53 protein-coding genes and 2 pseudogenes (2 of these 55 running past the window's edge) are annotated in these 55,868 nt (G+C 72.6%); 18 read left to right on the top strand and 37 right to left on the bottom strand.

The window, feature by feature from the left end:
* Both argJ and argC read right to left on the bottom strand, forming a co-directional pair.
* On the bottom strand, positions 1-321 hold the beginning of the coding sequence (gene argJ / locus AC07F3_RS23920; RefSeq protein WP_479116489.1) for a bifunctional glutamate N-acetyltransferase/amino-acid acetyltransferase ArgJ. Its footprint begins 837 nt before the window's first position; the window shows 321 of its 1,158 coding nt (coding positions 1-321); the start codon lies at positions 319-321; the stop codon falls past the left edge of the window.
* Positions 318-1,349 carry an N-acetyl-gamma-glutamyl-phosphate reductase gene (gene argC, locus AC07F3_RS23915; RefSeq protein ID WP_479116488.1) on the bottom strand — a complete coding sequence of 344 codons (1,032 nt, stop codon included), beginning with the start codon at positions 1,347-1,349 and terminating at the stop codon, positions 318-320. The genes argJ and argC overlap by 4 nt, the downstream gene beginning before the upstream one ends.
* A gap of 126 nt (positions 1,350-1,475) precedes the next feature.
* On the opposite strand from argC, the pseudogene AC07F3_RS23910 reads away from it, so the two are divergent.
* The 3 genes and pseudogenes from AC07F3_RS23910 to AC07F3_RS23900 form a co-directional block, all read left to right on the top strand.
* A pseudogene (locus tag AC07F3_RS23910) lies at positions 1,476-1,808 on the top strand (Rossmann-fold NAD(P)-binding domain-containing protein); the annotation flags it as partial.
* 67 nt (positions 1,809-1,875) lie between these two features.
* Positions 1,876-2,619, top strand: a complete 744-nt coding sequence (locus AC07F3_RS23905; RefSeq protein ID WP_479116487.1) for a VOC family protein — start codon at positions 1,876-1,878, stop codon at positions 2,617-2,619.
* Positions 2,620-2,781: 162 nt separating this feature from the next.
* A complete protein-coding gene (locus tag AC07F3_RS23900) occupies positions 2,782-3,384 on the top strand; it encodes a TetR/AcrR family transcriptional regulator (protein WP_479116486.1) in 603 nt (200 codons plus the stop codon).
* A gap of 12 nt (positions 3,385-3,396) precedes the next feature.
* Here AC07F3_RS23900 and AC07F3_RS23895 read toward each other — a convergent pair whose 3' ends face one another.
* Together AC07F3_RS23895 and AC07F3_RS23890 are read right to left on the bottom strand one after the other, a co-directional pair.
* Positions 3,397-4,686, bottom strand: coding sequence for an RNA polymerase sigma factor (locus AC07F3_RS23895; RefSeq protein ID WP_479116485.1), 1,290 nt, complete (start codon positions 4,684-4,686; stop codon positions 3,397-3,399).
* A complete protein-coding gene (locus tag AC07F3_RS23890; protein WP_479116484.1) occupies positions 4,683-5,048 on the bottom strand; it encodes a YciI family protein in 366 nt (121 codons plus the stop codon). Before AC07F3_RS23890 ends, AC07F3_RS23895 begins: the two co-directional genes overlap by 4 nt.
* A gap of 204 nt (positions 5,049-5,252) precedes the next feature.
* Here AC07F3_RS23890 and AC07F3_RS23885 point away from each other — a divergent pair, with 204 nt between their 5' ends.
* The gene (locus tag AC07F3_RS23885) at positions 5,253-5,810 is read left to right on the top strand and encodes a sugar O-acetyltransferase (protein ID WP_479116483.1); all 558 of its coding nucleotides are present in this window, start codon (positions 5,253-5,255) and stop codon (positions 5,808-5,810) included.
* 34 nt (positions 5,811-5,844) lie between these two features.
* Here the strand turns inward: AC07F3_RS23885 and AC07F3_RS23880 are convergent, their stop codons facing one another.
* Both AC07F3_RS23880 and AC07F3_RS23875 read right to left on the bottom strand, forming a co-directional pair.
* Positions 5,845-6,276: a GNAT family N-acetyltransferase gene (locus AC07F3_RS23880; RefSeq protein WP_479116482.1), complete on the bottom strand. Its 432-nt coding sequence runs from the start codon at positions 6,274-6,276 to the stop codon at positions 5,845-5,847.
* A gap of 85 nt (positions 6,277-6,361) precedes the next feature.
* Positions 6,362-7,807 carry an aminotransferase-like domain-containing protein gene (locus tag AC07F3_RS23875; RefSeq protein ID WP_479116481.1) on the bottom strand — a complete coding sequence of 482 codons (1,446 nt, stop codon included), beginning with the start codon at positions 7,805-7,807 and terminating at the stop codon, positions 6,362-6,364.
* On the opposite strand from AC07F3_RS23875, the gene AC07F3_RS23870 reads away from it, so the two are divergent.
* Both AC07F3_RS23870 and AC07F3_RS23865 read left to right on the top strand, forming a co-directional pair.
* Positions 7,806-8,732 carry a DMT family transporter gene (locus tag AC07F3_RS23870; protein WP_479116480.1) on the top strand — a complete coding sequence of 309 codons (927 nt, stop codon included), beginning with the start codon at positions 7,806-7,808 and terminating at the stop codon, positions 8,730-8,732. The two genes, AC07F3_RS23875 and AC07F3_RS23870, sit on opposite strands and share 2 nt — an antisense overlap.
* A gap of 59 nt (positions 8,733-8,791) precedes the next feature.
* Positions 8,792-8,986, top strand: a complete 195-nt coding sequence (locus AC07F3_RS23865) for a DUF1918 domain-containing protein (RefSeq protein ID WP_479116479.1) — start codon at positions 8,792-8,794, stop codon at positions 8,984-8,986.
* Positions 8,987-8,997: 11 nt separating this feature from the next.
* On the opposite strand, the gene AC07F3_RS23860 is transcribed toward AC07F3_RS23865, so the two are convergent.
* Entirely contained in the window at positions 8,998-10,257 is a 1,260-nt protein-coding gene (locus tag AC07F3_RS23860) for a glycoside hydrolase family 10-like protein (protein WP_479116478.1), read from the bottom strand.
* Positions 10,258-10,420: 163 nt separating this feature from the next.
* On the opposite strand from AC07F3_RS23860, the gene AC07F3_RS23855 reads away from it, so the two are divergent.
* Both AC07F3_RS23855 and AC07F3_RS23850 read left to right on the top strand, forming a co-directional pair.
* Complete coding sequence (locus AC07F3_RS23855) at positions 10,421-11,281, top strand: 3-hydroxybutyryl-CoA dehydrogenase (protein WP_114037961.1); 861 nt, start codon at positions 10,421-10,423, stop codon at positions 11,279-11,281.
* Positions 11,282-11,473: 192 nt separating this feature from the next.
* Positions 11,474-11,731 (top strand): hypothetical protein, encoded by a 258-nt coding sequence (locus AC07F3_RS23850; RefSeq protein ID WP_114037960.1) that lies wholly within the window; start codon positions 11,474-11,476, stop codon positions 11,729-11,731.
* A 12-nt stretch (positions 11,732-11,743) separates the two neighbouring features.
* Here the strand turns inward: AC07F3_RS23850 and AC07F3_RS23845 are convergent, their stop codons facing one another.
* From AC07F3_RS23845 to infC, 10 genes are all read right to left on the bottom strand, one after another.
* Positions 11,744-12,280 (bottom strand): NUDIX domain-containing protein, encoded by a 537-nt coding sequence (locus AC07F3_RS23845; protein ID WP_114037959.1) that lies wholly within the window; start codon positions 12,278-12,280, stop codon positions 11,744-11,746.
* Between the two features lie 51 nt (positions 12,281-12,331).
* Positions 12,332-13,672, bottom strand: coding sequence for a transcriptional regulator (locus AC07F3_RS23840; RefSeq protein ID WP_479116477.1), 1,341 nt, complete (start codon positions 13,670-13,672; stop codon positions 12,332-12,334).
* 249 nt (positions 13,673-13,921) lie between these two features.
* A complete protein-coding gene (locus tag AC07F3_RS23835; protein WP_479116476.1) occupies positions 13,922-14,989 on the bottom strand; it encodes a PP2C family protein-serine/threonine phosphatase in 1,068 nt (355 codons plus the stop codon).
* Positions 14,990-15,219: 230 nt separating this feature from the next.
* Positions 15,220-17,748, bottom strand: coding sequence for a phenylalanine--tRNA ligase subunit beta (pheT, locus tag AC07F3_RS23830; RefSeq protein ID WP_479116475.1), 2,529 nt, complete (start codon positions 17,746-17,748; stop codon positions 15,220-15,222).
* Positions 17,748-18,869, bottom strand: a complete 1,122-nt coding sequence (gene pheS / locus AC07F3_RS23825) for a phenylalanine--tRNA ligase subunit alpha (protein WP_479116474.1) — start codon at positions 18,867-18,869, stop codon at positions 17,748-17,750. Before pheS ends, pheT begins: the two co-directional genes overlap by 1 nt.
* A gap of 147 nt (positions 18,870-19,016) precedes the next feature.
* Positions 19,017-20,141 (bottom strand): sensor histidine kinase, encoded by a 1,125-nt coding sequence (locus AC07F3_RS23820; RefSeq protein ID WP_479116473.1) that lies wholly within the window; start codon positions 20,139-20,141, stop codon positions 19,017-19,019.
* Positions 20,142-20,195: 54 nt separating this feature from the next.
* Positions 20,196-21,050, bottom strand: coding sequence for a TrmH family RNA methyltransferase (locus AC07F3_RS23815; RefSeq protein WP_479116472.1), 855 nt, complete (start codon positions 21,048-21,050; stop codon positions 20,196-20,198).
* Positions 21,051-21,174: 124 nt separating this feature from the next.
* Positions 21,175-21,561, bottom strand: a complete 387-nt coding sequence (rplT, locus tag AC07F3_RS23810) for a 50S ribosomal protein L20 (protein ID WP_114037952.1) — start codon at positions 21,559-21,561, stop codon at positions 21,175-21,177.
* A gap of 104 nt (positions 21,562-21,665) precedes the next feature.
* Positions 21,666-21,860, bottom strand: a complete 195-nt coding sequence (gene rpmI, locus AC07F3_RS23805) for a 50S ribosomal protein L35 (protein ID WP_030754426.1) — start codon at positions 21,858-21,860, stop codon at positions 21,666-21,668.
* A gap of 103 nt (positions 21,861-21,963) precedes the next feature.
* Complete coding sequence (gene infC, locus AC07F3_RS23800; RefSeq protein WP_479116471.1) at positions 21,964-22,656, bottom strand: translation initiation factor IF-3; 693 nt, start codon at positions 22,654-22,656, stop codon at positions 21,964-21,966.
* Positions 22,657-23,004: 348 nt separating this feature from the next.
* On the opposite strand from infC, the gene AC07F3_RS23795 reads away from it, so the two are divergent.
* A complete protein-coding gene (locus AC07F3_RS23795; RefSeq protein WP_479116470.1) occupies positions 23,005-23,364 on the top strand; it encodes a DUF1844 domain-containing protein in 360 nt (119 codons plus the stop codon).
* A 39-nt stretch (positions 23,365-23,403) separates the two neighbouring features.
* Here the strand turns inward: AC07F3_RS23795 and AC07F3_RS23790 are convergent, their stop codons facing one another.
* The 3 genes from AC07F3_RS23790 to AC07F3_RS23780 all read right to left on the bottom strand — a co-directional run bounded on the left by AC07F3_RS23790 (position 23,404) and on the right by AC07F3_RS23780 (position 26,482).
* Entirely contained in the window at positions 23,404-24,132 is a 729-nt protein-coding gene (locus tag AC07F3_RS23790) for an SseB family protein (protein WP_479116469.1), read from the bottom strand.
* A gap of 59 nt (positions 24,133-24,191) precedes the next feature.
* The gene (gene mycP, locus AC07F3_RS23785) at positions 24,192-25,364 is read right to left on the bottom strand and encodes a type VII secretion-associated serine protease mycosin (protein ID WP_479116652.1); all 1,173 of its coding nucleotides are present in this window, start codon (positions 25,362-25,364) and stop codon (positions 24,192-24,194) included.
* A gap of 62 nt (positions 25,365-25,426) precedes the next feature.
* Positions 25,427-26,482, bottom strand: coding sequence for a hypothetical protein (locus AC07F3_RS23780; protein WP_479116468.1), 1,056 nt, complete (start codon positions 26,480-26,482; stop codon positions 25,427-25,429).
* Positions 26,483-26,642: 160 nt separating this feature from the next.
* Between AC07F3_RS23780 and AC07F3_RS23775 the strand changes: the two genes are divergently transcribed.
* The gene (locus AC07F3_RS23775) at positions 26,643-27,845 is read left to right on the top strand and encodes an amino acid deaminase/aldolase (RefSeq protein ID WP_479116467.1); all 1,203 of its coding nucleotides are present in this window, start codon (positions 26,643-26,645) and stop codon (positions 27,843-27,845) included.
* A gap of 1 nt (position 27,846) precedes the next feature.
* On the opposite strand, the gene AC07F3_RS23770 is transcribed toward AC07F3_RS23775, so the two are convergent.
* The 5 genes from AC07F3_RS23770 to AC07F3_RS23750 all read right to left on the bottom strand — a co-directional run bounded on the left by AC07F3_RS23770 (position 27,847) and on the right by AC07F3_RS23750 (position 33,700).
* On the bottom strand, positions 27,847-28,743 hold the full coding sequence (locus tag AC07F3_RS23770; RefSeq protein ID WP_479116466.1) for a DUF2510 domain-containing protein: 897 nt from the start codon (positions 28,741-28,743) through the stop codon (positions 27,847-27,849).
* 22 nt (positions 28,744-28,765) lie between these two features.
* A complete protein-coding gene (locus tag AC07F3_RS23765) occupies positions 28,766-30,049 on the bottom strand; it encodes a haloacid dehalogenase-like hydrolase (protein ID WP_479116465.1) in 1,284 nt (427 codons plus the stop codon).
* 118 nt (positions 30,050-30,167) lie between these two features.
* Positions 30,168-30,950: a 3-oxoacyl-ACP reductase gene (locus AC07F3_RS23760; protein ID WP_344375909.1), complete on the bottom strand. Its 783-nt coding sequence runs from the start codon at positions 30,948-30,950 to the stop codon at positions 30,168-30,170.
* Positions 30,951-30,956: 6 nt separating this feature from the next.
* On the bottom strand, positions 30,957-32,327 hold the full coding sequence (locus AC07F3_RS23755; protein ID WP_479116464.1) for an aldehyde dehydrogenase family protein: 1,371 nt from the start codon (positions 32,325-32,327) through the stop codon (positions 30,957-30,959).
* 8 nt (positions 32,328-32,335) lie between these two features.
* Positions 32,336-33,700: a glutamine synthetase family protein gene (locus AC07F3_RS23750; protein WP_479116463.1), complete on the bottom strand. Its 1,365-nt coding sequence runs from the start codon at positions 33,698-33,700 to the stop codon at positions 32,336-32,338.
* Positions 33,701-33,777: 77 nt separating this feature from the next.
* Here AC07F3_RS23750 and AC07F3_RS23745 point away from each other — a divergent pair, with 77 nt between their 5' ends.
* The 4 genes from AC07F3_RS23745 (at position 33,778) to AC07F3_RS23730 (ending at position 37,866) form a co-directional block, all read left to right on the top strand.
* Entirely contained in the window at positions 33,778-34,530 is a 753-nt protein-coding gene (locus tag AC07F3_RS23745; protein ID WP_479116462.1) for a FadR/GntR family transcriptional regulator, read from the top strand.
* 140 nt (positions 34,531-34,670) lie between these two features.
* Positions 34,671-36,128, top strand: a complete 1,458-nt coding sequence (gene eat, locus AC07F3_RS23740; RefSeq protein WP_479116461.1) for an ethanolamine permease — start codon at positions 34,671-34,673, stop codon at positions 36,126-36,128.
* 54 nt (positions 36,129-36,182) lie between these two features.
* Positions 36,183-36,869, top strand: coding sequence for a gamma-glutamyl-gamma-aminobutyrate hydrolase family protein (locus AC07F3_RS23735; RefSeq protein ID WP_479116460.1), 687 nt, complete (start codon positions 36,183-36,185; stop codon positions 36,867-36,869).
* A 313-nt stretch (positions 36,870-37,182) separates the two neighbouring features.
* Complete coding sequence (locus AC07F3_RS23730) at positions 37,183-37,866, top strand: GNAT family N-acetyltransferase (RefSeq protein ID WP_479116459.1); 684 nt, start codon at positions 37,183-37,185, stop codon at positions 37,864-37,866.
* A gap of 7 nt (positions 37,867-37,873) precedes the next feature.
* Here AC07F3_RS23730 and AC07F3_RS23725 read toward each other — a convergent pair whose 3' ends face one another.
* Entirely contained in the window at positions 37,874-38,803 is a 930-nt protein-coding gene (locus AC07F3_RS23725) for a LysR family transcriptional regulator (RefSeq protein WP_479116458.1), read from the bottom strand.
* A gap of 70 nt (positions 38,804-38,873) precedes the next feature.
* Here AC07F3_RS23725 and AC07F3_RS23720 point away from each other — a divergent pair, with 70 nt between their 5' ends.
* The gene (locus AC07F3_RS23720) at positions 38,874-40,001 is read left to right on the top strand and encodes a TDT family transporter (RefSeq protein ID WP_479116457.1); all 1,128 of its coding nucleotides are present in this window, start codon (positions 38,874-38,876) and stop codon (positions 39,999-40,001) included.
* A 6-nt stretch (positions 40,002-40,007) separates the two neighbouring features.
* Here AC07F3_RS23720 and AC07F3_RS23715 read toward each other — a convergent pair whose 3' ends face one another.
* The 4 genes from AC07F3_RS23715 to AC07F3_RS23700 form a co-directional block, all read right to left on the bottom strand.
* Positions 40,008-40,721 (bottom strand): helical backbone metal receptor, encoded by a 714-nt coding sequence (locus tag AC07F3_RS23715; RefSeq protein WP_479116456.1) that lies wholly within the window; start codon positions 40,719-40,721, stop codon positions 40,008-40,010.
* A complete protein-coding gene (locus AC07F3_RS23710) occupies positions 40,721-41,275 on the bottom strand; it encodes a helix-turn-helix domain-containing protein (protein WP_114037937.1) in 555 nt (184 codons plus the stop codon). The genes AC07F3_RS23715 and AC07F3_RS23710 overlap by 1 nt, the downstream gene beginning before the upstream one ends.
* A 213-nt stretch (positions 41,276-41,488) precedes the next feature.
* Positions 41,489-43,291, bottom strand: coding sequence for an ABC transporter permease/substrate binding protein (locus AC07F3_RS23705; protein ID WP_479116455.1), 1,803 nt, complete (start codon positions 43,289-43,291; stop codon positions 41,489-41,491).
* Complete coding sequence (locus AC07F3_RS23700) at positions 43,284-44,387, bottom strand: quaternary amine ABC transporter ATP-binding protein (RefSeq protein WP_479116651.1); 1,104 nt, start codon at positions 44,385-44,387, stop codon at positions 43,284-43,286. Before AC07F3_RS23700 ends, AC07F3_RS23705 begins: the two co-directional genes overlap by 8 nt.
* A gap of 240 nt (positions 44,388-44,627) precedes the next feature.
* Here AC07F3_RS23700 and AC07F3_RS23695 point away from each other — a divergent pair, with 240 nt between their 5' ends.
* Positions 44,628-45,536, top strand: a complete 909-nt coding sequence (locus tag AC07F3_RS23695) for a 5'-3' exonuclease (protein WP_479116650.1) — start codon at positions 44,628-44,630, stop codon at positions 45,534-45,536.
* 79 nt (positions 45,537-45,615) lie between these two features.
* Positions 45,616-46,461 (top strand): siderophore-interacting protein, encoded by an 846-nt coding sequence (locus AC07F3_RS23690; protein ID WP_479116454.1) that lies wholly within the window; start codon positions 45,616-45,618, stop codon positions 46,459-46,461.
* Between the two features lie 107 nt (positions 46,462-46,568).
* Here the strand turns inward: AC07F3_RS23690 and AC07F3_RS23685 are convergent, their stop codons facing one another.
* From AC07F3_RS23685 to AC07F3_RS23675, 3 genes are all read right to left on the bottom strand, one after another.
* Positions 46,569-47,378, bottom strand: a complete 810-nt coding sequence (locus tag AC07F3_RS23685; RefSeq protein WP_479116453.1) for an ABC transporter permease — start codon at positions 47,376-47,378, stop codon at positions 46,569-46,571.
* Positions 47,375-48,385: an ATP-binding cassette domain-containing protein gene (locus tag AC07F3_RS23680; RefSeq protein WP_479116452.1), complete on the bottom strand. Its 1,011-nt coding sequence runs from the start codon at positions 48,383-48,385 to the stop codon at positions 47,375-47,377. The genes AC07F3_RS23685 and AC07F3_RS23680 overlap by 4 nt, the downstream gene beginning before the upstream one ends.
* A gap of 196 nt (positions 48,386-48,581) precedes the next feature.
* Positions 48,582-49,253 (bottom strand): PadR family transcriptional regulator, encoded by a 672-nt coding sequence (locus AC07F3_RS23675; RefSeq protein ID WP_479116451.1) that lies wholly within the window; start codon positions 49,251-49,253, stop codon positions 48,582-48,584.
* Positions 49,254-49,444: 191 nt separating this feature from the next.
* Here AC07F3_RS23675 and AC07F3_RS23670 point away from each other — a divergent pair.
* Positions 49,445-50,059 (top strand): annotated as a pseudogene (locus AC07F3_RS23670) (ADP-ribosylglycohydrolase family protein); the annotation flags it as partial.
* Positions 50,060-50,093: 34 nt separating this feature from the next.
* On the opposite strand, the gene AC07F3_RS23665 reads toward AC07F3_RS23670, so the two are convergent.
* From AC07F3_RS23665 to AC07F3_RS23650, 4 genes are all read right to left on the bottom strand, one after another.
* A complete protein-coding gene (locus AC07F3_RS23665) occupies positions 50,094-50,723 on the bottom strand; it encodes a TetR/AcrR family transcriptional regulator (RefSeq protein WP_479116450.1) in 630 nt (209 codons plus the stop codon).
* Between the two features lie 71 nt (positions 50,724-50,794).
* On the bottom strand, positions 50,795-52,177 hold the full coding sequence (locus AC07F3_RS23660) for a cytochrome P450 (RefSeq protein ID WP_479116449.1): 1,383 nt from the start codon (positions 52,175-52,177) through the stop codon (positions 50,795-50,797).
* Positions 52,178-52,722: 545 nt separating this feature from the next.
* The gene (locus AC07F3_RS23655; RefSeq protein ID WP_479116448.1) at positions 52,723-55,551 is read right to left on the bottom strand and encodes a DEAD/DEAH box helicase; all 2,829 of its coding nucleotides are present in this window, start codon (positions 55,549-55,551) and stop codon (positions 52,723-52,725) included.
* Between the two features lie 45 nt (positions 55,552-55,596).
* Positions 55,597-55,868, bottom strand: the 3' portion of a protein-coding gene (locus tag AC07F3_RS23650) for a diacylglycerol kinase (protein ID WP_479116447.1). It continues 661 nt past the right edge of the window; the window shows 272 of its 933 coding nt (coding positions 662-933); the start codon falls outside the window, past its right edge; the stop codon is at positions 55,597-55,599.

The following is a 55,868-nucleotide window of genomic DNA, read 5'->3' as shown; positions in this document are numbered from 1 at the left end:
GACGGCGACCTCGCCCGCGCTGTGCCCTTCGAGCACCTCGGCCACCTTCTCGGCCGTGGCGTGGGTGTCCTGGAATCCCTGGGGGCCCGTACAGGCGTTGGCGCCACCGGAGTTGAGGACGACGGCGCTCACCTCGCCGCCCTTGAGCACCTGCTCGGACCACAGGACCGGGGCGGCCTTGACGCGGTTGGAGGTGAAGACGCCCGCGGCGGCTCGGCGCGGCCCGGTGTTGACCACGAGGGCCAGGTCCGGGTTGCCGTTCTGCTTGATCCCGGCGGCGATGCCCGCCGCCGTGAATCCCTTGGCTGCCGTCACGCTCACGGCGCAACTCCCATCGTGGAAAGGCCCGTCGACTCGTCGAGTCCGAGGGCGATGTTCATGCTCTGCACCGCGCCGCCGGCGGTGCCCTTCGTCAGGTTGTCGATGGCGCTGATCGCGACGACGCGCCCGGCGCTCTCGTCGTACGCCACCTGCACGTGTGCGGAGTTGGACCCGTACACGGAGGCGGTGGCGGGCCACTGCCTCGCCGGGAGCAGGTGCACGAACGGCTCGTCCGCGAAGGCCTTCTCGTAGGCGGCCCGTACGGAATCGGCGGTGACACCGTCCTTCGCCTTCGCGGAGCAGGTGGCGAGGATGCCGCGGGACATGGGCGCGAGGGTGGGCGTGAAGGAGACGGTGACGTCCTCGCCCGCCACGGCGCTCAGGTTCTGGATCATCTCGGGGGTGTGCCGGTGCCCGCCACCGACGCCGTACGGAGACATCGAGCCCATCACCTCGCTGCCCAGCAGGTGGGGCTTGAGCGCCTTGCCCGCGCCGGAGGTGCCGGTGGCGGCGACGATCACGGCGTCGCTCTCCACGAGACCGTTCCGGTACGCCGGAAAGAGCGCGAGGGAGACGGCGGTCGGGTAGCAGCCCGGCACGGCGATCCGCCGCGTGGACTCCAACGCGGCCCGCGCGCCCGGCAGTTCGGGCAGCCCGTACGGCCAGGACCCGGCGTGCGCCGAGCCGTAGAACCTCTCCCAGTCGGCCGCGGACCGGAGCCGGAAGTCGGCCCCCATGTCGACGACCAGGACGTCCGGCCCGAGCCGCTCGGCCACCGCGGCCGACTGGCCGTGCGGCAGCGCCAGGAAGACCACGTCGTGCCCGGCGAGCACCTCAGGGGTGGTGGGCTCCAGAGTGCGCCCGGCCAGCGGAACGAGGTGCGGCTGGAGCGAACCGAGCAGCTGCCCGGCGTTGGAGTTCGCGGTCAGCGCCCCGATCTCGACCCCGGGGTGCCCGAGCAGCAGACGGAGCAGTTCCCCGCCCGCATACCCACTGGCCCCTGCCACTGCCGCACGTACCGCCGCCATCGAATCCTCCTCGGTGATGGCATGACTATACGCAGCCATGCAGTTTTATGCAAAGGGTTATCGGGGGCGCCGTGGGCCCTCGCACGCGCGCGGGGCCGCGTCGTCGACCCGCTCGACCGCCGGGGCCTCGACGACCTGGTCACCCCGAGCGGCCTCATCGGCGCGATGTCCTCCGGCCAGGGCAGCATCACCAACAACATCAACGGGCTGCGCGAGGTCTACCGCACCGGCAAAGCCGCGCTCAACATGCTCATGCGCAGCTAAGCCGCCCGGCAGCCCGACACGGACCGCTCCCTGCCGCTCCTCGCCTCGGGCTGGATCCGCACCGCCCTCGGCGGCGACGACGCCCCGTACACGGTGGAAGAGAGCACCCCGCTCCTCGTGGACGTCCTCCTCGCTCACCTCGGTGCCAAGGGCCTGGCCTATCTGGACCGCTTCGGTGAGACCGTCCCCTGGTAGGGCTCCGTCAGCGGGACGCCCCCGAGGCTCCGTCCCGTCGTCGGAGCCGGTGCATAGGATCGCCGACATGGCACTGCGACCCGTGACGGTGAACATCAGGGTTCTCGACCACGCGGCGGTCGGCGGGTTCTGGGCCCAGGCACTGGGCTGGAGCGCGTACGACCTCGGCGCGATCACCCGCGTCGGCCCCGACGGCGGCCCGCTCCGGCCGGAGCCCGGTGTTCTCGGCATCGACGTCGTCCCCGTTCCGGAGCCCAAGACCGCGACGAAGAACCGCGTCCACCTCGATCTCGCCACCGCCTCCGCGGCCCATCAGACCGAACTGGTCGCGCGCCTGAAGGGTCTGGGCGCGACTCCCGCCCAGGTCGGGCAGGGCGACGACGTGCCGTGGACGGTCCTCGCCGATCCGGAGGGCAACGAGTTCTGCGTGCTGGAACCCCGGGAGGTCTACCGGGGCACCGGGCCCATCGCCGCGGTGGTGGTCGACTGTGCGGACCCGCGGGCCATGGCGCGGTTCTGGGGCGGGGCCACCGACTGGACGGTGCACCACGTGACCGACGACCAGGCGGCGTTGCGCTCCGCCCGCGCCGTCGGCCCGTTCCTGGAGTTCCTCCGCGTTCCGGGCGGCGAGGCCGTGCCGGGCCGCGTCCACCTCGACCTCATGCCGTACCCCGGCGGCGACAGGGCGGCGGAGGCGGACCGGCTGCGGACCCTCGGCGCAACCGGTCCCGACCTCGGTCAGGACGACGCCCCGTGGACCTGGCTGGCCGATCCGGAGAGCCACGCCTTCCGCGTGCTCGATCCGTCCTGACCCGGTGCTCCGGCGCGAACCCGTGCGGTTCTCCAACGTGCCCGGAAGCGTGCCGGAAGCACGCGGCGAGCGCCGAACACCGCAGCTCCCGGCCCTCCAAGCATTACACTAGCCGTTACTTTTTCACAACGGCTTCTGGTTCGCAGCTGGTAGCATCACGCCATGACCGAGTCGCCCGGCCGCCGCGAGCGCAAGAAGGCCGCCACCCGCCAGAACATCGCCGACGCCGCCCTGCGGCTCTTCCTGGAACGCGGGTACGACGCGGTCGGCATCCGCGACGTGGCCGCCGAGGCCGACGTCGCCGTCACCACGCTCTTCTCCCACTTCGCCTCGAAAGAGGCCCTCGTGTTCGAGCAGGACGCGAACTTCGAGCAGGGTCTCGTCCAGGCGGTCACCGACCGGGCGCCCCACGAGCCGCTCATGCCCGCCCTCCGCCGCGAGATCCACGCCCAGGTACGCCACTGCGCGGCGGAGGGCGCCGCGCCGATCTGGCGCATGATCGACCAGTCGTCCGCGCTGCGGGAGTACGAGGAGTCCATGCGGCTGCGTCACGCGGAGTCGCTGGCCGCGGCCATCGCCGCCGATCCCGGCCTCCCGCACACCGCGACGGCCTGCCGGGCCGTGGCGCGCTTCGTGATCGACGCCTACGCACTGGCCCGCGAGGCGGCCGACCCGCAGGCCGCGGTGGACGAGGTCTTCCGGATGATCGAGGCGGCCTGGGAGGTCGCCAGTCCCGAGACGGCGGGCTCACCCGACGGGACGTGACGTCGGGCCCGGTCACGTGGCCCGGCCGCGCGGGGGTTCCCCGCGCTGGACGCCCAGCTCCGCCAACCTCCGCTCCAGGAAGGCCCGTTCCGCCGCGTTGGCCGTGCGGTCGAGCGCCTCGGCGTACGCCCGGGCCGCCTCCTCGCCGCGCCCCAGGCGGCGCAGCAGGTCCGCCCGGGTGGCGTGGAAGAGGTGGTACGGCTCCAGGTCGAGGGCGTCGATGAGGGCGAGGGCCTCGGCCGGGCCCTGTGTCTCCGCCACCGCGACGGCCCGGTTGAGCGCCACCACCGGGGTCGGCGCGAGGGCGAGCAGCTGGTCGTACAGCTGCCGGATCTGCTGCCAGTCCGTGGCCCCCGGCGTCGCGGCGTCGCTGTGCACGGCGTTGATCGCGGCCAGGATCTGGTACGGGCCCGGCCGGTCGCGGCGCAGACAGCGACGCACCAACTCCTGTCCCTCGGCGATGAGTTCGGGGTCCCAGCGCGTGCGGTCCTGGTCCGGGAGGAGCACGAGTTCGCCGCCCGGCATCGCGCGGGCGGCCCGGCGGGACTCGGTGAGCAGCATGAGGGCGAGCAGACCGAGGGCCTCCGGCTCGTCCGGCATCAGCTCGACCAGGAGCCGGCCCAGGCGCACGGCCTCCGCGCACAGGTCGTCCCGTACGAGATGCTCGCCCGAGCTCGCCGCGTACCCCTCGTTGAAGATCAGGTAGACCACCGCGAGCACCGCGGCGAGCCGGTCGGGGAGGTCCGCCTCGTGCGGGATCCGGTACGGGATGCGTGCCTCGCGGATCTTGTGCTTGGCCCGCACCAGGCGCTGGGCCATGGTCGGCTCGGGCACGAGGAAGGCGTGGGCGATCTCCGCGGTGCTGAGCCCACCCAACAGCCGTAGCGTCAGGGCGACTTGGGCGGCGGGGGCGAGCGCGGGGTGGCAACAGGTGAAGACGAGACGGAGCCGGTCGTCGCGCACGGGGCCCTCCTCGGCGGGTTCGTCGGCGGCGTACAGCCGGGCCCGCCGGACGGCCTCGGCCCGCCGGACGGCCTCGGCCTGCCGGTCGGCGCGGGTCGCCTCCCGGCGCAGCCGGTCCACGGCCCGGTTGCGGGCGGTGGTGATGATCCAGCCGGCCGGGCTGGGCGGCAGCCGGTCCCGGGGCCAGCGGGCCACCGCCGTCGTGAACGCGTCCTGCACCGCCTCCTCGGCGAGGTCGATGTCGCCGAGGACGCGGACCAGGACGGCCACCGCGCGGCCGTACTCCGCCCGGAAGATCCGCTCGATCGCGGCCTGGTCGCCGGGCCCGGGGTTCCTCACTCCTCGGCCCGGCCGTGGAAGGGCCGCACCTCGATGGGCAGCGTCGTCGCCCGCAGCGCCTTGCGGCCCCAGACGAGCGCGGCGTCGAGGTCGGGCGCCTTCACGATGCACAGCCCGCCCAGGTACTCCTTGCTCTCGATGTAGGGGCCGTCGGTGGTGAGCACGTCGCCGCCCTTCGCGCGGAGCACGGTGGCCGTGCCGGGTGCGGCGAGGCCCCCGGCGAAGACCCAGGCCCCGGCGTCCTTCAGCTCCTGGTGGAAGGCCTCCAGGTCCGCCGTGATCCGTGCCATCTCCTCGGGCGCGGGCGGGGTTCCCTCGGTCGGCTGGACCACGCTGAGCAGGTAGTACTTCGCGTCCGTCATGACGTTCTCCTCGGCCGGTGGCCGCCCCGGCGGGGCCGCCCTCACCATCTATACGAACGGGGCCCGGCCGGATCGACACGGAACGCGGGTCCGCGGCGAACTTTTTTTCGCGTGCCCGGCACGCAGGGGCACTCTCCTCTGCGCGCCCCCGGTCGCCCGGCGGATGTCGTACCGTTCCGGGCAACCGGTCCGGGAGGGGCACTCGTGGGTGAGAACAAGCGGCTGATGCTGGCGGGCGAGTGGTACCTGCCGGACGACCCCGAACTGCGCGCCGACACGGAGCGCCGCGTCGAGCTGTGCGCCGCCTACAACGCGGCCACCACGGCCCCGCCCGCCGACCGGCAGCGGATCCTCGAAGACCTCCTGGGCTCGGTCGGTGACTCCGTACGCGTGCGGGCGCCGTTCCAGTGCGACTTCGGCTACAACATCAGCATCGGCGCCGGTACGTTCGTGAACTTCGGCGGTGTCTTCCTCGACACCGGCCCTATCACCGTGGGCCGTGACGTACAGATCGGCCCGAACGTCCAACTCCTCACCCCCACGCACGAGTTGGACGCCGAGCGGCGGCGGGCCGGCTGGGAGAGGGCGCTGCCGGTGACCATCGGCGACAACGTGTGGCTCGGCGGCGGGGTGATCGTCTGCCCCGGCGTGACGATCGGCGCGAACACCGTGGTGGGCGCGGGCGCCGTCGTCACCAGGGACCTGCCGCCGAACGTGCTCGCGGTCGGCAACCCGGCCCGGGTCGTGCGCGAGCTGAGCTGATCCCGAGCCGGGCGGGGTGCGGAGCGCCGTACTCCTACTGCACGCCGAGCGCCATCCACTTGTCCGTGGTCTCCAGCGTGCGGAAACCGATCTTCTCGTAGACCCCGTGGGCGTCCGCCGTGGCCAGCAGGATCCGGCGCAGCCCGGCCGGCTCCAGGTGGTCCCGCACGGCGGTCACCAGCGCCGTGCCGAGGCCGTTGCCGCGCGCCGCGGGATCGACGTACACATCGCAGAGCCAGGCGAAGGTGGCGTGGTCGGTGACGATCCGCGCATAGGCGACCTGCTCCCCCGAACCCGACTCGTACGCGCCGAAGTTGAGGGAGCCCGCGATGGCGGCGTCCTGCTTGTCGCGGCTGCGGCCGAGCGCCCAGTAGGCGTCCGTCGAGAGCCAGTGGTGGACGCGGGCCGCGTCGAGGCGGTCCGGGTCGGTGGAGATCACGTACTCGCGGAAGGTCACGTCGTTCATGCCGGGAGCCTCCCAGGGCGCGGGCCGGTTGTCAGTGGCGGGTGCCACGCTTGTGCCAGGAGAGCGATATCGGCTCGGCGCCCCATCAGGCGGGTCGGCCCAGCACCCCGTCCAGGGCCGTGCGCAGCCTGCGTACCGCCTCGGAGATCTCCGCGCGGCCCGCCACGCCCGCGAAGCCGAGGCGGAGGTGGCCCGCCGGGGGTTCGGCGCTGAAGTAGGGGCGTCCGGGGGCCACGGCGACGCCGGCGCGCAGCGCGGCGGACACGACGGCGCTCTCGGGCGCGCCATCGGGCAGCCGGAGCCAGAGGTGGTAGCCGCCGGAGGGGATGTGGGGCAGGGCGAGTTCGGGGAGGTGGTGCAGGACGGCGGCGGCCAGGGATTCCCTGCGGGCGGTCAACTCGGCGGACACGGCGCGCAGATGGCGCCCCCAGGCCGGGGAGCCGACGAGTTCGAGGGCGGTCTCCTGGAGGGGGCGGGGCACGAAGAAGGAGTCGACGACCTGGATGGCGCGCAGGCGTTCCAGGACGGGGCCGCGGGCGGCGAGCGCACCGACCCGCAGGCTCGGTGAGGTCGCCTTGGTGAGGGAGGAGACGTGGACGACGACGCCGTCCGGGTCGTCGGCGGCGAGCGGGGCGGGCAGCGGGCCCGCGTCCTGGTGGGCGAGACGCCGGGCGAAGTCGTCCTCGACGACGAACGCGCCGAAGGAGTGGGCGATGCGGACCACTTCGCGGCCCCCGTCCGGGGGCAGGAGGGCGCCGGTCGGGTTCTGGAAGAGGGGCTGGCAGATGAGGACGCGGGCGCCGGTGGCGTCGAAGGCGCGGGTCAGGAGTTCGGGGCGGATGCCGTCGGGACCGACGGGGACCGGGACGGGGCGCAGCCCGGCGGCCCGGGCGATGGCCAGGAGGCCGGGGTAGGTGGGCGACTCGACGAGGACGGGGGCGCCGGGGGTGGCGAGCGCGCGCAGCGTGGTGGTCAGGGCGGTCTGGCCGCCCGCGGTGACCAGGACGTCCGCGGCGGTGACGGTGCCGCCGATCTCGCGGGCGAACCACTCCCGCAGCTCGGTGAGGCCGTCCACGGGCGGGCGGCTCCAGACGCCGGGTCGCCGGCCAGCCCGGCCGAGGGCGGCGGCCATCGCCCGCTCGGGACGGAGCCCGGGATCGAGATAGCCGCCGCTGAGGTCGATGACGCCGGTCTGCGGGACGGTGAGGGTGGCCAGGACGCCGGAGGCGTCGACCGTGCGCGGGGCGGCCTCGGTGGCGCCGTCCGCACTGAGCGCCACCTCCTGCCAGGAGGTGTCGCCGGTGCGTGCGGCGAGGGTGCGCGGCTCGGCGCGGTAGGCGCCCGCGCCGGGGCGGGTGACGACCAGGCCCTCGGCGACGAGCTGGGCGAGCGCGCGAGAGACCGTCACCGGGGAGACCCGATAGCGCTCGACCAGCGCCCGACTCGACGGCAGCTTTCCACCGATGGAGTAGCGGTTGAGTTCGCTCCGCAGGGATTCCGCCAGTTCCGCCACACTGCTACGCTCATGCATGACAGCACAGAATAGCGCTACTACTCCAGTGACGATAGCGGTCGGCGTGGACGGCGGCTCCGGTTCCGTCCTGCCGGGCGGGGCGCTGCTCGCCGGGCTCGGCGTGGTCTCCTTCTCCCTCACCTTCCCCGCCACCGTCTGGGGTCTGGACAGCTTCGGGCCCTGGTCCCTGGTGACGCTGCGGATCGCCCTGTCGGCGCTGATCGCGGGGGCGCTGCTGCTCGGGGAGCGGGTGCCGTTCCCCGACCGGGCGCACTGGCCGGGCCTCGCGGTCGTCGCGGGCGGCTCGCTGATCGGCTTCCCGCTGCTCACCACGATCGCCCTGCGGACCTCGACGACCTCGCACGCGGCCGTGGTGATCGGACTGCTGCCGCTGGCCACGGCCGCGTTCGGCGCGCTGCGCACCCGGCGTCGGCCGTCCCGCGCGTTCTGGGCGGCAGCGCTGGCCGGGGCGGCCGTGGTGGCCGCGTTCACCGTGCAGCAGAGCGGCGGCGCCCTGTCCGGCGGGGACGTCTACCTGTTCGCCGCGCTGCTCGTCTGCGCGGCCGCGTATGTCGAGGGCGGCCGGCTCGCCTCGGTCATGCCGGGCTGGCACGTGGTCGGCTGGGCGCTGGTGCTGTGCCTGCCGTTCGCCCTGGCCGGGGCCGCGGTGGCGCTCGCGTACGAGCCCTGGCGGCTCACCGCGCACGGCGTCGCGGGGCTGGTGTGGCTGGCCGCCGGGTCCAACTTCTTCGGCCTCTACGTCTGGTACCGCGGCCTCGCCGCGATCGGCGTGCCCCGGGCCAGCCAGCTCCAGCTGGCGCAGCCGCTGCTCACGCTGTTCTGGTCGGTGCTGCTGCTCGGCGAGCACCTGTCCCCGGCCGCGCCGCTCGCCGCGGTGGGCGTCCTGGTGTGCATCGCCGTGACGCAGCGGGCCCGGACCTGAGGCCGCCGGGTCCGGTCGTGGGCAGGGCCGACTCGCGCCCGCCGTCCTAGACTGGCGGCATGCGAGCAAGCGTGGGCGACACACTCCTTGTGCACGGCAGGACCGTCGGCCAGCAGGACCGCCGGGCCGAGGTCATCGAGGTTCTGGGACCCGAGGGCACGCCTCCCTTCCGGGTCCGGTTCGACGACGGCCACGAAACCCTGATGTCACCGGGCCCCGACACCGTGGTGCGGCACATCTCCGAGGACGCGTAGGGCGTGGGGTCTCAGCGGCCCCGCCCCCGGTAGTGGTCGGCGACGACCCGGGCCATGGCCCCGATGCGGTCCTCGGTGACCTCCTTCGCGGCGAAGAAGCAGTGGCCGCGGACGGAGCCGTGGCGCTGGGCCAGGGTCAGATGGCGGGACAGTTCCGCCGGGTCCTGCCAGGCGGCGGGCTGCGCCGGATCGCCCGCCTTGTACAACGCCTCGCCGATGTACAGGTCGACCCCGGTGCCCCGGGCCACCTCGTCCCACCAGGGCACCAGGACCGCGTAGTCGGCGGCGCGGAAGCCGATGTTCCAGTAGACCTGCGGGCAGATGTAGTCGATCCAGCCCTCGCGCACCCATCTGCGGGTGTCGGCGTGCAGGTCGTCGTAGGTCTGGACGCCGGCCGTGGTCGCCGAGCCGCGCCCGTCGCTCGACGCGTTGCGCCACACCCCGAACGGGCTGATGCCGAACCGGATCCGGCGGTCGATCCGCTTGATCCGGGCAGCCGTCTCGCGCACCAGCAGGTCGATGTTGTGGCGCCGCCAGGCGTCGCGGTCCGGGAAGCCCGAGCCGTACCGCGCGTACGCCGCGTCGTCGTCGAAGCCCTGGCCCGCCACCGGATACGGATAGAAGTAGTCGTCCCAGTGGACGCCGTCGATGCCGTAGCGGCGCACCGCGTCCAGCATGGCGTCCTCGACGAAACGGCGGACCTCGGGCAGGCCCGGGTTGTAGTAGAGCTTGCCGCCGTACGGCACGGCCCAGTCGGGGTGGACGCGCGCGGGATGGGTCGGGACCAGGCGCGTGAGGTCGGTGTGGTTGGCGATCCGGTACGGGTTGAACCAGGCGTGCAGTTCGAGGCCGCGCTCATGCGCCTCGCGGACGGCGGTGCCCAGCGGATCCCAGCCGGGGTCCTCGCCCTGCCTCCCCGTGAGCCACTCGGACCAGGGCTCGTACGGGGACGGCCAGAGCGCGTCGGCGGTCGGGCGGACCTGGAGGACCACCGTGTTCAGCCGCCGCTCGACCGCCTTGTCCAGGTGGGCCAGGATCTCGGCGCGCTGGGCACCGGCGGACAGACCCGGCCGGGAGGGCCAGTCCCGGTTGGCCACCGTGGCCACCCACACCCCGCGGAAGTCCCGCCCGCGGTGTCCGGCTGCCACCTCCCGCACGGCCCGCTCCAGCGTCCCGCCCCGGCCCGCGGCGACCGCGCCGCCCGTCGTGACCAGCCCGCTCAGCGCTCCGGCCGTGCCCGCCACGAAGCCCCGCCGCGTGATTCGCCCCACGTCACACCCCTCGCTCAGGTCCCATCGCCCAGGTGTACCGGACAGCATGCCCGCCCCGGCCCCGCATGCACGCGCGCGTCCGGAGTAACGTCAGGGGCCGAAGGCGGGCGCCGGAATCACACGGGGGACCTGCCGGGGACTGCAGTAGAGCGAAAGGCACGATGTGACCGACATCGAACGCGTCGGAATTGTGGGCTGTGGCCAGATGGGCGCGGGCATCGCGGAGGTGTGTGCCCGCAGCGGTCTGGACGTCAAGGTCGCCGAGACCACCGGCGAGGCCCTGGAGATCGGCCGCACCCGGCTGCACAACTCCCTCTCGAAGGCCGCCGAGCGCGGCAAGATCACCGAAGAGGAGCGCGACGCGACGCTCGGCCGCCTCAGCTTCACCACCGACCTGGGCGAGTTCGCCGACCGCGATCTCGTGATCGAGGCCGTGGTGGAGAACGAGCAGGTCAAGACCGAGATCTTCCAGGTCCTCGACCAGGTGGTGACCCGCCCGGACGCGATCTTGGCCTCCAACACCTCCTCCATCCCGCTGGTGAAGCTCGCGGTCGCCACCTCGCGCCCCGACCAGGTCATCGGCATCCACTTCTTCAACCCGGCGCCGGTGCAGAAGCTCGTCGAGCTCATTCCCGCGCTCACCACCTCCGAGGGCACCATCAGCCGGGCCCAGGTGCTGGTCGAGAAGGTGCTGGGCAAGCACGCGATCCGCGCCCAGGACCGCTCCGGGTTCGTGGTCAACGCGCTCCTCATCCCGTACCTGCTCTCCGCGATCCGGATGTTCGAGTCGGGCATCGCCAGCCGCGAGGACATCGACAACGGCATGGAGCTGGGCTGCGCCCATCCGATGGGCCCGCTGAAGCTCTCCGACCTCATCGGCCTGGACACGGTCGCCTCGGTCGCGGACTCGATGTACGACGAGTTCAAGGAGCCCCTGTACGCCGCTCCCCCGCTGCTCCAGCGGATGGTCGACGCGGGACGGCTCGGCCGGAAGACCGGGTCCGGTTTCTACTCGTACGCCTGAGTAAAGCGGCGTACTTCTGTATACGCGGGTATACGTCTGAAAGGCATGAGCCGGGCTCGTCCCGCGCACACCGGGTGTGCGGAACGAGCCCGCATATGCCCATCGCACACGCTCCCGTCCCTGGGCCACGGCGAGTTGACTCTGAGCCAGCACCTCCCTGGCACGTCCGGAACAGGACTAAGGAGCCACACCGTGTCCACCCACTCGGGACATTCGACCACCGTCGACGAACTGGCGGAGTTACGCCGCCGCCTGGAAGTCGGCATGGCCCATCTGGACGGGCAGCTCGCGCTGCTCGCCCAGCGGGGCGAGCAGACCGAGCGCGAACTGACCGACGCGGTGGGGCGGGTGGCGGCCCTGGAACACCTCAGGTGGCCGCTCCCCGCCCTCACCGTGCTGACCGCCGTCGGCGCCCTCTCATTCGCCGTGTGGCAGGCCCTCGGCCACTAGCCCGTCCTGCGGCTAGCCGTCGCCCAGCCGCAGATGGTGCAGGAGTAGGAGTCCGGCCGCCATGTTGGCGGCCGGGACCTCCCCTCGGGCGACCATGTCGGGCACCAGCTTGAGGGGTATCCACTCGCGCCGGGACGACTCGAAGTCGTCCTCGGGGTGGCCGATGTACTCGGCCGACTCGGACCAGAACAGATGGTGCCGGGCGTCGATGAGCCCGTTGGCGGGCTCGACGGTCAGCAGGGGTTTGAGCGGTCCCGGCCGCCAGCCGGTCTCCTCCTCCATTTCCCGGGCGGCGGCGGCCTCGATGTCCTCGCCGTCCTCGACGACTCCGGCGGCCAGTTCCCAGCCCCAGCTGTCGGTGATGAAGCGGTGCCGCCACAGCAGCAGCACCTCGTTGGCGGCGTTGACCGCGGTCGCGACGGCGACCGGCCGCAGCCGGATCAGGAAGTGGTCCAGGTGCCGACCGTCCGGAAGCTCTACGTCCGCGAGGTTGACCCGAAACCAGCGATTCTCATACACAGTTTGTTCGCTCAGGTTCGTCCACTGCACGTTTCTGCCACCTTCCGACAAGTAGATGGCAATATCGCAGCAGGCTGACGGTTACAGGGGAACGCGAAGTGCCCCGTCGATCAGCTCGGCGGCTTCGTCGGCGCCGGCGCAACCGCTCTCGACCAGGTGCTCGCGCACCAGGCGCAGCCGATCACGCAATCGCTGCGACTCCATCCCCCGGGCCCGCTCCGCCATTTCGACCGCGGTGGCCACGGCCCGGTCCGCGTCGCCCTGTCGCAGCTCGATCTGCGCGAGCATCGCAAGGCGGTGCACCCTGCCCCTGTCGTGGGAGGGCTCGTCGGCCGCCAGCGCCGCCTGTTCGCGCGCGGCCGTCAGATCGCCGAGGCTGAGCAGGGCCTCGGCCACCTGGACGTTGACCAGGCCCGGCTGGACGTAGCCGGTCTCGGCCGGTTCCTGGCCCGGCCTGATCCGCCCGGCCGCCGACTCGGCGCTCCTGATCGAGGACAACGCGCCCTGCCCGTCGCCCAGATGCGCGTACGCCTTGGCCTGCATGGCGTGCAGATCGGCCGCGAGCGCGGGGCTCAGCCGGCCGCCCGCCGCCCGCAGCGCCGCCTCGGCGAAGGCGACCGACTGGCGGTAGTCCCGCATGAACAGCGACTGGTTGACCAGGAGCGCGATGACATAGGCCCCGAGTCCCCTGTCTCCGCTGGCCTTCGCGAGCCGCAGCGCCTGGTGGAAGTAGCGCTGGGCGAGCCCCTGGGCGTTGGAGTCGTACGCGCAGATCCCCGCGATGGCCACCAACCCACCGGTGGCGCGGTGCAGTTGACGCCCGGTGGCGTCCGTGTAGCCGCCGCGCAGCAGGGGCGCGGTCTCGGCGTTGAGGAAGCCGACGATGCGCGAGCGGGTCGCGATGCCGCCCGCCTTGCGGTACATCAGCTCGTAGTGCTCGCGCGCCGAGCGCAGCATCTCGATGTCGGACTCGCCCACCGCGGTCTGCCCGTTGCGCGAGACGTCGGTGTCCTCCGGCGGGTTCTCCCACTCCCATACGGGCATGACGGCCGGGGTGCCGGTGACGGCGGGGGCGTCGAGTATGTGCGTGCGCTGCTGCTCGTCGGAGCGCCACAGGGCGGTGGCCCGCTCGACGAATCCGGCGAGCGGCGAGCCGTGCGCGGCGACCGGTTCGCCGGGCACCCCGAGGCCGATGTCGTCGAGGGTGACCCGGCGCCGCAGCCGGCCCGCGAGCACCTCGCAGATCAGGTCGGGCACCTGGCCGCGCGGCCGCTGGCCCTTCAACCACCGGGCGACCGCGGTGTGTTCGTATCTGAGTGCGAGGCCTCTGGCCCGACCCGCCTGGTTCACCCGGGCGGCCAGCCCGGCGTGCGAGATCCCCGCCTCGTCCACCAGGGCGTCGAGCAGGGTATTGGGCTGCATGGGGCCCTCCGTTGGCTCGGTGCAGTCAGCGTAGACGAGCCGGGTTCACACGGGGTGTGAAGCGAGTACCCGCATTTATGCGCCGCGCTCTCTGCCCACGGCGGCCCGCAGTCGGTTCACTTTGATGTGCCTCTCCTCGAGGCGACCGGGCCGCCGGCTCCCCCTCGTACAGTGCGGCGGCCCGCTCCTGGCGCCGTCCGCCCTGTCCGCGCTGCCCGGCACTCCCGGCAGGGCGGCGGCGCCCCACCGTCAGCGGTGGACACCGGCCGCCTCGCCGCTGGTCTGCTGGGCGGGCACCCGGACCCGGTCGTTGCGCAGCACCAGGAGGGCCACATCGTCCGACAGCCGCCCCCGCGTGTGGTGCAGGACCGCGCGCCGCACCCGGTCGACGACGTCGGCCGGCGACACGGGCGAGCCGCGGGACGCGTCCGCGAGCGCCTCGCGCAGCGCGAAGAACCGCCCGGCGCCGTCCCGGGCGTCCTCGGCGCCGTCGGTGTGCAGGCAGAGCGCCTCGCCGGGCAGCAGCCGGGTGCAGCGCAGCGGGGTGAGTTCGGCGGGGAGCGCGAAGGGGCCGAGCGGCGGCAGCGGGTCGCCGGGCGCGAGCTGCTCGGCGCCGCGGCAGAGCCGATAGGGCCACGGGTGGCCGCAGTTGAGGGCGTAGACCTCGCCGTTGGGCCTGATCTCCAGGAGCAGCACGGTGACGAACTCCTCGGCGAGCGGGCTCTCCGGCTCGCCCCCGCCGGCGGCCGGGTGCTCGGCGCGGCAGCGCTCCCGCAGATGCCGCGCCAGCGCCCGGTCCAGCCTCCTGAGCAGACCGGCCAGTTGGGGCTCGTCGTGGGCGGCCTCGCGGAAACTGCCGAGGACCGCGGCCACCGCGCCGATCGCGGCCAGCCCGTGGCCGCGCACGTCCCCCATGACGACCCGGACCCCGTGCGGGGTCGACATCGCCTCGTACAGATCGCCGCCGATCGAGGCGCCGCGGCTCACCGAGAGCTGTCCCGCGGCGAGCGCGATCCCGTCGAGCCGCGGGGGCAGGGGCCTCAGCAGCACCCGCTGGGCGACCTCGGCGATGTGCCGGATGCGCCGCAACTCCCGTTCGGCCGTGACCCGTACGCCGTTGGCCAGCCACACCACGGCGACCAGGAAGGCGAGGCAGGTGGTGATCCGCAGGCCCATGCCGTCCTCGCCGGCCAGCGGGCAGCCCAGCTGCCAGGCGACCACCAGGACGAGCCAGCAGGACGGCAGGACGAGGGCGAAGGCCCGGCGGGAGCGGAGTGCGGCCGCGCAGGCCGAGGTCCATCCCGGTGTACGGATCATGCCGTCGGCCCCCCTAGGCCACTGCGCGCTGTAGTGCACCGGACCGCAGGGTTCCGGAAGCCGCACCGGCCTGCACGGCCGGACCGATTCTTTCGATCGTCCGCGCCCTTTTGCGCAGATCGACCGGACTTCTCACCCGAACGAGTGAGACGTCAACGGCTTGTTCCCGGACGGCGAGAGGGGCGCACCGGGAGTCCCGGTGCGCCCCTCTCGTTCCGTTCTCGCGCGGGCTAGGCCCCGCGCAGCACCGCGCCCGTCTGCTCGGCGGCACGGGCCACCGCGGCGTCGCGGGCGGCCGAGGCCTCCTCGACCGTCAGGGTGCGGTCGGCGGCGCGGAACCGCAGCGCGTACGCCAGCGACTTCTTGCCCTCGCCGACCTGCTCGCCGCTGTAGACGTCGAACAGCCGGATGGACTCCAGGAGTTCACCGGCGCCGACGCGCAGCGCGGCCTCCACCGAGGCGGCCGGGACGCCGGCGTCGACGACGAGCGCCACGTCCTGCGTGGCCACCGGGAAGGTGGAGATGCTCGGCGCCTGGACCACGCCCTGGCCGGCCCGTTCCAGGGCGTCGAGGTCGAGCTCCATCGCGCAGCTGCGGGCGGGCAGCCCGAACGCCTTGACGACACGCGGGTGCAGCTCGCCCGCGTGCCCGACGAGGGTCTTCCCGCCCTGGCCGGACACGTACAGCTCGGCGCAGCGGCCCGGGTGCCAGGGGCCGTACTGGCCCTGCTCCACGGCGAGTTCGAGCCCCGCCTCGCGGGCCACGGTGCGCGCGGCCTCGATCGCGTCCGCCCAGTCGGCCGGGCGGCCCTTGCCCCACCAGCCGGCCTGCTCGCGCGCACCGGCCATGACGGCGCCCACGTGGCGCGGCTGCACGGGCAGCACGGCGTCGAGGGCGGCGATCTCCTCGTCGGTGGGGCGGCGGTCGACGGGCAGCCGGGCGGCGACGCCCGGGGTGCTCGACGGGTGGAAGACCAGGCCCGTCTCGAAGAGCGCCAGGTCGTGGCTGCCGCGGCCGTCGTTGCGGCGCAGCGTGGCGAGGAGGCCCGGAAGCAGCGTGGTGCGCAGCGCCGGCTCCTCGTCGCTGAGCGGGTTGACCAGCTTCACGACCGCGCGGTTGGCGTCGTCGGCGTCCAGACCCAGCTGGTCGAAGACGGACTCGGCGACGAACGGGTAGCTCGGCGCCTCGGTGAACCCGGCCCCGGCCAGCGCCCGGCCGACCCTGCGGTGCAGGCGCTGACGCTCCGTCAGACCCCGTCCGGCGGGCGGCTTGGGCAGCGTGGAGGGCAGGTTGGCGTAGCCCTCCAGGCGGATGACCTCTTCGGCCAGGTCGTTCGGCTCGGTGAGGTCGGGGCGCCAGGACGGCACGGTCACGACCAGCTCGTCCTGCCCGTACGCGTCGCAGCCGACCTCCTGGAGGCGGCGCACGACGGTCTCGCGGCCGTACTCGATGCCCGCGACGCGGTCCGGGTGGTCCGCGCGCATGGAGATGGTGCGCGGCGCGGACGGCGAGACGATCTCGGTGACGCCGGCCTCGGCGGTGCCGCCCGCGAGCAGCACCAGAAGGTCGACGGTGCGCTGAGCGGCGGCCGCCGCGGCCTGCGGGTCGACGCCGCGTTCGAAGCGCTTGGACGCCTCGGACGACAGCTTGTGGCGGCGCGCGGTGCGGGCGATGGCGACCGCGTCGAAGTGCGCGGCCTCGATGACGACCTCGGTGGTGCCCTTGACCTCACCGGTCTCGGGGTCCGTGACGGAGTCGGCGATCTCGGTGTTGGCTCCGCCCATCACCCCGGCCAGGCCGATGGGGCCCCGGTTGTCGGTGATGACGAGGTCGGCGGCGTCCAGCTTGCGCCGGGTGCCGTCGAGCGTGGTGAGGAGCTCGCCCGGCTCGGCGCGGCGCACGCCGATGGGGCCGTCGACCAGGGCGCGGTCGTAGGCGTGCAGCGGCTGGCCGAGCTCGATCATCACGTAGTTGGTGATGTCGACGGCGAGCGAGATCGGGCGCATCCCGGCCTTCTGCAGCCGGCGCTGGAGCCAGATCGGGGAGCGGGCCTCGGGGTCCAGGCCGGTGACGGTGCGCGCCGTGAAGCGGTCGCAGCCGATCGGGTCGGAGATCTTGACCTGGTAGCCGTACGAGTTGGGCCCGGGCACGTCCAGGAGCGCCGGGTCGCGCAGCGGCAGGCCGTAGGCGATGGCGGTCTCGCGGGCGACGCCGCGCATCGACAGGCAGTCGCCGCGGTTGGCGGTGACCGCGATGTCGAGGACCTCGTCGACGAGTTCGAGCAGCGCGATGGCGTCGGTGCCGACCTCGTGCTCCGGCGGGAGCACGATGATGCCGCCCGTGGTGTCCGGGCCCATGCCGAGCTCGTCGCTGGAGCAGATCATGCCGTGCGAGGTCCTGCCGTACGTCTTGCGCGCGGCGATCGCGAAGTCGCCGGGCAGCACGGCGCCGGGCAGCACCACGACGACCTTGTCGCCGACCGCGAAGTTGCGGGCGCCGCAGACGATCTCCTGGGGCTCACCGGTGCCGTTGGCCTGGCCGACGTCGACGGTGCAGAAGCGGATGGGCTTCTTGAACCCCTCCAGCTCCTCGATGGTGAGGACCTTGCCGACGACGAGCGGGCCCTTGAGCCCGGCGCCGAGCTGCTCGACGGTCTCGACCTCGAGGCCGGCGTCGACGAGCCTGGCCTGCACGTCGCGGCCGGTCTCGGTGGCGGGGAGGTCGACGTACTCCCGCAGCCAGGAAAGCGGGACCCGCATCAGATCTCCATCCCGAACGGCCGGGTGAACCGGACGTCACCCTCGACCATGTCTCGCATGTCTTCTACGTTGTGGCGGAACATCAGCATCCGTTCGATGCCGAAGCCGAAGGCGAATCCGCTGTACTTCTCGGGGTCCACGCCGCAGGCGGTGAGCACCTTCGGGTTGACCATGCCGCAGCCGCCGAGCTCGATCCAGCCCTCGCTGGAGCAGGTGCGGCAGGGCCGGTCCGGGTTGCCGACGGACTCGCCGCGGCAGACGTAGCAGACCATGTCCATCTCGGCGGACGGCTCGGTGAACGGGAAGAAGTTCGGCCGCAGCCGGGTCTCGATGCCCTCGCCGAACAGCGCCTTGACCATGTGGTCGAGGGTGCCCTTCAGGTCGGCCATGGTCAGGCCCTCGTCCACGGCGAGCAGCTCGACCTGGCGGAACACCGGGCTGTGCGTGGCGTCCAGCTCGTCGGTGCGGTACACCCGGCCAGGGCAGATCACATACACCGGGGGCTCGCGGTCGAGCATCGAGCGGATCTGCACGGGCGAGGTGTGGGTGCGCAGCACGACACCGGAGTTCGCCGACCCGTCCTGGCCCTGCACAAAGAACGTGTCGTGCTCGGAGCGGGCCGGGTGGTCCGGGCCGATGTTGAGCGCGTCGAAGGTGAACCACTCGGCCTCGGCCTCGGGGCCCTCGGCGACCTCGTAGCCCATGGCCACGAAGACGTCCTCGATGCGCTCCGAGAGCGTGGTCAGCGGGTGGCGGGCGCCGGCCGGCACGCGGTCGTGGGGCAGCGTGACGTCCACCGCCTCCTCGACCAGGACCCGGGCGTCCCGCTCGTCCTCCAGCTCGGCCTGGCGGGCCGCGAGGGCCTTGTTCACGGCGCCGCGGGCCATGCCCACGAGCTTTCCGGCCGCGGCCTTGGCCTGCGGCGGCAGCGCGCCGATCTCGCGGTTGGCGAGCGAGAGGGGCGAGGTGCTTCCGGTGTGCGCGGTCTTCGCCTGGGCGAGCGCGTCGAGGTCGCCCGCGGCGGCGAAGGCGGCGAGCGCCTCGTCCCGCATGCGCTCGATCTCTTCCGGTTTCAGCGCCTCGACCTCGACAGGGTCGTACGACTTATTGGGTGCCGACATCTCTTCCCGTGCTTCCGATTGTCTTGGCTGGGGGTCCCCGCGACCGCGAAGCGATACCGCGATAGCGCGCGGACACAAACGCGCCAAAGGTCGAGTCTAACGGGGTGGGGGAATGCGATTGCGCCCGTGGGCGGCTCGGGGGGCGGTCTACTGGAGATACGCCGGAGCGCCGACGGGCAGGATAAATCGGAACTGGGCGCCGCCGCCGGGGCCGCGTCCGACCGTGATGGTGCCGCCGTGCGCCTCGACGATGCCCTTGACGATGTACAGGCCGAGCCCGGTGCCGCCGCGCTTGCTCCCCCGCCAGAAGCGGGTGAAGACACGGCCCATCGACTCCTCGGGGATGCCGGGGCCTTCGTCGCTCACGGTGACCGCCGTTCCCTTCTCGTCGTGCTCGTCGATGCGGACGGGCGCTGGTGCCACCTCGATGGTGACGGTTCCCTCGCCGTGGCGCACCGCGTTTTCCAGCAGGTTGCCCAGCACCTGGTCGATCTTGTCCGGATCCGCCCACAGATCGGGCAGCGGACGCTGGATGCGGACCAGGAAGCGGTCCGGGGACTGCCCGGAGGCGACGTGGGCCTGGAGGTGGCGGCCGACGGCGGCCGGGATGTCGACGGGCTGGCGGCGCACTTCGAGGCGGCCCGAGTCGATGCGCGAGATGTCGAGGAGTTCGGCGATGAGCCGGGTGACGCGGTTGGCGTCGGCGTCGACGGTCTCCAGCATGAGCCGCTTCTGGTCGTCGGTGAACCGCTCCCACTTGGCGAGCAGCGTCGCGGTGAAGCCCTTCACGGAGGTCAGCGGCGAGCGCAGCTCGTGGGCGACGGTGGCGATGAGCTCGGCGTGCGAGCGCTCGGTGCGCCGCCGGGCCTCGGTGGAGCGCAGGCTGACCACGACCCGGCGCACCGGCCCGGTCGGGCGCTCGCGCACGTACCGCGCGGAGACCAGCACCTCGCGCCCGCCGGGCAGCAGCAGGTTGCGTTCGGGCTGGCCGACCCGGATGGCGAGACCGCCGTACGGGTCGGTGAGCTGCCACCAGCGGCGGCCCTTGAGGTCCTCCAGGGGCAGCGCCCGCTCCAGCGGAAGGCCGAGTGCCTCGTGCTTGGCGACCGCCGTGATCCTGACGGCGGCGGCGTTGAAGCAGATCACCTGTCCCTTGTCGTCGGCGACCACGATGCCGTCGGGCAGGTCGTCGGGGTCGAAGCCGAGGACGTCAGGACGGCCGGACGGACACAGCGCGGTGCTGTTGCCGATGCTGCTCATGCCGACAGCCATCCCCGTATCCCACCTCTCCGAAGCGCTGAGTGGGCCCCCGAGCCCGCAACACTACTAGTTCGAGGTGACGGAACGGCACCCTCCGGCAGCACGCTGCGCACGAGCGGAGGCGTAGAGGCACACGGCCGCGGCGGTGGCGAGGTTGAGGCTCTCGGCCTTGCCGTGGATGGGCACGCGCACCACGGCGTCCGCGAGTGCGCGGGTCTCCTCGGGCAGCCCCCAGGCCTCGTTGCCGAAGATCCACGCGGTGGGGCCGCCCATGGTGCCCGCGTCGAGCTCCGCGTCGAGGTCGTCCTCGCCCGCGCCGTCGGCCGCCAGGATGCGTACGCCCGCGTCCCGCAGGCCCTGGACGGCTTGCTCGACGGGGACGCCCACGGCGACCGGCAGGTGGAAGAGCGAACCGACCGACGCCCGCACCGACTTGGGGTTGTAGAGGTCGACGGAGGCGTCGGTCAGGACGACCGCGTCGGCGCCCGCGGCGTCCGCGCAGCGCAGGACGGTGCCGGCGTTCCCGGGGTCGCGGACGTGCGCGAGCACGGCGACCAGCTGGGGCTTCGCCCGCAGGATCTCCTCGAACGGGGAGTCCAGGAAGCGGCAGACCCCGACCAGGCCCTGCGGCGTGACGGTCTGCGAGACCTCGGCGAGCACCTCTTCGTCGGCGTAGTGGACGCGGGCTCCGGCGTCGAGCGCCGCGGCCACGATGTCGGCGTAGCGCTCGGCGGCCTCGACGGTGGTGAACAGCTCGATCAGGGTGGGCTCGCCGTCGCTGCGGTGCTCGACGGCCTCGCGCACGGCCTGGGGCCCCTCGGCGATGAACCGGCGTTCCTTGCCCCGGAAGTTGCGCCGGGCGAGCCGGCGGGCGGCGGCGACGCGCGGGGAACGCGGGGAGATCAGCTCGGGGGTGCCCATGGGTCGGCGGCTCTCATTTCGTACGGGGTGCGGATGTCGCGGCCGGGAAGCGGCGAGGGGGAACGCAGCGGACCCGCAGGCGGGAGGCCTGCGGGTCCGGGCAATGCCAGGGAAGGGCGCCTGATCAGGCGGCGGCCTTCGGGGCGTTGACGTCGCTCGGGAGGGCCTTCTGGGCCACCTCGACGAGCGCGGCGAACGCGTTGGCGTCGTTGACCGCGAGCTCGGCCAGGATCTTGCGGTCCACCTCGATGTTGGCGGCCTTCAGACCCTGGATGAGGCGGTTGTACGTCATGCCGTTCTGGCGGGCAGCGGCGTTGATGCGCTGGATCCACAGCTGACGGAAGTCGCCCTTGCGCTTCTTGCGGTCGTTGTAGTTGTAGACCAGCGAGTGGGTGACCTGCTCCTTGGCCTTGCGGTACAGGCGCGAACGCTGACCGCGGTAGCCGGAGGCCGCCTCGAGAATTGCCCGGCGCTTCTTGTGGGCGTTGACTGCCCGCTTGACGCGTGCCACTTGTTAACTCCTTGTAGCGGGGCCGTGGTTGGACTCACACGACCCGAAATCGAATAGGTCCCGGTCTCGACGTCCCGCCTCCGGTCACCGGAGGCGGAGGAACGTCACTTGCCGAGAAGCTTCTTGATCTTCTTGGCGTCGCCCGGGGCCATCTCGGCGTTGCCGGTGAGGCGACGCGTCAGCTTGGACGACTTGTGCTCGAGCAGGTGGCGCTTGCCGGCGCGCTCACGGAGCACCTTGCCGGAGCCGGTGATCTTGAAGCGCTTGCTGGCACCGCTGTGCGACTTGTTCTTCGGCATAGCGCCGTTATCTCCTCGTCAGTGGCGCTCCCAGCCGGTCCGGGGACCGGCGCTCGGGAGCGTCATATGTGTCGGTTGATGTCCGGAACGGGCTGTCCCGGAATCAGGCCTCGGCGGGTTCCTCGGCCGGCGCGGCCTCGGCGGCGGGCGCCTCGGCGACGGTCTCGTCCTGAGCGGACTCCTCCGTCTGAGCCGACTGACCCTGGCGCTCCGCCTTGCGGGCCGCCTGGGCCTCGCGGGCTTCGGCCATCGCCTCGGTCTTCTTCTTGTGCGGACCGAGAACCATGATCATGTTTCGGCCGTCCTGCTTCGGGCTGGACTCGACGAAGCCGAGCTCCTCCACGTCCGAAGCGAGGCGCTGGAGCAGTCGGTAGCCGAGTTCCGGCCGGGACTGCTCGCGACCACGGAACATGATCGTGATCTTGACCTTGTCGCCCTGCTTGAGGAACCGGACGACGTGACCCTTCTTGGTGTCATAGTCGTGCGGGTCGATCTTCGGCCGGAGCTTCATCTCCTTGATGACCGTGTGCGCCTGGTTCTTGCGCGCCTCACGGGCCTTCATGGCCGACTCGTACTTGAACTTCCCGTAGTCCATGAGCTTGCACACGGGCGGACGGGCGGTCGCCGCGACCTCGACCAGGTCGAGGTCATACTCCTGGGCGAGCTCCAGGGCCTTGGCAAGCGGAACGATTCCGACCTGCTCGCCGCTGGGGCCGACAAGTCGCACCTCGGGAACGCGAATCCGGTCGTTGATGCGGGGCTCGGCGCTGATGGATCCTCCTCGGTAGCACCACACGACTGTCTGGCAGACAGCCGCGTACGTCACTGTTGACGTGACCAACCGCCACGAGGCACAAAAAATGCCCCGGACGGACACAGGCGGGGCTCCAAGAAAACCGGAACACCGCCGCGGTCTACCGCGGGGCGCACATCGGGCGGCTCCATCGTCCGTACGGAACGATGGTGGCCACCTGACCGGATGACCCGCCGCCCCTGAGGGTGGCCGGGTGGGAGATCGGAGCCTCCACTTGTGGGCCGGGCACACGTGCCTGGCCGGTCGTTACACAAGGTTAGCAGCATCCGGACAGAGGGGCTAATCGAAGGCGCGGGAAGAGGAGCGGCGGACACCGCATATCGTGTGGGCATGAGTGAGACGCCCCCCCTTGAGCCCGCAGACTTCGACACCATGGCCCGCGACATCGCGGAGGTCCCGGCCGTCGAGGTGATCGTGACGGTCGCCGTGAACCTGATGAGCGCCGCCGCCGTGAAGCTCGGGCTGACCGAGGAGGGCGAGCAGCACAAGGACCTCGACGAGGCCCGCAAGCTGGTGCACGCCCTGGCCGGACTGCTCGACGCCGGGGCCACCGAGATCTCGTCCTTCCACGCCGCGCCGCTGCGCGACGGCCTCAAGTCGCTCCAGCTGGCCTTCCGCGAGGCGTCGATCGTGCCGGACGAGCCGGGCCAGGGCCCGGGCGAGAAGTACACGGGCGCCGTCTACGGCTGACCCCCGCGCACCGACCGAACGGCCGAGCCGCTCTTCGCCTCAGCGGGTGAAGAGCGGCTCGTTCGGCTGTGGGGCCCCGGACGGCAGCACGGCGAGGTCGAGGCCGCGTACGAGGCGGGCCCGCAGGGTCTCGTCCGCGGCGATCAGCTCGGCCACCTCGCGGGCCGCGTCGGCGGGCACCACCCCGTCGGCGAGGACCAGGGCGAGCGTCCCGTCGGCCCGGCCGGGGCCGAGATGGGCCCGCAGCACCGAGGGAACGGCGGCCACCGCCGAGCGCACCGCCTCGGCCACCGAGGGGTCCGCGAGCGGGTCGGCGCTCGCGCGTCCCTCCGCGAGGGCCAGCAGCGCCGCGCCCTTCAGCTCGTAGGCGACCGGGCCCGCGAGGTCGATGACGACCGTGTCCGCCTTCTCGTGCACCGCGGCCGCGAGGGCCTGGTGCAGCGGCACGGCGACCGGCCGGGCCGCCGGGTCCCACCGGGCGAGCGCCTCGATGGAGGTGAACGCGGGCAGCGCCGTGCGGTCGCCCGCCTTGAGGGTGGGGACGGCCATGTCGCTGGTCTTCTCGCGCTTGAGGCCGTTCTCGTCGATCTCGCTCTCGCCGAGCATCGCGACCACGGGGACGAGCAGCCGGGCCGTGCTCAGTGCGGCGAGCACGCGCGGTTCGGCCGATCTGTCCTCGGCCCAGGCGGCCAGCGCCTCGGTCAGTTCGGGGGCGGCCGTGCCGTCGTCGTCGGAGAAGCCGGAATCCGGAATGTTCTTGAGCGCCACGTCACGAGCCTATCCGGGCCCTTTCGCGGTCCCGCCGCGGGCTCCGCGAGGCGGCGGGCTCAGCGCCAGTCGGGCGGGGTCCTGACGCGGGTGGAGCGCCAGAGCGCCACGCCGGTGGCGAGCAGCAGGACACCGCCGCCCGCCGCGAGGGGGGCCAGCCAGTTCGCCGGGTCGTCGGAGGCGACGGGGGCGTCGGGGCCGCCGCCGAAGTACGTACTGCCGTACGCGGCGGACTCCGAGCGCAGGCCGGCGGGCTTGAGCGCGGCGGCGGCGGTGAGGGCGGCGGCCGGGTCGATCATGCCGTAGCCCCGGGCGTCGTCGCGGCCGCCCTCGGGGACGTCGCGCGCGGTGCTTTCGAGGACCTTCTTGATCTGTGCCGGGGTGAGGCCGGGGTTCGCGGACCGGATGAGGGCGACGGCGCCGGAGACGAACGCGGAGGCGGCGCTGGTGCCCCAGCCCTCGTAGTACTTGCGGTCCGGGTCCGCTATGACGACGTCCACTCCGGGGGCGCTGACGGTCGCGTACCAGCGGCGGGTCGAGAAGGAGGCGTGGGTGCCGTTCTTGTCGACCGCGGCCACCGCGATGACGCCGGGGTAGGCGGCCGGGTAGGAGATGTGGTCGCCCTGGTCGCCGCCGTTGCCCGCGGAGGCCACGACGGCGGCGCCCTTGCCGAGCGCGTACTGGATGGCCGCGTCCTCGGCGGGCTCGGGGTGGGCGGAGGCGCTGTCGTCGCCGAGCGAGAGATTGATGACGTCGGCGCCGTTGTCGGCGGCCCAGCGGATGCCGGCGGCCAGTGCGCCACCCTTGGTCTCGCGGGCCTGTTTGCGGGCCGGGTCGGTGGATTCCAGGATGACCCGGACCGGCAGGATCTTGGCTTCGGGGGCGATGCCGAGCACCCCGGACTGGTTTGCGGGCCCGTGGCCGTGGCCCGCGATGATGCCGGCCATGGCGGTGCCGTGCCGGGCCCAGTCGCGGCTGCCCTGACCGGCCCCGAAACCGATGAGGTCGTCGCCGGGCAGCACCTGCCCGGCCAGGTCGGGGTGGCTGCCGTCGACGCCGGTGTCCAGGACGGCGACCGTGATGCCCTTGCCCTTGGTCGTACGCCACGCCTGCTGGGTGTGCATGGCGCCCAGCTCCCACTGGCGGTCGCGGATGCCGTCGGCGTGGGCCGGGGCGGCGGACAGGAGCAGGGTGAGGACCGCGGCCGTCGCGAGGGCCCCGGCGCTGCGCAGCCGGCGCCGCGGCGCGGTCGCGGACGGCGTGGTCACGGGCGGCTCGGTCACGGGAGGCTGGTTCACGGGGCGGGCTCCGGGCTCGCGGCGGCCTTCTTGCGCAGGCCGCGTTCGACGTTGTCGGCGATGCCCTTGGCGTCGTGGCCCAGGCCCGCCTCGGCGACCGGACCGCTCGCCCCGTCGGCCGTGGCCCGTTCGGCGGGCTGGGGGGCGGTGACCGGGCGGCCGTCGGCGAAGCCGGAGACCGCGGTGACGACCACGGGCGCGTCGGTGAGGACCCGCACCGTCCAGCTCGCGCGCTGCGGGTCGCCGAACCCGGCGGCCTCGGTGCCCTTGACCGGGTAGGTGCGCGGCAGCAGGTCGGGACGGTCGGCGAGCTTCTCGCTGGAGAACCGGTTCGCCAGGGCGGTCATCGCGGCGGGTTCGGCCTGCGTGAAGACCAGACCGACGGTGGTCACGCTGCTGGCGGTCGCGTCCGTGTAGGTGGCGCGCACCATGCGGGCGCAGCCGACGGGTTCGAGGACCTTGAGGAGGAGCGGGTCGAGGGCGCCCGCGCAGTCGCCGTCCGGGGCGACCCCGATGCGGGTCCATTCACGGTCGGCGCCGCCGGGGCCCGCGCCGGTGCCCCGGATGGTGCGCGGGAAGAGGGTGTCGACCGGCACGCTGTGCCACAGACCGCGGGCGGCGGTGTAGTTGCTCCCGGTGACGGGCCCGCCGGGGCCGTCGTCCAGCCAGGTGCCCGCGGCGGCCCCGCCGATGAGCCCGGCGCCCAGGACCACACACGCGGCGGCCGCGCCCACGACGCCGGGTCGCCGCGCGGGCACCGGACGCAGCGGGCCGGGCTCGTCGGACAGCGGTTCCGGGGGGAGCAGCGGCTTCGGCGGGGCGGCCGGCAGCGGGGGTATCGCGGGCGGCGGCGGCTGGGGCGAAGCTCTGGGCGGTATGGGGGTGTTCGGGAGGACCGGGCCCGGGTCGATGAGGTCGAGCGCCGAGCGCAGCCGGCTCGCGGGCCCCTCGGCGGCGGTCGGCGGCGCGGGCGCGGGGCTCTCGCCGGACTCGGGTTCCTGGGCGGGCGGCGGCAGTTGGGGAGTGCCCGGGGGTCGTGCGTCGGTGGTCATCCGCCCCCCTCGTGCCCCTCGTGCCGTTCCGTTCAGCCCGCTACCGCGTGGGCGTCACTCTACGGGTTGATCCTGTGCGGGCGCAGACCGGGCGGCGGCCCTCCACATCCGCACCGGCTCTCCCCTACCGTGTGGTAACCGCTTCTGGCAGGCTTCCGCCATGACACCCCGCGCCGCTGACCGCGCCCGGTACGACCGGGCGACCGCTCATCTCGACGCGCCCATCGCGATCGTCGATCTGGAGGCGTTCGACGCCAACGCGGACGACCTCGTGCGCCGGGCGGCCGGGAAGCCGATCCGGGTCGCCAGCAAGTCGGTGCGGTGCCGGGCCCTGCTGGAGCGGGTGCTCGCCCGGCCCGGGTTCGCGGGGCTCATGTCGTTCACGCTCGCCGAGTCGGTGTGGCTGGCGCGCGCCGGTTTCGAGGACGTCCTGCTGGCCTACCCGTCGGCGGACCGGGCCTCCTTCGCCGAGCTGACCTCGGATCCCAAGCTCGCCCGCGCGGTGACCGTGATGGTGGACGACCCGGCGCAGCTCGACCTCGTGGACGGGGCGCGCGCGGACGACGGCCTGGAGGTACGGGTCTGCCTGGAGCTCGACACCTCGCTCCAGCTGTTCGGCGGCCGGGTGCGCGTGGGCGCCCGCCGCTCGCCACTGCGCACCCCGGCCCAACTCGCCGAGCTGGCCCGCTCGGTGGCCCGGCGCCCCGGCTTCCGGCTGGTCGGGCTGATGGCGTACGAAGGACATGTGGCGGGGGTCGGCGACGCGGTGGCGGGCCGCCCCGTGCGCTCGCGCGCGATCCGCCTGATGCAGGCCACGGCCCGCAAGGAGCTGGCGGCGCGGCGGGCCGAGGTGGTGCGGGCCGTGCGGGCGGTCGTGCCGGAGCTGGAGTTCGTCAACGGCGGCGGCACGGGCAGTGTGCAGCACACGGCGGCCGAGGCGGCGGTGACCGAGATCGCCGCGGGGTCGGGGCTGTACGTGCCGCGGCTCTTCGACAACTACACGTCGTTCAGCGGGCGTCCGGCGGCGCTGTTCGCCCAGCCGGTGGTGCGCCGGCCGGGTGTGGGGGTCGTGACGGTGCTGGGCGGCGGCTACCCGGCCTCGGGCGCGCCCGGCGCGGACCGGCTGCCGGTGCCGTATCTGCCGGAGGGGCTGCGCTACGACCCGCAGGAGGGCGCGGGCGAGGTGCAGACGCCACTGCTCGGCTCCCCCGCGGACGATCTGCTGATCGGCGACAAGGTGTGGTTCCGCCACGCGAAGGCGGGTGAACTGTGCGAGCGCTTCGACGAGTTGCACCTCGTCGAGGGCGACCGGGTGACGGCGACCGTGCCGACGTACCGGGGCGAGGGCCGCACCTTCCTGTAGCTCACCGGGACGGCGGGGCCAGGCTGCTGCCGACTCCGCCGTTCAGGGCGCCGCCGATGGGTGCGATGCCGCGCGTGATGGTGTCCATGAGGGCGAGCGGCGGCCCGGCCGGGCCCGCGTCGAAGGCGAACCGCGCGATGACCATCGCCTCGCTGCCGACAGTCGAGGGGAAGGCGAGGGACTCGACGCAACCGCCGGGCCCCGCACCCGTCTTCACCTCCCAGCGCACCAGGTAGCCGGTGCGGCCGTTGACCACCACGGGGCCGGACTTCACCTCCCGGTGCGAGGTGATGCCGTTGTAGAGGCGGGCGCCGACCGGGTCGTGGTCGTAGGCGGCGTTGGCCGCGTCGGCGATGTCGTTCTTGGCGATGGCCTCGGCGGTCTTGAGGTCGGTCATGGTGGCCGTCGACGTGGTGACCTTGCCGTGGTGGCAGAAACCGGAGTCGCCGGGGCAGTCGTAGGTGTCCTTGGTGGCCATCGTGACGAGGCCGGTCACCGAGTCGTCGGTCTTCTCCCAGCCGTCCGGGATCGGCAGCGTGATGCCGTTGAGCTGGTCGACGAGGGTGTGCGGGTCGGGCGGCGGCGCTGAACTCGCCTTCAGGGAGGGAGAGTTCACGGGAGCGGCAGATTCCGTGCTCGTCGCAGGCGGGCCGTCTGCGCCGCGGCCCAGGTAGGCGACCGCGCCGACGATCGCGGCCACCACGAGCACGGCGACCGCCACCAGCGGGCCGCGCCGCCGCGCGGGCGGCGCGACGACCACGGCGACCGGTTGCGGGTGTCCGATGACCTGGCCGCCCGGCGCCCTGGTGTGGGCGGTCCAGGCGACGCCGTCCCACCAGCGTTCGGTGCCGGGCGCGCCCGGGTCCGGGTACCAGCCGGGCGGCGTCGTCATGGTCATGCACACACCCTAGGGCGGGGGTTCAGCCCCCGTACACCGTGTCCCGCTGATCCGGGACGACGGTGCCGTCGGCCCGCCGTACGGGGGCCGGGGTGCCGTCGTGGTCGGTGTAGCCGGTGCTCGCACAGGGGTAGGGGGCCGCCTTCTGGCCCTTCGGCTCGATGAACATCGGGTTCACGATCCAGCGGCCGTCGCTGTCGTCGTAGGCCCGGCACATCAGCTCGTTCTTGTTGCGGTTCAGGACCAGCCGCAGGCCCGTCGCGTCCCGCAGGAAGGACACGTCGGTGTCGGAGTCACCGGCGGCGAACACCTGCCGCTTGGCGGCCGGTTGCACCTTCTCGGCCGCGGCGCCGCGCACCCCGAAGATCTCCTGGTTGATCCAGCAGCGCTTGCCGTCGATGTAGGTGATCACCGAGTCGTCGCCGTCCTTGGCCGAGCCGCAGCCTGCCAGGTGCGAGGTGATGCGGCCGTGCTCGGTGGTGGAGCGGATGCCGATGGCGTGATCGGGGTCGACGCCCGCGCCGCGCGCCCACACGTCGACGACCGGCTCGGGCGAGGCCGAGGTGATCCAGACGTCGAAGCCCGCCTTCTTCAGCGTACGGATCAGGTCGCGCTGCTGGTCGTAGTAGCGCACCCAGGCCGTCGCCTTGGTGTTGCTGCCGACGGTCTGCACGGCGTCGGCGGGCGCGTTCAGGTTCTCGGTGCGGGCCGCGGCCGCGAAGGACTTGACCTGGGCCGGGGTCCAGCCGTGCAGGAGCTGGGCGAGCCAGGCGTATGAGGGCTCGATGGTGCGGCGGTCGTACCCGGCGAACGCGGCGCCGCCCTTGCCGGTCTTCCCCTCGCCGTAGACCGCGAGGATCTCGTCGGCGCACGCGGTGTCGGTGGCGGTGGGCAGCGTCCTGGACGGTCCCGCCGGGCAGGCCGCGGCCAGCGAGCGGGCGGCGTCGTCGGTCAGATAGCGGCTGGTGGTGTGCCAGTCGCCGCGCACCGGGCGCTGGATCCTGGAGTTGCGCAGCATCCAGTACATCGTGGCGTCGCCGACGTCGTTCTTGACGACGGTGTTGTCCCAGTCGAAGACGGCGACCGGCTTCTTGCCGTGGCCCGCGCCCGATCCACACGTTCCGTGGCTGTCGATCAGGTCCTGGAGCCGGGCCTTGTTGTCCCCGTACCAGCCCTTGGAGATGGTCAGTTGGGGGCAGTGGGGCGTCCGTGCCTCGGCGGGCTGGGCGGCGACGAGACCGGCCGCGGCTATGGAGAGGGCCGCGGCGAGGACCGGCAGCCGACGGGCGGCGGGGGGCGTGGACACGCTGGGGGACTCCTGTCGTCGGGAAGATCATCGCGGACGTTAGACAGCACAGCCGGGCGTCGTGCGACGCCCGGCTGCCGGGTGGGTGGCCCCGAGGTGAACAACGGGGGTGGCGGGTTTAGAGAGGGGTGACGTACGCGCCGGAGATGCCGCCGTCGACCAGGAAGTCGGTGGCGTTGATGAAGGAGGAGTCGTCGCTGGCGAGGAAGGCGACCGCGGCGGCGATCTCGTCGGCCTCCGCGAACCGGCCCGCCGGGATGTGCACCAGGCGGCGCGCGGCGCGCTCCGGGTCCTTGGCGAACAGCTCCTGGAGCAGCGGGGTGTTGACCGGCCCCGGGCACAGCGCGTTGACCCGGATGCCCTCGCGGGCGAACTGCACGCCGAGTTCGCGCGACATGGCGAGCACGCCGCCCTTGGAGGCGGTGTACGAGATCTGCGAGGTGGCGGCGCCCATGATGGCCACGAACGAGGCGGTGTTGATGATGGAGCCCCGGCCCTGGCGCTGCATGTAGGGCAGCGCCGCCTTGCAGCACAGGTAGACGGAGGTGAGGTTGACCTCCTGGACCCGGCGCCAGGCGTCGAGCCCGGTGGTGAGGATGGAGTCGTCGTCGGGCGGCGAGATGCCCGCGTTGTTGAACGCGATGTCGACGCTTCCGTAGGTGTCGAAGGCCGTCTTGAAGAGCGCCTCGACCTGCTCCTGGTCGGTGACGTCGACCTTGACGAAGGTGCCGCCGACCGCTTCGGCGGCGGCCTTTCCGGCGCTCTCGTCGATGTCGCCGCACACCACGTTCGCGCCCTCGGCGGCGAGCCGCCTGGCGGTGGCGAGGCCGATGCCGCTCCCGGCCCCGGTGATGACGGCGGTGCGGCCGACCAGGCGGCGGCAGATGGTGTCGTCGGTCATGTGTGCTCAGGCCTCCGTGCTGATGAAGACGTTCTTGGTTTCGGTGAAAGCGGTGAGGGCATCGGGGCCGAGTTCACGGCCGAGGCCGGACTGCCGGTAGCCGCCGAACGGGGTCGAATAGCGCACGCTGGAATGGGAGTTGACCGACAGGTTGCCCGCCGCCACCGCGCGCGACGCGCGCAGCGCGCGTCCCACGTCACGGGTCCAGATCGAGCCGGACAGGCCGTACTCGGTGGCGTTGGCGAGCCGTACCGCGTCCGCCTCGTCCTCGAAGGGCAGCACCACGGCGACCGGCCCGAAGATCTCCTCGACGGCGGCGGGCGCGTCCGCGTCCAGGCCGGTCAGGACGGTCGGCGGGAACCAGAAGCCGGGGCCCTCGGGGGCGCTGCCCCGGATGCCCGGCGCGTCGTCGGCGACGTACGACCGGACGCGCTCCAGCTGGACGCGCGAGATCAGCGGGCCCATCTGGGTCTTGTCGTCGGCCGGGTCGCCGACGACGACCTCCTGGAGCGCGGGGCCGAGCAGTTCCATGAAGCGGTCGTAGGCGGTGCGCTGGACCAGAATGCGGGTGCGGGCGCAGCAGTCCTGGCCGGAGTTGTCGAGGAAGGACATCGGGGTGCTCAGCGCGGCGGCCTCGATGTCGGCGTCGGCGAAGACGATGTTGGGGCTCTTGCCGCCGAGTTCCAGGGTGACCCGCTTCACGCGGTCGGCGCACTTGGCCATGATCTGCTTGCCGACGCGGGTCGATCCGGTGAAGACGATCTTCGCGACGCCGGGGTGCTCGACCAGCGCGTCGCCCGCGACGCCGCCCGCGCCCGGGAGCACCTGGAAGAGGCCCTCGGGAAGCCCTGCCTCCAGGGCGAGTTCGGCCAGCCGCAGCGCGGTGAGCGGGGTGGTCTCCGCGGGCTTGAGGATCACCGCGTTGCCCGCCGCGAGCGCGGGGGCGGTGCCCCAGGCGGCGATCGGCATCGGGAAGTTCCAGGGGGCGATGACGCCGATGACGCCGAGCGGTTCGAGCAGCGTGATGTCGAGGCCGCCCGCGACCGGGATCTGACGCCCATTCAGGCGCTCCACTCCCCCGGCCGCGTAGTCGAGCAGGTCGCGCACGTTGCCCGCCTCCCAGCGGGCGTTGCCGATGGTGTGCCCGGCCTCGCGGACCTCGGTGCGGGCCAGTTCCTCGACGTGCTCGTCGACGACGGCCGCGAACCGGCGAAGCAGGCGGGCCCGGTCGGCGGGGGCGGCCGCGGCCCAGCCGCGCTGGGCCGCGCGGGCCCGGACGACGGCCGCGTCGACGTCGGCGGCGGTGGCGCCCCGGACGGTCGCGATCACTTCCTCGGTGGCCGGGTTGAGCACCTGAAGCTCGTACGCAGTGGACAAGTCGTTCCTCACAGGCGTTCGAAGGAGCGGCGGAGCTCCCAGTCGGTCACCGCGGCGTCGAACGCGTCGAGTTCGACCCGCGCCATGTTGCGGTAGTGCGCCACGACCTCGTCCCCGAAGGCGGCCTTGGCGATGGGGCTGTTCTCCCACAGTTCGGCGGCCTCGCGCAGGGTGGTGGGCACGTGCGCGTAGTCGCCGACGTAGGCGTTGGAGGTGCAGGGCTCGGGGAGTTCGAGCTCGTTCTCGATGCCGTACAGGCCGGCCGCGACGAGCCCGGCGACGGCCAGGTGCGGGTTGACGTCGCCGCCCGGCAGGCGGTTCTCGAAGCGGGTCGCGGCGCCGTGGCCGACCACGCGGAGCGCGCAGGTGCGGTTGTCGTGGCCCCAGGCGACGGCGGTGGGCGCGAAGGAGCCCGGCTGGAAGCGCTTGTAGGAGTTGATGTTCGGCGCGTAGAGGAGGGAGAAGTCGCGCAGCGCGGCGAGCTGTCCGGCCAGGAAGTGGCGCATCACGGGCGACATGGGGTCGGGCCCGTCGCCCGCCATCACGTTGCGGCCGTCCTCGTCGGTGAGCGAGAGGTGGATGTGACAGGAATTGCCTTCGCGCTGGTCGTACTTGGCCATGAAGGTGAGCGAGACGCCCTCCTGGGCCGCGATCTCCTTGGCGCCCGTCTTGTAGATGGCGTGCTGGTCGCAGGTGACCAGGGCCTCGTCGTAGCGGAAGACGATCTCGTGCTGGCCGGGGTTGCACTCGCCCTTGGCCGACTCGACCGTCAGACCGGCCGCCTGCATCTCGTTGCGGATGCGGCGCAGGAGCGGCTCGATGCGGCCGGTGCCGAGCACCGAGTAGTCGATGTTGTACTGGTTGGCCGGGGTCAGGCCCTGGTATCCGGCGTCCCAGGCCTGCTCGTAGCTGTCCCGGAACACGATGAACTCGAGTTCGGTGCCGACCTGCGCGGTGTAGCCGAGCTCGGCCAGGCGCTCCAGCTGGCGGCGCAGGATCTGGCGGGGGGCCGCGACCACGGGCGAGCCGTCACTCCAGCCGAGGTCGGCGATGAGCATCGCGGTGCCCTCGTTCCACGGGACGCGGCGCAGCGTCGCGGGGTCGGCGTGCATGGCGAAGTCGCCGTAGCCGCGCTCCCAGGACGACATCGCGTAGCCGTCGACGGTGTTCATCTCGGTGTCGACGGCGAGCAGGTAGTTGCAGCCTTCGGTGCCGTGCGCCAGGACCTCGTCGAGGAAGAACCCGGCCGCGAAGCGCTTGCCCTGCAACCGCCCTTGCATATCGGGGAAGGCGAGGACGACAGTGTCGATCTCACCGCCCGCGACGAGGGCGCGCAGCTCCTCGATCGAGAGCGGGGGTGTGCGGTCTGCCACGGGAAGCTCCTCCTTGGGTCAGCCGAGAGCCATAAGGTATGGGGTAAGACCATTGATTGGGAAGGGGAATCCGCGACGTGGCGAAGAAGATCGACTCGGCGGACCGCGCGGAGGGCCGGACGCCGGACACGCTCGTCCCGGTACTGCGGACCGTACGGGCCGGGAACGGCTTCGAGGAAGCACTGGAGCAGATTCTCCAGCTGCTGCGCCTGGGCCTGGTTCCGCCCGGCGAACGGCTGCCCTCCGAGCGGGAGTTGGCCGAACGGATGGGGATCAGCCGGGTCACCCTGCGCGAGGTCCTCAAGGTGCTCCAGGACCAGGGCCTGGTGGAGAGCCGGCGCGGCCGCTACGGCGGCACCTTCGTGCTGCCCCGGGCCGCCGAGGGCGGCGAGGACGAGCTGCGCCGGCGCGTCGCCTCGGTCGACGTGGAGGACATCCTGCGCTTCCGCGAGGTCCTGGAGGTCGGCGCGGCGGGGCTGTGCGCGGCGCACGGGCTGACCGAGGAGGGTGCCGGCCGGCTGCGGGCCGCGCTCACCGCGACGCACGACGCCGAGCTCACCGACTACCGCCGCCAGGACACCCTGCTCCACCTCACGCTGGCCGAACTGTCCGGCTCGCCGACGCTCACCGCCCAGTACGCGGCGGTGCGGGCCACCGTCAACGACCTGCTGGACTGCATCCCGCTCCTGGTCCGCAACCTGGAGCACTCCCAGCACCAGCACACCGCGCTCGTTGAGGCGGTGCTCGACGGCGACGCGGACGGGGCGCGCGAGGTGATGCGCGAGCACTGCGGGGGCACCGCGGCGCTGCTGCGCGGCTTCCTGACCTGAGCCCCGCCCGGCCCGCGTTCACCGCCGATTTCCGTAACCGCGGTTTTACGTACACCCCTTGCGCTCCCCCCTGCCCTCCAGCAAAGGTATGCAGCCGAACCATTGACCTGATCTCCCTTGACGATCACCTGGAGCGGCTCATGGCCGAGGGCACCGACACCGACCTGCGCACCGCACCACCCGCGTCCGCCCAGGACGACTACCTGCACCGGCGCACCCTGCGGCGCGGCAGCGCCGGCTGGCTGCTGCTCACCGGGCTCGGCGTCGCCTACGTGGTGTCGGGCGACTTCTCCGGCTGGAACATCGGCCTGTCCAAGGGCGGGTTCGGCGGCCTGGCCGTCGCCACCGTCCTGATGGGCGTCATGTACGCCTGTCTCGTGTTCTCGCTGGCCGAGCTCTCTGCCATCCTGCCCACGGCGGGCGGCGGTTACGGCTTCGCGCGCCGGGCGCTCGGCACCTGGGGCGGGTTCCTGACCGGCACCGCGATCCTCATCGAGTACATCCTGGCGCCCGCCGCGATCTCGCTGTTCATCGGCGACTACGTCGAATCGCTCGGCCTGTTCGGGCTCACCTCCGGCTGGCCCGTCTACCTCGCCTGCTTCGCGATCTTCATCGGGATCCATCTGTGGGGCGTCGGCGAGGCCCTGCGCTTCAGCCTCGTGGTCACGGCCATCGCGGTCGCCGCCCTGCTGGTCTTCGCCGTCGGCGCCTTCACCGGCTTCGACGCGTCCCGCCTCAACGACATCCCGGTGGACACCTCGGCGCTCGGCGCCAATTCCTGGCTGCCGTTCGGGGTGCTCGGCATCTGGGCCGCGTTCCCGTTCGGCATGTGGTTCTTCCTCGGTGTCGAAGGGGTGCCGCTGGCGGCCGAGGAGGCCAAGGACCCGGTGCGGTCCATGCCGCGCGCGCTCGCGATCTCCCTGTCGATCCTCGTGCTGCTCGCCGTGGTCACCTTCGCCGCCGCGACCGGGGCACACGGCTCCGCCGCGATCAAGGACGCGGGCAACCCGCTGGTCGTGGCGCTCCAGGGCGACGGCGGCCCGACCGCGCTGAGCCGCTTCGTCAACTACGCGGGGCTCGCGGGCCTGGTGGCGTCCTTCTTCTCGCTGATCTTCGCGGGTTCGCGCCAGCTCTTCGCGCTGTCCAGGGCCGGTTACCTGCCCCGCTTCCTGTCCCTGACCAGCCGCCGCAAGTCGCCCTACCTCGGCCTGCTGATCCCCGGCGCGCTCGGCTTCACGCTGGCCGCCTGGAGCGGCAACGGCGGCCGGATGCTGAACGTCGCGGTGTTCGGCGCCACCATCTCCTACGCCCTCATGGCGCTCTCGCACCTGGTCCTGCGCCGCCGCGAACCGGGCCTGGAGCGGCCCTACCGCACCCCCGGCGGGGTCCTGACCTCGTCGGTCGCCTTCGTGCTCGCCCTGTTCGCGCTGGTCGCGACGTTCCTGGTGGACAAGGACGCGGCGTTCATCGCGCTCGGCGTCTACGCGATCGCGCTCGCCTACTTCGCCTTCTACAGTCGCCACCGTCTGGTCGCCCACGCGCCCGAGGAGGAGTTCGCCGCCCTGGCCGCGGCCGAGGCCGAACTCTCCCGGGACTGATCCGGCCGACGACGCACCCGGGACCGACCCGCTCAACGAACGGAGACCGCCGCCGTGTCCAAGCCGCTCATCGGCATCAGTACATATCTGGAACCCGCCAGGTGGGGCGTGTGGGACCTGCCCGCGGCCCTGCTGCCCGCCGGGTACCCCCGGCTGGTGCGGGCGTCCGGCGGGCTCGCCGCGATGCTGCCGCCGGACGACGACCCGGCGGCCGCGGCCGCGGTGGTGGCGCGCCTGGACGGCCTGGTCATCGCGGGCGGGGCCGATGTGGAGCCGGTCCGGTACGGGGCCGAGCCGTCGCCCCGTACCGGGCCCCCCGCCCGCGAGCGGGACGCCTGGGAACTCGCCCTGATCGACGCGGCGCTCGCCTCCGGCACCCCGCTGCTCGGCATCTGCCGCGGGCTCCAGCTCCTGAACGTCGCGCTCGGCGGCACCCTGGTCCAGCACCTGGAGGGGCACACGGGCGGGCGGGGCGTGTTCGGCAGCCACACCGTCAAGCCGGTGCCGGGCACGCTCTACGCCTCCCTGGCCCCCGAGGCCGCGGACGTGCCCACCTACCACCACCAGTGCGTGGACCGGCTCGGCACGGGTCTCGTGGCCTCGGCCCATGCCGAGGACGGCACCGTCGAGGCGGCCGAACTGCCCGGATCCGGCTGGGTCCTGGGCGTCCAGTGGCATCCGGAGACGGGCCGTGACACCCGGGTGACCGAGGGGCTGGTGCGAGCCGCGGCCGTGCGCTGAAGGCCCAGCTCAACGCCGTCGTGACGGCCTCGCACCCGGTGCGGGCCGGGGCCGTACGACACGCCCGGGAGCCCTCACCCTTCCGAGGGGGTGACGATTCGCCGATCATCCGGGTATCTTCCTCTCGCCGCCCCTCACAAGGCGGATTCCCCGAGACTCCTCGCCTTCACCTGGCCGCTCGTTCCTCTTCGCGCACTCGTTCCTTCCCTGGCCATTTCACGGACACATCCTGACCATGTGTTCCTCCGTGTCCCCGCTCTCCCCGCCCACCGGTGGGGAGGCTCCATCGCGCCCCGAAGGACCTGAAGGCCCCGTGCCCGCACCCGTCATCCTGTCGGGCCGTTCCGTACGGCTCGAACCGCTCGCCGCGTCCCACGCCCCGGCCCTGGCCGCCGCGGCGGCCGCCGACCGGACCTCGTACGCCTTCACGCCCGTGCCGCACGGACTCGAAGCGGCGCATCTCTACGTCCAGAGCGCACTGGCCGACCAGGAGGCCGGGCGCAGCCTGGCGTTCGCGACCGTACGGGCCGCGGACGGCCTGGTGGTCGGCTCGACCCGGTTCTGCGAACTCGACTACTGGGACGGTCCCGTGGTGTGGCCGCCCGCGCCCCGCGGCCCGCTCTCCGGCGGCGCCGACGCGATCCCGGACGCGGCCGAGATCGGGGGCACCTGGCTCTCCGCGCACGCCCAGGGCACCGGCATCAACACCGAGGCCAAGCTCCTGATGTTCCAGCACGCCTTCGACGTCTGGCGGGTGCGCCGCATCTCGCTGCGCGCCGACGCCCGCAACGCCCGCTCGCGGGCCGCGATCGAGCGGCTCGGGGCGGTCTGCGAGGGGGTGCGCCGGGTCCACACCCGGGGCCTGGACGGGCTCGTGCGGGGCACGGCGTTCTACTCGGTGCTCGACGAGGAGTGGCCCGTGGTGCGGCACACCATCGAGCAGCGCCTGGAGCGTGCCCGCGAGGCCGCCAACGGCCGCCGTCTGGTGCCCGCCTGACGGCTTGTCAGGTGGGCCGGGTCAGCGACAGCAGATCGCGGGCGGGCCCGGCGGGCAGCGGGCCCCGGCGCCACACCGCGCGCAGATCGCGCCGCAGCCGCACGCCCTCGACCGGGATCTGCACCAGGCGCCGGGCCGCCAGTTCCTCGCCGAGCGCGAGTTCGCTGAGCACCGAGGGCCCGGCCCCGCTGAGGACGGCCGCCTTCACCGCGGTGGTGGAGGCGAGCTCGATCAGGGGCCGGGCGAGCCCGCCGTGGGCGGCGAGGGCCGCGTCCAGGACCTGGCGGGTGCCCGAGCCCTGTTCGCGCAGGATCAGCGGGGTCGCGGCCAGTTCGGCGGGCGGCAGCGGCCGGTGCCTGCGGGCCCAGGGGTGCGCGGGGGCCGTCACCACGACGAGCCGGTCGTGGCCGATGACCGCCGAGTCCAGGCCCGTGGGCACCCCGAGCCCCTCGACGAACCCGAGGTCGGCCTCGTCCGAGAGCAGCCGCTCGGCGACCGCGGCCGAGTTCCCGGCGCTGAGCGACACGGCGGTGCCGGGGCGTTCGGCGCGCAGCGCGATCAGCCAGCCGGGCAGCAGGTACTCGGCGATGGTCATGCTCGCGGCGACCCGCAGGCGTGAGTCCCGGCGGCCCCGCAGCGCCTGCGCGCCCGCGTCGAACGCCTCGGCGGCCTCCACGACCCGGCGCGCCCAGTCCGTCACCAGGACGCCCTCGGCGGTGAGGCTGGAGCCGCGCGGCGAGCGGTCCACGAGGGTGACGCCGAGCAGGCGCTCCATCGAGCGGACGCGGCTGCTCGCGGCGGGCTGGGTGATGCCGAGGTCACGGGCCGCCCGCCCGAGGCTGCCGTGCCGGGCGACGGCGAGCAGCAGCTCCATCGCCCCGAGGTCCGGGACCCGGTGGGCGAGTGGGGGCGTGTCCTCGGGACCGTGCGAGCTCATAAACCCAGCTTATGGCCCCATAGCCCCGGCGGGCCTGGTGGGGGCCCGGCACCGGGACGAACCTGGACTCATGGCCACCGCCGCGCAACCGCGCTCCCGCACCCAACCCAGTCAACCCCCTGCCGTCGCGCTGCGCCGCCGCCCCGCGCTGCGCCACCTCGGGCCGAACTGGTACGCCGCGGTCATGGGCACCGCGATCATCGCCAACGCGGGCGCGGGCCTGCCGTTCCACGTCCCCGGCCTCCCCGTCGTCTGGGCACTGTCGCTCGCCCTGCTCGCCGTCCTGCTCGTGGCCCGCGCCGGACACTGGCTGCACCACCGCGACCAGGCCCGGGCGCATCTGCTCGACCCGGCCGTGGCGCCGTTCTACGGCTGCCTGTCGATGGCGTTCCTGGCCGTCGGCATCGGCTCCCTCTCCGTCGGCGCCGACCTGATCGGCGAGTCCGCGGCGGTGCCGCTGGCCTGGGTGCTCTACGGCGTGGGCACCCTGATCGGGCTCGTCGCCGCGGTGTCCGTCCCGTACCTGATGGTGGTGCGGCACGAGGTGGCCCCCGGCAGCGCGTCGCCGGTCTGGCTGCTGCCCGTGGTCGCCCCCATGGTCTCGGCGACCCTGGGCCCGCTGCTCGTCCCCCACCTGCCCGCCGGGCAGGCCCGCGAGGCGCTGCTCCTCGGTTCGTACGCGATGTTCGGCATGAGCCTGCTCGCCACCCTGGTCATCCTGCCCGTGGTGTTCTCGCGCCTGATCCACCAGGGCGCGCTGCCCCTCCTTCTGACCCCCACCCTGTTCCTGGTGCTCGGCCCGCTCGGCCAGTCCACCACCGCCGTGAACAAGCTGGCCGATGTCGCCCCCGGCGCGATCGGCGCCCCCTACGCGCACGGCATGAGCGCCTTCGCCGTGCTGTACGGGGTGCCGGTGATGGGCTTCGCCCTGATGTGGCTGGCGCTCGCGGTCGCCATGGCCGTGCGCGCGGCCCGGCGCGGCATGGGCTTCGCGATGACCTGGTGGGCCTTCACCTTCCCCGTCGGCACCTGCGTCACCGGCGCCGAGGGCCTCGCCCGCCACACCGCTCTGCACGCCTTCGACTGGCTGTCGGTCGCCCTGTACGCCCTGCTGGTGGCGGCCTGGCTGGCGGCCGGGTTCCACACCGTACGGGGCCTCGTCACCGGCAGGCTGCTCGCGGCCCCGGGGAAGAAGTAGCCCGCGTCAGAGGCTGGTCCCGAGCGCCGCGCCGAGTACGGCCGGCGCTCGGACCAGTGACGGGCCGTACCAGGTGAGGTGGCGGCCGTCGACGAGGGCGGCGGGCAGCGCGGGGAAGGCCTCGGGGCCGTCGTCGGGCGTGAAGCGGTAGGGCTCGTCGGGCAGCACCACCAGGTCGGCGCCCGCCGCGTTCAGCTCGTCGATCCCGACGCGGGGGTAGCGCTCGGCGTGGTCGGCGTAGAGGTGGTGCACGCCGAGCCGGGCCAGCAGGTCGCCGGCGAAGGTGTCCCGGCCGAGCACCATCCAGGGGCGCCGCCAGACCGGCACGACGGCCGTCCGCCCGCGCCCCGGGCGCACCCCGGCCCAGGCCCGCTCGGCCGCGTCCAGCCAGTCGGGCCGGGCCAGACCGCAGCCGTCGACCAGGACCCGCTCCAGCTCGGTGAAGGCCTGCGGCAGCGAGCGGACCTCGGTGACCAGGACGTCGAGTCCGGCGGCGCGCAGGGCCGCCAGGTCCGCGGCCCGGTTCTCCTCCTCGTTGGCGACCACCAGGTCCGGGGCGAGCGCGACGATCCGCTCGACGTCCGGGTTCTTGGTGCCGCCCACACGGGCGGCGTCGAGCCCGGCCGGATGGGTGCACCAGTCGGTCGCGCCCACCAGGAGCCCGGGGGCACTGACCGCGACCGCCTCCGTCAGCGACGGGACGAGGGAGACCACCCTCATCAGTGGCGGGTCTCCTCGATGGCCTCGATGTGGTCGGCGACCGCGACGACCAGGATGCGGGTGCCGGGCAGCGCCGCCCGCCAGCGGTGACGCACCCCGCCGGACAGGCACAGCGTGTCGCCCCGCTCCAGGCGGTAGGCGCGGCCCTCGGCCTCGACCTCGGCCGCCCCGTCGGCCACGTACATCAACTCGTCGTTGCGGTGCTGGAATTCGCGCCCGGTGTCCTGCTCGCCGGTGAACTCCATGGCGTGCAGCTGGTGGTGGCCGCGCAGCAGCGGGCGCACCCCGGGGACCTCTCCCTCGGGCGCGGAGCGGACGACGTCGACGGTGCGGCCGCAGTCGGCCGCGTCGTACAGCTCGCCGACCGTGGTGTTCAGGGCGTCCGCCACCCGCTGGAGCGAGCGGGCGCTGGGGCGGGCGCGCTCGTTCTCGACCTGGCTGAGGAACGGCACCGACAGGCCGCTGCGCTCGGCGACCACGGCGAGGGTGAGGCCGAGACTGCGGCGCAGGCGCCGTACCGCCACCCCGACCCGAAGAGTTTCCTTGTCGTCCATCTCCCGGGCTCCCTCCCAGTCACTCGGTCCGCGGTCGCACCGGTTGCGTTCACGTCACCCTACGCAGCTTCGGGCCCGGAGGGGACCGTCCCGCCAAGATCGCCAACGGTCGGGCGCGGGATCAGGCCGGATCACGACGTTCCGCAGCCGCGGCCGGAGAACCGGCCGCGGCTGCGGAACGGGGAGGCGGGAGGGGGTGTCCCGCGGGAGTGGCTACGACGCGACCGGAGTCCACTTGTCGGCCAGGCCCGGGTTCTCCTTCAGCCAGGCGCGCACGGCGTCCTGCTCCTTGCCCTTGCCGGTGGACTGGATCTTGGCCTCAAGACTGGTGAGCTGCTTCTCGTCCATATGGAAGTTCTTCAGCCACGCGCCGACCTGGGCGTTGTCGGAGGCGAAGCCCTTGCGCGCCAGGGTGTGCACACCGTCGCCCTTGCCCCAGACGCCCTTGGGGTCCTTGAGCTTCTTCAGGTCGTAGGTGTTGTACGCCCAGTGCGGCGACCAGAGCGGAACCACGATGGGCTCCTTCTTGGCGTACGCCCGCTTCAGCTCGGCCAGCATGCCGGGCGTGGAGCCGTCGACGACCTTGTACTCGCCGTCCAGGCCGTACTCCTTGAGGATCTTCTCCTTCAGGATTCCGGTCTCACCGGCGCTGGGCTCGATGCCGACGATGCGGTTCTGGAACTCGGCGCCCTTGCCCTTGAGGTCGTCCAGGGTGTTGACGTCCTTGACGTAGGACGGCACCGAGAGCTCCAGGGAGGTGGGCCCGTACCAGGAGCCCATGTCCTCCAGCTTGTCCTTGTACTTGGCCCAGTACTGGGCGTGGGTGGTGGGCAGCCAGGAGTCGGTCTCGAAGTCGATCTGGCCGCCGGCCATGCCGGTGTAGAGCGCGCCGGCCTCGTACTGGCGGGCGTCGACGGTGAAGCCGCGGCGCTCCAGGAGTTCCTTCCACAGGAAGGTGGAGGCGACGCCCTCGTCCCACGGGATGTAGCCGAGCGAGATCTTCTTGCCCTTGCCCACGTCCTCGGCGCCGGTGGCGGAGGCCTCGCCGGAGGTGCCGAACATGCTGGTGCCGCCCGCGACGAGGGCGAGGACGACCACGCCGACGAGGGCGACGGCGGGCTGCGGCCGGTAGTTCCAGATCCGCAGACCGCCGGTGGCGGCCTTCGCCTTGGCGAGCGCGCGCCGGCCGAGCGGGGAGACCTGGCGGCTGAGCGCGCCGGTCATGCGGTCCAGGTACATGGCGAGGACCACGATGGAGATGCCCGCCTCGAAGCCGAGGCCGATGTCCACGTTGCCGATCGCGCGGTACACGGCGCCGCCGAGGCCGCCGCCTCCGGCCATGCCCGCGATGACGACCATGGAGAGGCTGAGCATGATGACCTGGTTGATGCCCGCCATGATGGTGGGCAGCGCGAGCGGCAGCTGCACCCGCAGCAGGGTGTTGCGGGGCGTGGTGCCGAACGCCTCGGCCGCCTCGACGAGTTCGCCGTCGACCTGGCGGATGCCGAGTTCCGTCATGCGGACGCCCGGCGGCAGCGAGAAGACGATGGTCGCGATGATGCCGGGGACCACGCCGACGCCGAAGAAGATGATGCCGGGGATGAGGTAGACCATCGCCGGCATGGTCTGCATGAAGTCGAGGACGGGCCGCAGGACCGCGCTGACCGTCTTGGAGCGGGCGGCCCAGATGCCGAGCGGGATCGCGACGACCAGCGTCACGATCGCCGCGACGAGCACGAGCGAGAGCGTCGACATCGTGTCGTCCCAGAGCTGGATCGACTCGATGAGGGCGAACCCGGCGAAGGCGAGGACGCCCGCGAAGAGCCCGCGCAGCCACCAGGCGACCACGGCGAGGATGCCCGCGAAGAGCAGCGGCTGCGGTGCGTCGAGCACCGTGTTGATGCCGTCGTACATGCCGTTGACGACATGGGTGACGGCGTCGAAGAGCCAGGAGAGGTGGCTCTGGAGGAAGTTGACGGCGCTGTCGACCCAGTCGCCGAGGTGGAGCCTAGGCATGCGCGGCCACCTCCTCCATCGAGCAGACGACCGGGCCCTGCTTGTCGTCCCCCAGGAAGGCTATGAGCCGCTCCTGCGGCACGACGCCGAGCACCGCGCCGTCGGTGTCCTTGACGGCGACCGGGTGCGGGACCCGGGCGGCCACCGTGCACACGTCGGCGACGGGGGTCTCGGGCAGCACGGTCTCGCAGTCGCACGCGCCCGCGTCGGGGCGGTGCGGGGTGGTCATGACGGACAGCGCGGTGAGCACCCGGGAGCGGTCGACGTCCTGGATGAAGGACGCCACGTAGTCGTTGGCCGGGGTGAGCAGGATGTCCTCGGCGGTGCCGAGCTGGACGATCCGGCCGTCGCGCATCACGGCGATGTTGTCGCCGAGCCGCATGGCCTCGTTGAGGTCGTGCGTGATGAAGACGATGGTCTTCTTGAGGCGCTTCTGGAGCTCCAGGAGCTGGTCCTGCATGTCGCGCCGGATCAGCGGGTCGAGCGCGCTGAACGACTCGTCCATCAGGAGCAGGTCGGCGTCCGTGGCCAGGGCGCGGGCGAGGCCCACGCGCTGCTGCATGCCGCCGGAGAGCTCGTCGGGCCAGGAGTCGCCCCAGCCGCCCAGGCCGGTCAGCTCCAGGGCCTCGGCGGCCCGCTCGTGGCGCTCGGCCCGCGGGACGCCCTGGACCTCGAGGCCGTACGCCGCGTTCTCCAGGACGCTGCGGTGCGGGAACAGCGCGAAGTGCTGGAACACCATGCTGATCTTGGTGGAGCGGACCGTACGCAGCTCGCGGGCGGGCAGGCTGGTCAGGTCCTGGCCGTCGAAGAGGACGCGGCCCGCGGTGGGCTCCAGGAGTCCGTTGAGCATGCGCAGCAGGGTCGACTTGCCGGACCCGGAGAGGCCCATCACGACGAAGATCTGGCCGGGGTCCACCGTGAACGAGGCGTCGATCACCGCCGCGGTCGTCCCGTCCGCCCGCAGCTCGTCGCGGTCGGCGCCGCCTTCGAGCCTGCGAACGGCTTCCTCGGGTCGTCTGCCGAACACCTTGTAGAGCTGCTCGGCTTGCAGCCTGGACACATACACCTCACGGGTCGAACTGAGAACGGCCCGCATCCCCCGCGGGCGGGCCGTGGAGCGGCGCGGATTCGGCCCGCAGCCCGAGAAATGGTTGAAATCCATACTTGGGTCCGCTCCGGCGTCGCGCCTGCCCCCCTTGCGCGGGAGCAAACACAACCGTGATCCAGTTCACTTGTTCACGAGCGCCGCCCGCTCCGACGCCGGGCTCCGGCGGGCTTCTGGCGCGAGGTGGGTGTCAGTGGGGTGCGGCATCATCGGGGTGTGACGCGACGCCTGATGCTCCTCGACACCTCGTCCCTCTACTACCGCGCCTACTTCGGGGTGCCCGACACGGTCAGGGCTCCGGACGGCACGCCGGTCAACGCCGTGCGCGGCCTGCTCGACTTCATCTCCCGCCTGGTCCACGACCACCGCCCCGACGACCTCGTGGCCTGCATGGACGCGGACTGGCGGCCGCAGTGGCGGGTCGACCTGATCCCCTCCTACAAGGCGCACCGGGTGGCCGAGGAGACCCCGGCCGGGCAGCCCGACGAGGAGGAGACCCCGGACACGCTGGCCCCGCAGGTGCCGGTGATCGACGACGTCCTGGACGCGCTGGGCATCGCGCGCGTCGGCGTCGCGGGCTACGAGGCGGACGACGTCATCGGCACGCTGTCCGGCCGCGCGTCCGGCCCGGTCGACATCGTCACGGGCGACCGCGACCTGTTCCAGCTGGTCGACGACGCGCGCGGGGTGCGGGTGCTCTACCCGCGCAAGGGCGTGGGCGACTGCGACCTGGTCGACGACGCGATGATCCGCGCGAAGTACGGGGTGCGGCCCGACCAGTACGCCGACTTCGCGGCCCTGCGCGGCGACACCAGCGACGGGCTGCCGGGCGTGAAGGGCATCGGCGAGAAGACGGCGGCCCAGCTGATCAACGAATACGGGGACCTGGCGGGGGTGCGCGCGGCCGCCGCCGACCGCTTCTCGAAGCTGACCCCGGCCAAGCGCCGGGGAATCCTGGAGGCGGCCGACTACCTGGACGTCGCGCCGAAGGTGGTGCGGGTCGCGATGGACGTGGACCTGCCGAAGTTCGACCCGACGCTTCCGGTCGAGCCGCTCGATCCGGCCACCCTCGAAGAGCTCGTGGCCCAGTGGGGCCTCGCCGGGGCGACGGGGCGGCTGCTCTCCACCCTCCGCAATTGAGGTGCCCCTCACCGGCCCCAGGTGCTAACTTAGGTAATCCTAACTAATAATGGCTCAGGTTGTACCAGGGGAGCACACCGTGGCAGAACGCCCGTCTCGCAAGGCACCGAAGGTCAACGAGGCGCGGGTGGTGCGCACCGAGCGCCTCACCCCACACATGGTGCGCCTCGTGCTCGGCGGCGGGTCGCTGGCCGGATTCGGGGCCGGTGAGCACACCGACCACTACATCAAGGTGCTGTTCCCGGCCGAGGGCGTGACCTACCCGGAGCCCTTCGACATGGAGCGGATCCGTGCCGAGTTCCCGCGCGAGCAGTGGCCGAGCACGCGTGCCTACACGGTGCGCGACTGGGACGAGGCGCTCGGCGAGCTGACCGTCGACTTCGTGGTCCACGGCGACGAGGGCCTCGCGGGCCCGTGGGCCGCGCGGGTCCAGGTGGGCGAGACGGTGCGCTTCCTCGGCCCCGGCGGCGGGTATGCCCCGGACCCGGCGGCCGACTGGCACCTGCTCGCCGGCGACGAGAGCGCGCTGCCCGCGATCGCGGCGGCCCTGGAGCGCATGCCGGAGGGCGCCGTGGTGCACGCCTTCGTCGAGGTGGCCGGCCCCGAGGACGAGCAGAAGATCGACGCCCCGGACGGCGTCACGGTGACGTGGCTGCACCGGGGCGGGGCCGCGGTGGGCTCCCAACTGGTGGACGCCGTCAAGGACTTGGAGTTCCCCGCGGGTGACGTGCACGCCTTCGTGCACGGCGAGGCGGGCTTCGTGAAGGAACTGCGCCGACTGCTGCGGGTCGAGCGGAACGTGCCGCGCGAGCGGCTCTCCATTTCGGGCTACTGGCGCCTCGGCCAGGACGACGACGGCTGGCGCGCGATGAAGCGGGACTGGAACGAGCAGGTGGAGCGCGAGCAGGAGGCCCCGACCGCCTGAGCCACGCCCTCCCCCGCCCCAACTCCCCCAAAACCCCCGACGGTTGCCCCGCCGGGGGTTTTCCCTGACCCTCGACCCGACGATCCGGCCACGAGCGGGACGTACGCCTAGACCGACTTCTGGTACGAGCGGAAGGTGCGGGTCGACAGCCAGACGGCGACGATCGCGAGGGCGAGGAGCGCGCCGCCCCGGCCGAGGACGAGGCCCCAGTCCGGGTCGGCCGACATGGCTGAACGCCCAGCCACCATGGCCCAGTTGAGCGGGTTGAAGTCCGCGATGTGCCGCATCCATGCGGGCATCTGGGAGGGGGCCATGAAGGCCGAGGACAGGAAGGTCAGCGGCAGCAGCAGGAAGGTGTTGATGCCGATGATCGACTCACGCTGGCGCACCAGCATGCCGAGCGCGTTGGAGAAGGCGCCGAAGACCGTGCCGAGCAGGATCGCGGCGACGGCGAGGATGACCAGGCCGCCGAAGCCGCCCGGGTAATGGGCCCCGCCGAGCTTGCCGAGCAGCAGGATGATCACCGTCTGGACGGTGATGCTGATGCCGTTCTGCACGACGTTGGCGTTCATCAGGGCGCCGCGGCTGACGGGCGTGGTGAGGAAGCGGTTGAGCGTGCCGCGCTCGATCTCCTCCAGGGTGCCCATGCCCGCCCACATGCTGGAGCCGAGTGCGCTCATCACCACGATGCCGGGGACCAGGTAGTCGAGGTAGGAGGTGGTCCCGAAGCCGCCGAGCTCAACGACCTTCTTGAAGAGGTTGCCGAAGAGGAACAGCCAGATCACCGGCTGGACCAGGGTGATCAGGAGATAGGCGGGCTGCCGGAAGATCGCCATCAGCTGACGCTGGGTCATGTACCAGGTCTGGGCGAGGGCGTTGGAGCGCAGGGGTGCGGGGGCGGCGGTCGGGGTGCTCATCGGGAACCTCCGGCGGTGGCGAGGGCGGGGGCGCCGGCTTCCGCTTCGGCCTCCGAGTATCGGCGTCCGGCGTGCCGGAGGTAGACGTCGTCGAGGGAGGGGCGGGCCACGGTCTCGGCGGCGACGGAGGCTCCGGCCCGCTCCAGTGCGGCGAGCAGCACGGGCACGGCGGCGGCTCCGTCGTCGGCGCGGGCGCTGACCCGGCGGCCGTCGAGCAGTACCTCGTGCACGCCGGGCAGGCCGGAGAGCGCGTCGCGCAGCAGGGAGCGTTCGGTGACGGCCTCGCGCAGTTCCACGTGGACGGCGTCACCGCGCAGTTCGCCCTTGAGTTCGTCGGGGGTGCCCTCGACGACGACGCGGCCGCGGTCCACGATCGCGATCCGCTCGGCGAGCCGGTCGGCCTCCTCGAGGTAGTGGGTGGTGAGGACGATGGTCAGCCCCTCGTCACCGGCGAGCCGCGAGATCTCCTCCCACATCGCGGTGCGGGCCTCGGGGTCGAGCCCGGTGGTCGGCTCGTCGAGGAACAGCACCTCGGGCCGGTGCACCAGGCCGAGCGCCACGTCGAGGCGGCGCTGCATGCCGCCCGAGTAGCCCTTGACGATGCGCTTGGCGGCGTCGGCGAGGTCGAACCGGTCGAGCAGTTCGTCGACGCGCCGGTTGAGCGCCGCGCCCGTCAGACCGTAGAGACGGCCCTGCAACTGGAGGTTCTCCCGGCCGGTGGCGACGGGGTCGGCGCCGGACTTCTGCGCCACCACCCCGATCGCGCGGCGGACCCGGTCGGGGTTGCGCAGCACATCGTGCCCGGCGACGGTCGCGGTGCCGCTGTCGGGGCGGGCGAGGGTGGTGAGGATCTTGACGGTGGTGGACTTGCCGGCGCCGTTGGGGCCGAGCAGCCCGAAGACCGTACCGGCTTCGACGGTGACGGCCATGCCGTTGAGGGCGGTGACGTCACCGGGGTACGTCTTGATCAGGTTGTGCGCCTCTACTGCGGGCGCCCGGGTGCTCATGACGGGGCTCTCCTGTGGTGAGCGGGGTGGTCGGTATGACGGACCGATCCGCGTGGGGAGCGCCGGGCTATCCTTGGCGTGCCGCACCTTCGATCGCCTGGCCTGCTCCGTGCGGGTCGGGTCCGGGGTCGCGACCCCGGTGCGGGCTGCTGCAACAGCTCGTGCCGGGGTTGGTTTTTTTTCTGTGCGGTCCGCCCTAGGGAGTGGCTCCGGGGCGACCGCGCGAGTGGTCCTGTTCCTTCAACGCGCGCCACTCCTGCGGGACTTCGCCGGTGGCGTGCCAGGTGCGCCAGCCCTCGACGCCGCTGAGCGTGCCGTCGGCCATCTCCTTGAGGAAGCCGCGCACCCACTCCACCTCGGCATCGATCATGTGGAGTTGGTACTCGCTCTCCACCAGGAAGACGCGGGGCAGCGTCTCGCACAGCTTCCGCAGGGCCCCTCGGAGCCCGGCGGCCCGCACCTCCAGCGTATTGACCCGCTGCTCTAGCAGCGCGGTGACCTCGTCGGGCGGGAGCACTCCCATGAGGGAGAGCGCCGTCTCGAAGACCGGGAACTCGTGCACCGGCACGGAAACGATGTCCGCCATCCAGTCGAGCATCTCCTCACGGCCCGCAGGGGTGAGGGCGTAGAGGGTGCGCTCGGGGCGGTTGCCCTGCCGCTGGACGTCGGCGACCTCGACGAAGCCGTGCTTTTCGAGGTTCTGGACGACGGTGTAGAGCGAACCGTAATTGATCTTGATGCTGTACTCCTTGCCACGCTGGCGCAGAGTCTGAGCGATCTCGTACGGATGCATCGACGACCGCTCGGCGAGCAGCACCATCACGGCCAGCGCCAGGGGGTTGCGAAGCTTGCGCCGCCCACCTGCCATCACCATCACCTCGCTTCCGAATACTCGTAGCCGAACATATCGCGAGTGCAGTAACGCGTCAAGCGCATCCGCGATGTATCGCGAGTCCCGACCGCAGGCGAACGGACGGCCGGTCGATGGACAGCGGAGGCGACCGGGATCGCGGCCGATGCGGGCCGCCCGCCTACCCGGCGGCCGCCCCCGGAACGCGTCGGGCCACCACGTCCGCCGTGTACTTCGCGGGCGCCGGGCGGGAGGCGACGATGGCCGCCGCCCGCCGCATCGCCGCGCTCACCCACGGGGACCGGGCCGCCTGGGAAGGCACGGCGATCTATCACGACCTGATCCGGGCCGCGCTGGACGGCACCAATCCGCTGACCGCCGTTCCCCAGGCGCTCGCCGCCGTCCACCCCGACCACCGCACCCGCTGGTCGGCGGTCCTGGCACCCGACTGGCACCCGGACATGGCAACGGAGTTCAACGGCGCGGTCTGGCCCTGCCTCGGCTCGGCCCTCTGGGCACTGCGCACGACGGACTCGTTCGAGCGGGCACTCGGCGCCGCGATCGACCTGGGCGGCGACACCGACACCGTGGCGGCGGTGACCGGCGGCCTGGCCGGCGCCCACTACGGCCTCCCGTCCGTCCCGCCCCGCTGGACAGCCCCCTTGCACGTCCCCATACCGGGTTCCGGCGGCCGGGTCCTGCGACTCGCCGAACTGACCGCACTGGCAAGGGAGTTGGGGTCGGCCAGGCCGGGGGCCGATGGGCGTTCCAGGGCGGGGCGGGGTCGGCGCCCCGTGGATCCCGCGCCCGGAACCGGCGACTGAGCGGGCCTACCGTCGGGCCGGGGGCGGAGGGGGGTCAGGGTGCGCCGGCAATACGCAGCGCCGCGTCGGCCGTGGCCTCGGCGAAGACGGAGACCTCGCGCCCCGGCGCCGAGCGGTGGATCAGGATGACGCCCTCGATCAGGCCGAAGACGAGATCCGTACGCAGCGCCAGCGCATCCGAGTCCAGCCCCGCGCCCGCCCGCGTCCCGGCCAGCAGCTCGCCGTACGCCGCCTTCAGCTCGGCACGATTGCGGTGGAACACCGCGAAGCGCTCGGCCCGCACCTCGGGGAGCAGATAGAGCGCGCCCAGGTTGTACGGGCCGCCGCACAGCAGCTGGACGTCCGATCGGCACAGCTCGCGCAGCCGGTCCTCGGCATCGCGCGAGGCGTCGTCGAGGAGGCGCCGCGCCAGCTCAAGGGAGGGGGTGACCGTCGACTCCAGGAGTTCGGCCAGCAGATCCTCCTTGCCGGAGAAGTAGTGGTACATCGTGGACTGCCGCAGCCCCACCCGGTCCGCCACGGCCCGGGTGGTGGTCGCCGCGTACCCGTGCAGCGTGAACAACTCGGCAGCCGCGCACAGCAGTTCATCCCGCGCGGCCAGCCCGCTGTCCGGCCGCTGCACGGCCCGCGGCCGCCCGACCCTTCGCCCCGTCGTGGCACTCATGCCCCAGATCGTCGCACACGCCCCTGAGAGGGCTGGGGGCTGCGTTCGGGAGCACTCCAGGGCCCCCTCCCCTACTCGCCTCCACCCACCCCCCTCCCCCGTACAGAGGCCATGACCTCCCCCTCGGCCTGGAGGGTCAGACCGGGTACCGGGGTGAGCTCGCGCGGGTCCACGTCCAGGTCGAAGCGGTGGGAGAGGACCGCCAGGATCAGTACCGCCTCGACCAGGGCGAAGCGCATGCCCAGGCAGGCTCGCGGGCCGCCGCCGAAGGGGAACCAGGCGTGTTCGGGTATCTCCTCGGCGCCTTCCGTCCAGCGCTCGGGGCGGAACTCCTCCGGGTCGCGGAACCAGCGCGCGTCGCGGTGGGTGGCCCACTGGCTGGTCCAGATCCGGGTGCCGGGCGGTATCTGCCGGCCGCCGAGGGTCGCGCCTTCCTTCGCGACCCCGGTGAGCAGCCAGATGGTCGGATACAGCCGTAGCGTCTCCTTCACCACGGCCTGGGTGTAGGTGAGTCGGGCGTAGTCGTCGTAGCCGGGTTCGCGGTCGCCCAGTACGCGGTCGAGTTCGGCGCGCAGCTCTGTGCGGACTCGCGGGTTGCGGGCCAGGAGGTGCCAGGCCCAGACGAGGGTGCTGCTCGTGGTTTCGTGGCCGCCGATGTAGAGGGTCACGGTCTCGTCGCGTATCTCACGGTCCGAGAGACGGGTGCCGGTCTCGTCCTGGGCGGCGAGCAGTCGGCTGAGCAGGTCGGGACGGTCGGCGTCGCCGTCGCGGTGGCGGGCGACGACCCGGCCGACCTCGGCGTCGATGACGGCGGTCGCCTTCTTGATGCGGGCCCGGCCCGGCGTCGGCAGCCAGTCCGGCAGCAGCGTGCCGATCCCGCTGAACTCCACCCCTATCTCGTGCTGCGCGACGTCCATGGCCCGCCCGATGGCGTCGGCGTCGGCCGCGGTGTCGACGCCGAAGATCGTGCGCACGGCTATCCGCTGGGTGAGGGCGGACATCTCCCGCTTCACGTCGATCCGTTGGCCGTCGGTCCAGCTGTCGGCGAGGTCCACCGCGCATGCGGCCATGGTCGCCGCGTACGACCGGACTTGCTTGGGCCGGACGGAAGGCTGGACGAGGGACCTCTTGCGCCGCCAGTCCTTGCCCTTGGCGACCACGACTCCGTTGCCGAGCAGGGTGCGGAAGGAGACTCCGAGGTCGGGCTGGTCAAAGGTGTGCTCGATCCCTGCGAGGAGTTCGCCGATGCACTCGGGGTCGGCGACGAACAGGGAGGTCTCGCGGCCGAACCGCCAGTGCACCAAGTCGCCCCGGTTCCTTAGCTGTTCGAAGAAGGAGAGCGGGTCCTTGCCGAACCGGGGCAGGTTGCCCAGGAAGGGAAGGCCTCGCGGGCCCGCCACGACTTGCCGGGGTCCGCTCCGTGCCGGGGCGGCCGCGGCCGCGTCTGTGGTCAAGATGTCTCCCCTCCCCGGCGACGCCCCATCAGTTGGTGCGCCGCGTGCCTGCGTCTGGCGTGTGCTGCGCGCATCGTGCTCGCGCTTCGTACTCGTGCTTCGTGCTCGCGCTCGTGCATCGCGCTTCGTGCTTCGTGCTTCGTGCTCGTGCTTCGTGCTCGCGCTCCGTGCTCGTACTCGTGCATCGCGCATCGCGCGTGTTCGTCCGAGCTGCGTTTCCGCAGCGTGCGGTTGCCTGGCGGCGCTTCGGTGCGCCGTCCGCTTCTCCCTGTGGGTCCATGCAAGCGGACACCCCCCGCACCCCGCCACCCCTGTGGATATCCCGCGCCCGTCATGTCCCCCGCGAGGGTCACGCCGTTGTCCACAGGCCCGGCCCGGCGCACGTCCTCCGGCCAACTCGCCTCGCCCGCAGGGCGGATGGGCGCCGAGTCATGCTCCCAGTCGGCGCACACGCGACGGCCCCCACCGGATTCCCCGGCGGGGGCCGCTCCCAACTGCGCGCGGGACCGTACGGGCCTCGCAGCGGGCCGTACGGTCCGGATCGGTCAGCCGACCGAGCTGTACGCCACCACACCCCGCAGCAGCGCGTCGACCGCCTTGCGGGCGTTCTTGGCGACCGTGTTGTTCTCGCGCGGCGCGGCCGCCGCGATCTGGCCGAGGACGTCGATGACCTGCTTGCACCAGCGGACGAAGTCACCGGCGGGCATGTCGGCCTCGCGCAGCACCTCGTCCAGGCCCTTGTCGGAGGCCCACTGGTGGGCGGCCCAGGCGAAGCCGAGGTCGGGCTCGCGCTGGCCCACGCCCTCCGCCTGGTTGATCTTGTGGTCCTCCTCCAGGGCGTCGAGGCGGCCCCAGATCCGTACCATCTCGCCGAGCGCGGCCTTGGCCTTGCCGGAGGGCGTCTTGGGCGCGACGGCGTCGTCGGACTGGCGCGCCTCGTACACCAACGCCGATACGCAGGCGGCGAGTTCGGCCGGGTTCAGACCTTCCCAGACGCCCGCGCGCAGGCATTCGCTGGCCAGCAGGTCGAGCTCGCCGTACAGGCGGGCCAGGCGCTTGCCGTGTTCGGTGACCTCGTCGTCGCGCAGGTAGTCGAGCTCGGTGAGCAGGGCCACGATGCGGTCGAAGGTGCGCGCGATGGTGTTGGTGCGCCCCTCGATGCGCCGCTCCAGCTGCTTGGTGTCGCGCTGGAGGCGGTAGTAGCGCTCGGCCCAGCGGGCGTGGTCCTCGCGCTCGTCGCAGCCGTGGCAGGGGTGGGCGCGCAGGGCGGCGCGCAGCCGGGTGATCTCGCGGTCGTCGGCCGCTTCGGAGCGGGCCTTGCGGTGCCGCTCGGGAACGATGTGCCCGGCCTTGGTGCGCAGCGCGGACGCCAGGTCGCGGCGGGACTGGGGCGAGCGCGCGTTGAACGACTTCGGGACGCGCATCCGCTCCAGGGCTTCCACCGGCACGGGGAAGTCGATGGAGGCGAGCCGCTTGACCTGTCGTTCGGCGGTCAGCACGAGCGGGCGGGGCCCGTCGTGCTGCTCGAAGCCGCGGTGGCCGTTGGTGCGGCCCGCGGGGATTCCGGGGTCGAGCACGAGGGCGAGGCCCGCGAACTTCCCGGTCGGCACGTGGATGATGTCGCCCGGCTTGAGCTTCTCCAGGGAGGCCGCGGCGGCCGCCCGGCGCTGGGCCGCGCCGTGCTTGGCGAGCTCGGTCTCGCGGTCCTTGAGGTCGCGCCGCATCCGCGCGTACTCCTCGAAGTCCCCGAGGTGGCAGTGCATGCCCTCCCGGTAGCCTTCCAGGCCCTCCTCGTTGCGCTGGACCTGCCGCGAGATGCCGACGACGGACTTGTCGGCCTGGAACTGCGCGAAGGAGGTTTCGAGGAGCTCGCGCGAGCGGTGCCTGCCGAACTGCTGGACCAGGTTGACGGCCATGTTGTACGACGGCTTGAAGCTGGAGCGCAGCGGGTAGGTGCGGGTGCCTGCCAGGCCGGCGAGCGCGCCCGGGTCCATGCCGCGCTGCCACAGGACGACGGCGTGCCCCTCGACGTCGATGCCGCGGCGCCCGGCCCGCCCGGTGAGCTGGGTGTACTCGCCGGGGGTGATGTCGGCGTGCTGCTCGCCGTTCCACTTGACGAGCTTCTCCAGCACCACCGACCGCGCGGGCATGTTGATGCCGAGGGCCAGGGTCTCGGTGGCGAAGACGGCCTTCACGAGGCCCCGCACGAAGAGCTCTTCGACGACCTCCTTGAAGGTGGGCAGCATGCCCGCGTGGTGGGCGGCGATGCCGCGCTCCAGGCCTTCGAGCCACTCGTAGTAGCCGAGGACGTGCAGGTCCTCGCCGGGGATGGAGGCGGTGCGTTCCTCGACGATCTCGCGGACCTGCTGGCGCGCTTCCTCGTCGTTGAGCCTGAGGCCCGCGTACATGCACTGCTGGACGGCCGCTTCGCAGGCGGCGCGGCTGAAGATGAAGGTGATGGCCGGCAACAGGCCTTCGGCGTCGAGCCGTTCGATGACTTCGGGGCGGCCGGGCGTCCAGATCCTGGAGCGTGAGCGGCGCTCGCGCTCGCGGTCGGCCTCGCGCACCATCTTGCCGCGGCGCCGGTCGCGCGGGTTGTACGTCTTCTGGTTCTCCATCCGCGCCATGCGCAGCAGGTCGGGGTTGACCTCGCGCCGGGCGACGCCGCGGCCGCCGTGGTCGGACTCCTCCTCGAAGAGGTCGTACATCTTGCGTCCGGCCATGACGTGCTGCCACAGCGGCACGGGGCGGTGCTCGGAGACGATCACTTCGGTGTCGCCGCGGACGGTGTCCAGCCAGTCGCCGAACTCCTCCGCGTTGGAGACGGTCGCCGACAGCGAGACCAGGGTCACGGACTCCGGGAGGTGGATGATCACCTCTTCCCATACGGCGCCGCGGAAGCGGTCGGAGAGGTAGTGCACCTCGTCCATCACCACGTATCCGAGGCCGAGGAGCGCCTGGGAGCCCGCGTACAGCATGTTGCGGAGCACTTCGGTGGTCATGACGACCACGGGTGCGTCGGCGTTGACGCTGTTGTCGCCGGTCAGCAGGCCCACCTTGTCGGCGCCGTAGCGTCGTGCGAGGTCGGCGTACTTCTGGTTGGACAGCGCCTTGATGGGCGTGGTGTAGAAGCATTTGCGGCCCTGGGCCAGGGCAAGGTGCACGGCGAACTCGCCGACGATGGTCTTTCCGGAGCCGGTGGGGGCCGCGACGAGCACGCCCTTTCCGGCTTCGAGGGCCTGGCAGGCTTCGATCTGGAAGGGGTCGAGATCGAAGTCGTACAGGTCGCGGAAGGGTGCGAGCGCGGTGGCCTGCTCGACGGCGCGGAGCCGGGCAGCTGCGTACGCTTCGGCTGGTGAGAGGTCCTCTGTCATCTTGTCTTCGAGCCTACCCGCCGCCTCTGACAGAGGTCGCGATCTTTATTGGAGGCCGGGACTGACGGCCTTCCGGCCGGGCGCCGGTACGGGTGCCAATACCCGCACGGCGGCGGGCACACACGCGGCGGTGAGCGGGAGCGGACCGAGCGGTTCCCCGTCGGCGTACCCGGTGATGCCGTGCGCGGCGAGCGTGATCGAGGCGACACGGTGCGTGGTCACCGCGGGGTGGTCGAGATGGGTGCCGCGGTAGACCTTCGGGAAGACCTTGACGAGGGTCGCGCGGGAGCAGGCGCCGACGACGGTGACGTCGAAGA

Source organism: Streptomyces sp. NPDC045846 (assembly GCF_056431605.1).
The sequence above is the reverse complement of the archived record's forward strand: the minus strand, read 5'-3'. Positions and strand labels throughout refer to the sequence as shown.

Coding starts and splice junctions, on each gene's coding strand:
- pheT (WP_479116475.1), bottom strand. CDS start 17,748: ATGCGGGTCCCGCTTTCCTGGCTGCGGGAGTACGTCGACCTCCCCGCC.
- AC07F3_RS23795 (WP_479116470.1), top strand. CDS start 23,005: ATGAGTGAGACGCCCCCCCTTGAGCCCGCAGACTTCGACACCATGGCC.
- AC07F3_RS23685 (WP_479116453.1), bottom strand. CDS start 47,378: ATGAGCACCCCGACCGCCGCCCCCGCACCCCTGCGCTCCAACGCCCTC.
- AC07F3_RS23770 (WP_479116466.1), bottom strand. CDS start 28,743: ATGACCATGACGACGCCGCCCGGCTGGTACCCGGACCCGGGCGCGCCC.
- AC07F3_RS23835 (WP_479116476.1), bottom strand. CDS start 14,989: ATGATCCGTACACCGGGATGGACCTCGGCCTGCGCGGCCGCACTCCGC.
- AC07F3_RS23665 (WP_479116450.1), bottom strand. CDS start 50,723: ATGAGTGCCACGACGGGGCGAAGGGTCGGGCGGCCGCGGGCCGTGCAG.
- AC07F3_RS23780 (WP_479116468.1), bottom strand. CDS start 26,482: ATGACCACCGACGCACGACCCCCGGGCACTCCCCAACTGCCGCCGCCC.
- AC07F3_RS23695 (WP_479116650.1), top strand. CDS start 44,628: ATGCTCCTCGACACCTCGTCCCTCTACTACCGCGCCTACTTCGGGGTG.
- AC07F3_RS23775 (WP_479116467.1), top strand. CDS start 26,643: ATGACACCCCGCGCCGCTGACCGCGCCCGGTACGACCGGGCGACCGCT.
- AC07F3_RS23890 (WP_479116484.1), bottom strand. CDS start 5,048: ATGACGGACGCGAAGTACTACCTGCTCAGCGTGGTCCAGCCGACCGAG.
- AC07F3_RS23655 (WP_479116448.1), bottom strand. CDS start 55,551: ATGACAGAGGACCTCTCACCAGCCGAAGCGTACGCAGCTGCCCGGCTC.
- AC07F3_RS23675 (WP_479116451.1), bottom strand. CDS start 49,253: ATGGCAGGTGGGCGGCGCAAGCTTCGCAACCCCCTGGCGCTGGCCGTG.
- AC07F3_RS23715 (WP_479116456.1), bottom strand. CDS start 40,721: ATGAGGGTGGTCTCCCTCGTCCCGTCGCTGACGGAGGCGGTCGCGGTC.
- AC07F3_RS23710 (WP_114037937.1), bottom strand. CDS start 41,275: ATGGACGACAAGGAAACTCTTCGGGTCGGGGTGGCGGTACGGCGCCTG.
- AC07F3_RS23705 (WP_479116455.1), bottom strand. CDS start 43,291: ATGCCTAGGCTCCACCTCGGCGACTGGGTCGACAGCGCCGTCAACTTC.
- AC07F3_RS23725 (WP_479116458.1), bottom strand. CDS start 38,803: ATGAGCTCGCACGGTCCCGAGGACACGCCCCCACTCGCCCACCGGGTC.
- AC07F3_RS23815 (WP_479116472.1), bottom strand. CDS start 21,050: ATGGGCACCCCCGAGCTGATCTCCCCGCGTTCCCCGCGCGTCGCCGCC.
- AC07F3_RS23900 (WP_479116486.1), top strand. CDS start 2,782: ATGACCGAGTCGCCCGGCCGCCGCGAGCGCAAGAAGGCCGCCACCCGC.
- AC07F3_RS23875 (WP_479116481.1), bottom strand. CDS start 7,807: ATGCATGAGCGTAGCAGTGTGGCGGAACTGGCGGAATCCCTGCGGAGC.
- argC (WP_479116488.1), bottom strand. CDS start 1,349: ATGGCGGCGGTACGTGCGGCAGTGGCAGGGGCCAGTGGGTATGCGGGC.
- rpmI (WP_030754426.1), bottom strand. CDS start 21,860: ATGCCGAAGAACAAGTCGCACAGCGGTGCCAGCAAGCGCTTCAAGATC.
- AC07F3_RS23680 (WP_479116452.1), bottom strand. CDS start 48,385: ATGAGCACCCGGGCGCCCGCAGTAGAGGCGCACAACCTGATCAAGACG.
- AC07F3_RS23720 (WP_479116457.1), top strand. CDS start 38,874: ATGGCCACCGCCGCGCAACCGCGCTCCCGCACCCAACCCAGTCAACCC.
- AC07F3_RS23820 (WP_479116473.1), bottom strand. CDS start 20,141: ATGGCTGTCGGCATGAGCAGCATCGGCAACAGCACCGCGCTGTGTCCG.
- AC07F3_RS23865 (WP_479116479.1), top strand. CDS start 8,792: ATGCGAGCAAGCGTGGGCGACACACTCCTTGTGCACGGCAGGACCGTC.
- AC07F3_RS23840 (WP_479116477.1), bottom strand. CDS start 13,672: ATGCAGCCCAATACCCTGCTCGACGCCCTGGTGGACGAGGCGGGGATC.
- pheS (WP_479116474.1), bottom strand. CDS start 18,869: ATGTCGGCACCCAATAAGTCGTACGACCCTGTCGAGGTCGAGGCGCTG.
- AC07F3_RS23905 (WP_479116487.1), top strand. CDS start 1,876: ATGGCACTGCGACCCGTGACGGTGAACATCAGGGTTCTCGACCACGCG.
- AC07F3_RS23870 (WP_479116480.1), top strand. CDS start 7,806: ATGACAGCACAGAATAGCGCTACTACTCCAGTGACGATAGCGGTCGGC.
- AC07F3_RS23880 (WP_479116482.1), bottom strand. CDS start 6,276: ATGAACGACGTGACCTTCCGCGAGTACGTGATCTCCACCGACCCGGAC.
- AC07F3_RS23760 (WP_344375909.1), bottom strand. CDS start 30,950: ATGACCGACGACACCATCTGCCGCCGCCTGGTCGGCCGCACCGCCGTC.
- eat (WP_479116461.1), top strand. CDS start 34,671: ATGGCCGAGGGCACCGACACCGACCTGCGCACCGCACCACCCGCGTCC.
- AC07F3_RS23700 (WP_479116651.1), bottom strand. CDS start 44,387: ATGCGGGCCGTTCTCAGTTCGACCCGTGAGGTGTATGTGTCCAGGCTG.